Source organism: Actinoplanes auranticolor, assembly GCF_018332655.1.
Taxonomy (GTDB): domain Bacteria; phylum Actinomycetota; class Actinomycetes; order Mycobacteriales; family Micromonosporaceae; genus Actinoplanes; species Actinoplanes auranticolor.
This window is the reverse complement of sequence record NZ_BOQL01000073.1, coordinates 54,405-111,865: the sequence shown is the minus strand read 5'-3', so window position 1 is coordinate 111,865 and position 57,461 is coordinate 54,405. Positions and strand designations below refer to the sequence as shown.

Sequence of the window (57,461 nt, the reverse complement as noted above, 5' to 3'; positions counted from 1 at the left end):
CCGCCAGCTCGTCGCGGCGCGCCTCTCGATCCAATACTCAGGAGCCGTTCTTCAGGAAGTCCGGCACGTCCACGTCGTCGAAGAGCACCCGGCGCGGCGGCGGGGTGGTCGCGGCGGGCGGCGTCGGCGGCGTCACCGGCACCGGTGAGGACGGCGCGACCGCGGGCGGCGCCGAGGCCTGCTGGACCACCTTGCGGGCGGGCTCAGCCGGCTTGTACGAGGGCGTGCCCCCGTCGAAGCCCGCGGCGATGACCGTGACCCGGACCTCGTCGCCCAGCGCGTCGTCGATGACCGCACCGAAGATGATGTTGGCGTCCGGGTGCGCCGCGTCGGTGACCAGCTGGGCCGCGTCGTTGATCTCGAACAGGCCCAGGTCGGAACCGCCGGCGATGGAGAGCAGCACGCCGCGCGCGCCGTCCATGCTCTGCTCCAGCAGCGGGCTGGAGATGGCCTTCTCGGCCGCCTCGACGGCGCGGTTGTCGCCACGCGCGCTGCCGATGCCCATGAGGGCGCTGCCGGCGCCGCTCATCACGCTCTTGACGTCGGCGAAGTCCAGGTTGATCAGGCCCGGGGTGGTGATCAGGTCGGTGATGCCCTGCACGCCGGAGAGCAGCACCTGGTCGGCCTGGCGGAACGCGTCCATCATGCTGATGCCGCGGTCGCCCAGCGCGAGCAGCCGGTCGTTCGGGATCACGATGAGGGTGTCGCACTGGTTGCGCAGCTCGTCGATGCCCGCCTCGGCCTGCACCTGGCGGCGCTTGCCCTCGAACGAGAACGGCCGGGTGACCACGCCGATGGTCAGGGCGCCCAGCTTGCGGGCGATGTTGGCCACCACGGGCGCGCCGCCGGTGCCCGTGCCGCCGCCCTCGCCGCAGGTCACGAAGACCATGTCGGCGCCCTTGAGGACTTCCTCGATCTCGTCGCGGTGGTCCTCGGCGGCGTTCTTGCCGACGTCCGGCTGCGCGCCGGCACCGAGACCGCGGGTGAGTTCGCGGCCGACGTCGAGCTTGACGTCGGCGTCGCTCATCAGCAGCGCCTGCGCATCGGTGTTGATCGCGATGAATTCGACTCCCTTGAGCCCAACCTCGATCATGCGGTTCACGGCGTTGACGCCGCCGCCGCCGATGCCGACGACCTTGATGACCGCAAGGTAGTTGTGCGGAGGTGTCATCGGGCTCAGCCTTCCCTTCAGGGTTGTGGGTGTCGAGGGCCCCAGCGGTCCGGCCAAGAACCGCCATCGATACCCGCGCCGTACAAGGGAGGGCGAGGAAACCCTCACCCTCTACTAGAGGCTTAGTGTTATGTCAACTACTCGAACCTCTCGGGGCAACGTAAGCGGCGGACAGGCGACAACCAAGGACCGACGCGGCGTGTCGGCGTCCGCTTACGTGGCGAGTATCCGACTCAGCCGTAACCTTGGACGGAATGCGCCGTTCGGACGCCTTTGTCCGGTTAGCGGATGGTCACCACGTCCGGGGCGCTCACGTCGATCGTGTCGCCCTTGCGCTCCAGCAGCGCGGTGGCCACCTGGGCCTTTCGCTCGCTCTGGGTCTCGTCGCCCCAGAACACCTCGCGGTCCTTGCGCAGGCCGAGCCGGACCTGCGCGGGAGCCTGGACGGTGATCGACACGACCTGCTCGCGCAGCTCGGCGGTGAGCGACGACAACACGGTCAGGGCGGACCGGGTGTTGATGTCGTCCGGACCGGGCGCGGCCAGCTGGGCCAGCGGCAGGCCGGCCGGGCGCTGCGGGACCGTGCGGTAGGCGACGCCCTCCCCGTCGATCAGGGTGAACTCCTTGCCCACCGGCACGGCGGCGACCGGCGTGCGCTCCACGACCTCGATCACGACGGTCCCGGGCCAGCTGCGGGACACCACGGCGCGGTCGACCGGGGGCAGACCCTCGACCCGGCCGCGGATCCGGTCCAGGTCGACGCCGGCCAGGGGTTGCTGCATCCGTACGGCCGCAGCCTCCTGCACCTGCAGCGGCGCGAGCGAATCGGTGCCGACCACCTCGACCTGGCGCACCCCCAGCACCGACGTGCCGTAGACCAGCCAGGCCAGCGCGCCCACGACGGCCAGCACGCCCGCGGTCACCGCCCAGGGCAGCGCCGCGCGGAGCTTGCGCCGCCGGGCGCGGGCCATGAACCGCCGGACCGAGGTCGGCACGGCATCCGTGTCCGCCCGCACCAGCCGCCAGCTACGCCCGCCCCCGCCGTCGCTCATGCACTCCCCGCTTCGTCAGGACTCGGCCAGGGCGACCAGCAGCTCGTCACCCATCATCGAGATCGGCGGCGCGCCCATGGTGACCACGACGTCGCCGGGCCGGCTGCGCCGCAGCACCTCGGCCGGCACGTCCTCCCACGACGGCACGAAGACCTTCTGCTCCGCCGGCAGATCGATCGCCGCGGTCAGGGCGACGCCGCCCTCACCGGGACCACGCTGCTCGCCGGGCCCGAAGACCTCCATGACGATCACCTCGTCGGCCAGGGCCAGCCCCTCGGCCAGCTCGGCCTGCAGGTCACGGGTGCGGTAGACCCGGTACGGCTGGAAGACCACCACGAGCCGGCCGTCCCCGGCCACCTCACGCAGCGTGCGCAGCGCGGCCTTGACCGAGGTCGGGTGGTACGCGTACTCGTCGTAGACCCGTACGCCGGCGACCGTGCCCTTGCGCTCGAAGCGCCGCCGCACCCCCGGGAAGGAGCTGAGCGCCTCGGTGATCTTCTGCAGCGGGATGCCGAGCCGCATCGCGGTCAGCACGGCCGCGGCGCCGTTGAGGCCCATGTGCCGGCCGGGCAGCGCCAGCGAGATCTCGCCGAGCGGCTTGCCGTCCAGCGTGGCCTGGTAACGCACGCCCTGCACGGAGGAGACCACGTCGGTGATCCGCAGGTCGGCGCCCTCGGACTCGCCGTAGGTGAAGACCGTGCGGCCGGCGGCGCGCAGCGCGGCGATGAGCTCCTGGACGCCCTCGTCGTCGGCGCAGGTGACCACGAAGCCGTCCTGGTCGGTCAGCTCGGCGAACTCCAGGAAGCCGGCCTTGAGCCCGGCCAGGTCACCCCAGTTGTTGAGGTGGTCGCCCTCGATGTTGGTGATGATCGCGACGTGCGGGCGGTAGATCAGGAACGACTTGTCGCTCTCGTCCGCCTCGGCCACGAAGTAGCTGCCGGAGCCGTGGTGGCCGTTCGAGCCGGCCGCGGAGATCTCGCCACCGATGACGAACGACGGGTCCTCGCCGGCGTGCTGCAGGATCACCGTCATGATCGACGTGGTGGTGGTCTTGCCGTGCGTGCCGGCCACCGCGATCGTGCGGCGCCCGGTCATCGCGGCGGCCAGCGCCTCGGAGCGGTGCAGCACCCGCAGCCCGCGCCGGCGCGCCTCGACGATCTCGACGTGGTCCTGCGGGATCGCCGTCGAGTAGACGACCGTGTCGACGCCGTCGAGGTTGGCCGCCTCGTGCGCCATGTGGACCGTGCCGCCGAGCGCGCGCAGCGCGGCCAGGGCCGGCCACTCCCGCAGCTCGCTGCCGGAGACCGGGACGCCCCGGGTCAGCAGCAGCCGGGCCAGGCCGCCCATGCCCACGCCACCGATGCCGATGAGGTGGACGGTGCCCAGCTGCTCGGCGGTCAACTCGCCGGCCGGCGTCAGTTCCGCCGTGTTCAAAGGACCACTCCCCTAGTTGTCGTGCAGCTCATCGGCGGGCCACTGCCTCGCACACGAAGTCGAGCAGGGCCTCGTCGCCGTCGCGGCGGCCGTAGCCGCCCGCCGCGGCACCCATTGTGGCGAGCCGCTGCGGGTCCCGGGCGAGCGGGATGACCGTACGCTCGATCCACTCTCGCGTCAGCTCGGCGTTGTCCACCAGCAGACCGCCGCCGGCCTCGACCACGGGCAACGCGTTGCGCTTCTGCTCCTGGTTGCTGAACGGGTACGGCACGTAGATCGCCGGCATGCCGATCGCAGTGGTCTCGGCGACGGTGATCGCCCCGCCCCGGCACAGCATCAGGTCGGCGGCGGCGTAGCCCAGGTTCATGTCGGACAGGTACGGCACCACGACGTACGGCACCGGCAGATCGCTGGGGATCTCGAACGGGTCGTTGCGCCCGCCCTGCACGTGCAGCACCTGGATGCCCGCGTGGGCGAGATTCTTGGCCGCGCCGGCCACCGCCAGGTTGATCGTGCGGGCGCCGGAGGAGCCACCGGAGACGAACAGCACCGGCAGGTCGGGGCGCAGCCCGAAATGGGCCAGGGCCTGCGGGCGCAGCGCGTGCCGGTCCATCCGGGTGATGGCCGTACGCAGCGGCACACCGACGACCCGGGCGTCACGCAGCGACTCGGCCTGCTGCGGCTGGGTCGGGAACCCCACCGCGATGTTCTTGGTGAACTTCATGCCCATCCGGTTGGCCACGCCCGGGGGCACGTTCACCTCGTGGATGACGATCGGGAGCTCACGCCGCCACGCCGCCAGGTACGCCGGCACGGACACGTACCCGCCGAACCCGACCACCACGTCCGCCTGGACCTCGTCGAGGATCTGACCGGCCGCATGGGCCGACTTGTACATCCGGTCCGGGGTGCGCAGCAGGTTCAGGTTGATCGAGCGGGGCAGCTGGAAGGCGGGGATGACCCGCAGGTCGTAGCCGGCCGGCGGGATCAGCTCGTTCTCCATGCCCTGCGGACTGCCCAGCGTCGTGATCCGCACCTCGGGGAAGTGGCGGCGCAAGGCGTCGGCGAAGGCGAGCAGCGGGTAGATGTGGCCACCGGTGCCTCCTCCGGCGAGCACAACAGACCGCAGCAGACCCATCACCGTCTCCTCTCCGTCCCCGCCGGATCTGGTGCCCGGATGTCCGGTCACCGGACGGGCGGGCGCGACTTCACCGGCCGCCGCGGCGGGGGGAGCGGCGGCAGCGGGGCCCAGAGTAGCCGTACCCATCGGGCGGGCGGACGGGCGTGCAGGGCCCGGGCGGCGTCCGGCTCGGCGCGGGCGAAGGAGGCGAGGATGCCGATCGCGGCCAGCGTCACGACCAGGGCGCTGCCACCGGTGGAGATGAACGGCAGCGGCAGCCCGGTGATCGGCAGCAGGCCCACCACGCCGCCGATGTTGATCACGGCCTGGGCCACCAGCCAGGTGGTGATGCCGGTGGCGGCCAGCCGGCGGAACGGGTCGTCGACCCGGCGGGCGATCCGGAAGCCGGTGTACGCCAGCACGGCGAACAGCGCCAGGATGACGGCACAGCCGACCACCCCGAGCTCCTCGGCCACCACGGCGTAGATGAAGTCGTTCTCGGCCGCGGGCAGCCAGTTCCACTTCAGGGCGCCCTTGCCCAGCCCGACGCCGAACCAGCCGCCCTCGTAGATCGCCGATCGGCCCTGCACCATCTGGTAGCAGAAGTCCGAGTGGCAGTCCTCGATCGGCTTGAACAGCACGGTGATCCGGGCCAGCCGGTAGTTCTCCTCGCCGACCGCGCCGGAGCCCGCACCGCGCGACGCCGCGGCGATCAGCAGGCCGATGCCGGACAGGCCGAGCACACCGAGCGCGGCGAAGACCCGCATCCGCACCCCGGCCGCCCACAGCAGCCCGATCACGAGCGAGAGCAGCACCAGCATGGTGCCCAGGTCGTTGTAGCCGACCAGGACGAACAGCAGGCCGATCACCGGGAACAGCGGCATCGCCAGCTCGCGCCAGTGGCCCAGCGCAGCGCCCTTGCGGGCGATGATGTCGGCGCCCCAGAGCACCACGCCGATCTTGGCGATCTCGGACGGCTGCACGCCGATCGGGCCGAGGTACAACCAGAGCAGGTCGGCGCTCAGCGGCCCCAGCTTGACGATCTCGGTGCCCGGCACCGGATCGACCACCCCGACCGCCAGCATCGCCCGCAGCAGGTCCAGCACCGCCAGCAGGACGACCGCGCCGACCAGCACGTACTTGCCGAGGAAGCGCATGGTGCCGGCGGGCAGCCGCTGGCAGACCCAGAAACCGACCAGGCCGAGCACGGCGAAGATCAGCTGGTTGCGGACGGCGGAGAAGGCGCTGCCGTCCTCGGCGTACGCCTTGACGCTGGTCGCGGAGAAGACCATGGTCAGGCCGATCAGCAGCAGCAGACCGGAGCTGGCGAGCAAGAGGTAGTACGACGACAGCGGCCGGGCCAGCAGGCCGTGCACCGCGGGCAGCAGCTGCTGGCTCAGCGACCGGGGCCGGGCGGCGGGCACGGCGGGCTGCACGGTCGCCGCCGGCGACACGGTGACCGCGGGCCGGGTGTCTACCTTGTCCTCGCCCATGCTGACCATCATGGTGGCGCGACACGCCAGCCCCGGGATGCGAAGCTGGCGTGTCGCGAGAGATCTATCCCATCACCGCGAGGAAGTCGCTGTAGAACAGGCCCAGACCGATGGCCACGCAGATGCCGGCCACGATCCAGAACCGGACCACGATGTTGACCTCGCTCCAGCCCGCCAGCTCGAAGTGGTGCTGCAGCGGCGACATCCGGAAGACCCGCTTGCCGGTGGTCTTGAACGAGATGATCTGGATGACCACGGACATCGTGATGATCACGAACAGACCGCCGATGATGATCGACAGCAGCGTCGTCCGGGTCGCCATGGCGAGACCGCCGATCAGGCCGCCGAGCCCCAACGCCCCGGTGTCCCCCATGAAGATCCGGGCCGGTGAGGTGTTCCACCACAGGAAGCCCACACAGGCGCCGGCCGCCGCCGCCGCGATCAACGCGACCTCCAGCGGGTCCCGCACCTCGTAGCAGTAGTTCGCGGTCCGGGCGTACGTGTCGTCACCGCACCAGTGCCGGTACTGCCAGAAGCCGATCAGCCCGTACGCCCCCAGCACCAGGATCGAGGCTCCGGTGGCCAGCCCGTCCAGGCCGTCGGTGAGGTTGACGCCGTTGGACATCGACATGATGACGAAGACGAAGACCAGCACCGAGCCGACCTTGCCGACGTCGAGGAAGCTGATGTCGCGGATGAAGGAGATGTGCTCGCTGGCCACGGTCTGGCCGTTGGTGCTGGGCACGTACAGCGCCGCCACGCCCAGGCCGCCGCCGACCAGCAGCTGGCCCAGCAGCTTGCCCTTCGCGCTCAGCCCGGCGGAGTTGCGCCGGCGGACCTTGATGAAGTCGTCGAGGAAGCCCACGGCGCCGCAGAAGACGAACAGCCCGAGCAGCACCAGCGCCGTCATCGTGGGCTGGACCTGGGCGATCTGCTCCGAGGGCAGTGTGGTCAGGGCGATGTGCCCGGCCACGTAGGCCAGCACGGTGGCGAAGATGAACGCCACCCCGCCCATCGTGGGTGTGCCCTTCTTGCCCTGGTGGCTGGCCGGGCCGACGGCCCGGATCGGCTGGCCGGCCTTCAGCGCGGTGAACACGCGGATGGCCAGCGGAGTGCCGAAGAGCGAGATGATGAACGCGACCGCGGCCGCGACGATGACTGCCCTCACGGGCTTACCTCCTGCGTGGCCGCATCCGCGCGTAGCGCGTCGGCCACCTCCCACGTCCGGTACCGCGATCCCTTGACCAGCACGACGTCGCCCGGCTGCAGGTCGCCCCGCAGCACCGCGACGGCTGCCGCCTGGTCGGCCGCGAGGACCGCCGCACCCTTCCAGGCGGGCACCGTTGCCGCGCCGTCGAGGATCGGGGCGGCGTTGTCCGCGACCGCTATCACTCTGTCGACTCCCAGCTCGGCGGCGAGCCGGCCGACCTCCTCGTGTCCCGAAGTCTCGAATTGACCGAGCTCGGCCATGTGACCGAGCACGGCTGTCGTCCGCCGGCCGCGCCCCAGCGCGGCGAGTGCCCGCAGCGCGGCGGCGGTGGACGACGGATTGGCGTTGTACGAGTCGTCGATGACCGTCACGCCCTGGGTGGTGTCGAAGACGTCCATCCGGCGGCCGGAGACGATGCCCACCTCGCCCAGCGCGGCGGCCACGGCGGCCGGTGCCATCCCGGCCTCCAGCGCGACGGCCGCGGCGGCGAGGGTGTTGCCGACCTGGTGGCGGCCGGTCACGGCGAGCCGCACCGGCGCCGCCCCGGCCGGGGTGAGCAGCGTGTACGCCGCCCGCCCGCGCTCGTCCAGCGTCACGTCCACGGCGCGCACGGTGGCCGTCCCGGACTCGCCGACGAACACGACCCGGGCCGCGGTGCGCGTGGCCATCGCGGCCACCAGCGGGTCGTCGGCGTTGAGCACCGCGACGCCGTCCTCGCCCAGCGCCTCGACCAACTCGCCCTTGGCCTGCGCGGTGCCCTCGACCGAGCCGAACTCGCCGATGTGCGCGGCGCCGACGTTGAGCACCACGCCGATCCGCGGGCGGGCCATGTCGGTCAGGTAGCGGATGTGCCCGATCCCCCGGGCGCCCATCTCGAGCACCAGGAACCGGGTCGCCGGGTCCGCCTTGAGCACCGTGTACGGGAAGCCGAGCTCGTTGTTGAGCGAGCCGGCCGGCGCCACGGCCGGGCCGAGGCGGGCCAGCAGCTGCCCGATGTAGTCCTTGGTCGTGGTCTTGCCGGACGAGCCGGTGAGCCCGACGATCGTCAGCTCCGGCAGCCGCCGTACGACGACGGTGGCCAGCGCGGCCAGCGCCCGCAGCGGGTCGTCGACGACGATCCCCGGCTGCCCGGTGTCGCGGGTGCCCAGCACGCCGGCCGCACCGGCGGCGACCGCGGCGGCGGCGAAGTCGTGGCCGTCCACCCGCTCACCCGCGAACGCCACGAACAGCCCGCCGGGCCGCAGTGCCCGGGTGTCGTACTCGACCGCGCCGGTGACGGTGGCGGCCGGATCGGCGTTGACGAGGTGGCCGGCGGTGACCGCGGCGATCTCGTCCAGGGTCATCCGGATCAAGCGGCACCGCCCGCGCGTACGGCCAGCGCGGCGGCCAGCTCGATCCGGTCGTCGAACGGCAGCACCTCGCCGTCCACCTCCTGGCCTCGCTCGTGTCCCTTGCCCAGGACCGCCACCACGTCGCCGGGACCGGCCAGGCGTACCGCCTCGTCGATCGCGGCCCGGCGGCCGGCCACCTCGATGATCTTCGCAGCGGCGCCGACCTGCTCGGCGCCCTGGCGGACCGCCGCGCGGACCGCGGCCGGGTCCTCGGTGCGCGGGTTGTCGTCGGTGACGACGACCAGGTCCGCTCCGCGGGCGGCGGCCGCGCCCATCAGCGGGCGCTTGCCGCGGTCGCGGTCGCCACCGGCGCCGATCACGCAGATCAGGTGCCCGCCGCGGGTGGTCGCGAGCTCACGCAGCGCGGCCAGCGCGGCCACGATCGCGTCGGGCTTGTGCGCGTAGTCGACCACGCCGAACACGTCACCGGGCGAGTCGACCCGCTCCAGGCGGCCCGGCACGCCCCGGCAGGCGGCGATGCCGTCGGCGGCGACCTGCGCGTCGATGCCGGTCGCCACCAGGCAGGAGAGCGCCAGCAACGCGTTGGCGACGTTGTGCCGGCCGGGCAGCGCGACACCCGCGCGCACCGCCCCGGCCGGACCGTTCGCGGTGAAGCGCTGACCGAAGGCGTCGCCGGCGATGTCGCTCGCCGACCAGGTGGCCGCGGTGTCCCCGGCAGCGGAGTACGTGATGGTGGCCGGCTTGAGCAACGGCCGCAGCGCCGGCTCGTCGGCGTTGAGCACCTCGAAGCGGCACCGGCCGTCGAACAGCTTCGCCTTGGCCGCGAAGTAGTCGTCGGCGTCGGCGTGGAAGTCCAGGTGGTCCAGGCCGAAGTTGGTGTAGCCGCCGACGGTGAAGCGCACCCCGCCGACGCGGCCCATGGCCAGCGCGTGGCTGGACACCTCCATGACCACGGCGGTGACCCCGCGCTCCAGGGCGGCGGCGAGGATCGCGTGCAGGTCGGTGGCCTCGGGGGTGGTGCGCACGCTCTGCACGACCAGGTCACCGAGGCGGGTCTCGACGGTGCCGATCAGCGCGGTGGTCAGCCCGGCCGCCCGCAGCCCCGACTCGACCAGGTACGCCGTCGAGGTCTTGCCGGCGGTGCCGGTCAGGCCGATGACGGTGAGCCGCTCGGTGGGGTCGCCGTAGATCCGCGACGCGGCGGCCCCGAGGACCGCCCGCGGGTCGTCGACGACGAGCACCGGCAGTCCGGCGGCGGCCGCGGCGTCGCGGCCGGCCGGATCGGTGAGCACCGCGACGGCACCCGCGGTGGCGGCGGCACCGGCGAACTCGGCGCCGTGCCGGCGCGCACCCGGCAGGGCGGCGTAGAGGTCGCCGGGGTGCACCTCGCCGCTGGCGTGCGTGACGCCACTGACCTCGGCGTCGGGACCGACCAGCTCGGCGCTGATCAGCGCCGCGAGGTCGGCCAGCCGAGAGGGCCGGACTGTCTGGGGACGGGGAATGCCGGACACGGCGTCAGACCCTACCCGGTGGCCGGCATCGGACTGCCAACGCCATCGGTGCGCCTAGCCCTTCAGTTTGAAGGTCGGCTCCGGGTTACCCGACGGCGGCACCCGGTAGTGGCGCAGCGCGGAGGACATCATCTTGCTGAACGCCGGAGCGGCCACGTCGCCGCCCGTGCCGTCCGGCACGTCGGCGAAGACGCCGATGACGAACTGCGGGTCCTCGGCCGGGGCCATGCCGATGAACGAACCGGCGTTGTGCTTGGTGTACTGGCCCTCGACCAGCATCTTGCCGGTGCCCGTCTTGCCCGCCACCCGGTAGCCGTCGACCGCGGCGCGGCCACCCGTCCCGCCCTCGGCGTCGACCACCGACTCCATCATCTCGCGCAACTGCTTGGCGGTGCCGGCGCTGAGCACCCGGTGGGTCTCGGGCGCCGGAGTCGGGGTCACCGAGCCGTTCCGGCCGGAGATGGTCGACTTGATCAGGTGCGGCTGGATGTAGGTGCCGTCGTTGGCGATGGCGCCGTAGCCGGCCGTCATCTGGATCAGCGTGGCGTCCACGCTCATGCCGATCGGCACCGAGCCGGAGGCCGAGCCGCTCCATTCGCCGGGCGCGAGCAGCCGGCCGGTCGCCTCACCCGGCATGCCCACGTTGGTGGCCCGGCCGAGCCCGAAGCGCTGCTGGTAGTCGTACAGCTTCTCCTTGCCGAGCTTGTCGGCGATGCGGATGGTGCCGACGTTGGACGAGTACGCCAGCACGCCCGGGATGGTGAGCCGGGTCCCGGCCGGCAGGCGGTGGGTGTCCGTGAAGTCGTAGCCGCCGCGCTTGAGGCCCGGGCCCACCGTGATGAGCGAGTCCCGGGTGATGACGCCCTCCTCCAGGGCCGCGCCGATCGTGAAGGCCTTGTGCGTCGAGCCCGGGTCGGCGATGACGCTGGTCGCGACGTCCTCGCGGTCCTTGGGCTTGAAGTCGCCCGGCTTGGCCGCGTTGTAGGCCGGGTAGCTGGCCTGGGCCAGCACCTCGCCGGTCTTGGCGTTCAGCACCACGGCGGCCGCCACGGTCGCGTTGCTCTTCTCACCCTGCTGGCTCAGCACCCGCTGGACCTCGAACTGCAGGTCGCGGTTGATGGTCAGCTGGATCGACGAGCCGGGCGAGGCGTCGTCCTGGCGGTGGTACCCGCCCGGGATCTCCATGGCCAGGTCGCCCCGGCCGATCTCGAACACCCGCTTGCCGTCGGTGCCACGCAGCAGCTCGTCGTAGCGGGCCTCGATGCCTTCCAGCCCGGTGTGGTCGTCGCCGGTGAAGCCGATCAGGTTGGCCGCGAGGTCGGCGCCCGGGATGTCGCGGCGCTCGTCACGGTCGGAGCTGATGCCGGGGATCTTCATCGCGGCGATCTCGTCGGCGACCGCGATGTCGACCCCGCGGGCCAGGTACTCGAAGCGCGAAGGACCGCCGCCGGGACGCTTCTTCTTGGCCATGAGCTGGATCAGCTTGGACGGCGGGATGCCCAGCTTCGGGGAGAGCCTGGCCGCCGCGGCGACCGGATCCTTGATCATCTCCGGGTCGGCGTAGATGTACCGCGCCTCGACGCTGTGCGCCAGCACCGCGCCGGAGCTGTCCAGGATGCTGCCGCGCGGCGCCGGGAGTACGACCTCGGTGAGGCGCTTCTCGCGCTGCTCGAGCAGGCTGTCCGCGGCCGCGGCGGAGCCACCGACCTGGAGCACGACCAGCCGGACGCCGATCGCGACGAACAGGGTCAGCGCGAGCACGGTGCCCAGCCGCAGCCGGCGGGTGCCGTTGGCGAGCCGCGGCGGCTCGGCCGGGATCAGTGGCGCGGGCCGCCGGGCGCCGGGCCGGACCGGCGCCGCGGACCGCGCCGGCGCACGCCGGGGTCCGGGCGGGGCGGCGACCTTGCGCTCACGTCCGGTCCGGGCACTCGCATCGGTACGGCCACCAGCAGCGCCCCGCCGCGGGTTGGCGGTCGAACGCGCCCGGGTGGCACCGGCGGTGGCCCGGCCACCCCGGCGTGGTGTCTCGTCCCACTCGTCGTCGTCGAAACCATCCTGCGCAGCTCGGTCCTGAGCGGCCCGCCCCTGAGCGGCCCGCCCCTGGGCAGCACGGCTCTGCGCCGCCCGGCTCTGGGTGCCACGGCTCTGGGTGCCACGGCCCTCCGCGGCCCGCGCCTTGGCGGCCCGCGCCTCGGCGGCACGGCTCAGCGTCGGACGTCCCTCGCCCCGGACGGCCCGGTCCTCGGCGGCACGCGCCCTCGGCTCCCGGGCCGGGCGCTCCGGCCGCTGGTCCGGCAGCTCGCGACCCGGCCTCTCCCGGCCCCGCTTCTCCCGGCCCGGCTCGCGCTGGCTCTGTGCGTCCCGGCCCGGCTTGTCCTGTCCGCGGCGCGGTGGCTCCGGCTCGTCCTCGGCCTCCACCTCGGGGCGCCGGTCGCGGACCGGCCGGCCGCCGTCCAGCACCTGCAGCGCGGGACGGAACGGATCGGTGTTGCGACCGGTGCGCGGCGAGCGGGTGCGCTGGTCGCCCTCGCGCACGGTCCGGCCGCGCGGCGTGTACGCCCGCGCGTCGCCGATGCCGCCGAAGCCGCGGGCCCGGTCGTCGTCGCGCCCGGAGCCGTCGGCCGGCGGCAGGTCAGGAGAAGCACCGCGCCGGGGCTCCTGGCCCCGGCGCGGTGTCCCGTCGGCGCGGGGCGGCATGCGTTACCGCCCGGTCGCCGAGGTGGCGGATTCCTGCGCGGTCACGGCCACCTCGCCGCTGCCCGGCTTCGGCACCCCGAAGACCTTGCCGTCGGGCAGCCGGATGTACGCCGGGTTGTCGGCCTTGACCAGGCCCAGCCGGCGGGCGGCGGCGTCCAGGCTGCCCGGGCTGTTGTTGGCGGCGATCTGGTTCTCCAGCTCCTGCTGCTGGGTGTCCAGCTTGGTCTGCCGCTTCTGCAGGGTGTCGATCCGGAACGAGTTCTCCGCCGTCTTGGTGTTGATCACCAGGATGCCGAGCACCCCGGCCACGACGACCGCCACCACGAGCGCGATGAACGGCGCGCGCGGTGCATTGATCGGCGCGGGCGGCGCGACCCGCAGGCGCGGCGCCGCGATCGGGTCACGCTGCTGCTCGACGTTGAGCTTGAGGGCGTTGGTGCCCTGGACAGCGTCGCTCTGGACAGCGCTGCCCCGGGTGGCACCGGCCATCGGGTTGCGGCGTGCCCCCCGGACGCCTCCGCCCGTGGTCGTACCGGTCGTCGTGCCGGCCGGCTTGCGCCGGCCCTTGCCAACCTGCTCCGTGGTCCGGCCCCCCGACCGCGGCGCAGTGGTCATGCGCTCGCTCAATGCCCCTCCCCCTCCTGGCGTTCCCCCGGGCGTAACCGCCCTTGTCCCCCGTGCGTTGCAGACAGTCGGGACCGTTCGCGGGCGGTCCCGGCCGTCTGGTCGTGCTGGTCGATCCGTTCCACCGCGCGCAGCTTCACCGAAGCCGCCCGCGGGTTCTCCGCCACCTCCGCCGCGCTGGGCAGCTCCGACCCGCGGGTCAGGAGCCGCACCGAAGGGCCCGTTCCGGGCAGTTCGACCGGCAGGTCGATCGGCCCGGTGCTGCGCGCCCTCGCGGCGAAGGCGCGCTTGACGATCCGGTCCTCCAACGATTGATACGACATCACCACAAGGCGCCCCTTCGGGGCCAAGCTGTCCAATGCCGCAGGGATCGCCGCCTCGACCGCGGCGAGTTCCGCATTTACCTCAATACGTAGCGCCTGAAACGTTCTTTTCGCGGGATTTCCACCCGTTCGCCGCGCGGCGGCCGGGATAGCGTCCCTGACCAGGTCCGCGAGGAGCGACGAGGAGACGATCCGGCCCTTCGCCCGCTCCTTGACGATCGCCGAGACGACCCTGGTGGCGAACTTCTCCTCGCCGTACACCCGCAGGATGCGGACGAGTTCGCCCGGCTGGTAGCCGTTGACGACCTCCTCCGCGGTGATCCCCCGCGACTGGTCCATCCGCATGTCCAGCGGCGCGTCCCGGGCGTAGGCGAACCCCCGGTCCGGTTCGTCCAGCTGCAGCGAGGAGACGCCGAGGTCGAACAGGCCACTGTGGAAGTGCCGGTGGCCGAGGCCGGCCAGCACCGCCGGCAGCTCGTCGTAGACCGCGTGCACGAAGTGGGTCCGGCCCGAGAACCGGGCCAGCCGCTGCCGGGAGTGCGCGAGCGCCTCGGTGTCCCGGTCGAGTCCGATCAGGACCACGTCCGGGTACCGCTCCAGCACGGCCTCGGCGTGCCCGCCCAGGCCCAGGGTGAAGTCGACGTGCACGGCACCGGGCATCGCGAGCGCGGGAGCGAGCAACTCGAGGCAGCGCTCGAGGAGCACCGGCACGTGTGTGCCGCGAAGCTCGCCCATCTCGACCCCCATTGCCTGCTCTTTCCGCGCTCACCCGGTCCGACCCGCACCGATCCCCGGTGCCGGCACCACCCGGTCGTCTGTCCGTACCGCCAGATCCCCATCCGCTCGTGCCCGTTGCCATCGGGCGCGCCCGACCGGACACACGCCTGGCACCGGGGAAGAGGCGCCAGGAGCGGGAGCGGCTGGAGATCTCGCAGTACGGCGGCAGCGACGTCCGGGCCGTTTCACAGGCCCACAGGTGCCACGCCTCACAATCCGCCGGGCAGCACCCCCTCCTCGATGTCGGCGAAGTCGTCCTCGCTCGCCGAGAGGTACTGCTCCCAGGACTGCTTGTCCCAGATCTCCACCCGCGTGCTCGCGCCGATGACCACGAGCTCGCGGTTCAGCGCCGCGTATTCCCGCAGATGCGCCGGGATGGTGACCCGGCCCTGCTTGTCGGGGATCTCGTCGTGGGCACTGGCGAAGAACACCCGGCTGTAGGCCCGGGCGGCCTTGTGGGTGACCGGCTGTTCGCGCAGCTGGTCGGCGATCCGCTGGAACTCCGGCATCGGGAACACGTACAGGCAACGCTCCTGCCCCTTGGTGATCACGACACCTCCCGCCAACTCGTCGCGGAACTTCGCCGGAAGGATTAGTCGGCCCTTGTCGTCCAGGCGCGGGGTGTGCGTGCCGAGAAACATCGGCCCAACCCCCCTGCCCCGGGCGCCGCCGCAGAGCCAGCTCTGTGCGGATCACCTGTCGTCTGGGCCGGCAAATCCCCTCGGAATCAGCTCCTCCTCAGGCCCTGCCACTGCGCTCCACTCTACTCCACTTCCCTCCACCCGCAACCAGAATGGCGGCTTCCGCGAACCCGATTCGCGGATGTATGCGCACGTCAGAGCGGTGGAGCGGAAGTGGAGGGCCGGACGGGCCGCACCATGGTCCACTTTCCGACATGCCGCCCACCCGGGCACGAAATTCCCCCGAATCCGGGCGTTGGGGAAGGCTCGGCTGCCCTTGGGCACCCTGCCGGGGAGGAAAGTGGAGGAGAAAGTGGAGCGGACATGACAGTGGGGCGCGACCCGTACCGGGTCGCGCCCCACTGAACTGTCGTACTGCTCTTACTGGTACTGCTGTGGCCGTACGGCTGAGCGGAACTCAGACGAGGCGGCGCACGACGTAGTTCTTGCCGTAGACCTTCTGCTTCTTGACCTTGTCACCCGTGTGCGGAGCGGCCCACATGTAGCCGCCACCGGCGTAGATGCCGACGTGGGTGCCGTACGAGCCGGAGCGGAAGACCAGCAGGTCTCCGGCCTTCTTGCTGCCCTTGCCGACGGCCTTGCCGTACTTCTGCTGCGAGTTGGCCTTGTGCGGCAGCTTCTTGCCGGCGGCCTTCTTGTAGACGTACATGGTGTAGCCGGAGCAGTCGAACCGCTTCGGCCCGGAAGCGCCGAACTTGTACGGGGCGCCCTTGTGCCTGGCCGCCTCGGCCAGCACCTTGGCCGCCTTGTTCCGCACGGTGATCTTCACCTGGCCGCTGCGCGACGCGGTGTAGCCCTTGGCGCCGGTGAAGACGGTGCGGTAGTAGAGCGACGAGCCGGGCTTGGTCAGGAACGAGACCACGCCCTTGGAGTTGGTCGACTTGGTGACCCAGGTCTTCCACGACTTGCCGCCCCGGATCTGGAGCTTGACCTTCTTGCTCTTGACGGCCTTGCCGGTCTTCGGGTTGATCAGCTTGGCGGTCACCCGGACCGTCGCGCCGGCGTTCAGCGTCCTCCTGTTGTAGGAGTTCGTGAGCTTCGTCTTGACGGTCGCCGCCGCAGCCGCCGTGACGGGCGCGGGAGCGGCGGAGGCTGCCGGAGTGGCGACCAGCTGGCCGGCACAGAGGCAGAGACCCAGGGACAGAGCGACGGGACCGGCGCCAGCAGTGAGGCGACGCCGGTTCGAGGTGCGTTCGTGCACGGTAGAGATATCCCTCCGGCACGCCTGCGAGGTTAGCTGTCGGGTTCGGGCGGGAAGGTTGCCCGGCCACCGCTGGTGGCTTCACCCCAAGGTTCCCGGTGGTACGCCGCGAGTGGCGCGTCCCTCCGAGGACCGGAAATGGGTCCCCCGTCCCTGCCCCCGTATGCCTGTGTCGTCGTTCGCGTTCAGGTGGTCGCGCCACTCGGACCGGGGCAGGGCTCGGCGTGGTCCGTAGCGGTGCGAGCGGCGAGCGGGCGCTCACCGGCTCACCCTTGCTACCCGATTTCTCGGCCGCCTGCAGGGGTCCGTCTGACTACGCAGCGTATTTGGCACGTCGATACGCGTCCGGTTTGTAACCACGCCGTGACAAATGCCGATGCACCAGGTGATGGAATGATCACTTAACGTCGAAGGTTACGGGTGAAACACAACACACAAAAACCCCGACCGGGTCGATCATGGGGCGTGGCGAGGTCGGGAGAATGTGACCGTAAACGCCCCCACCGGCGCAAACTCGGCGACAGGCGGCGTAGCGGAGATCATCCGTTCGGCCGAGGGACCACCCCCACGGCAGCCACCACCGCACCGGCCCCGGCGCCACTCGACGTAGTGTCCGTTTCCGGTACCCTCGTCGCCGTGACGGACGGGAAGATGCCCCTACGGGCCAAGGTCGCGACCTCCGTGTCGCGAACCGCTGCGGCGCTCTCACGGGCGGCCGGCCGCGGCGACGGCTCGGTGATCGGCGGCTGGATCGGTCTCAAGATCGATCCTGACCTGCTGAAGAACCTCGCCGCCGGCCGCGCGATCGCGCTGGTCTCGGGCACCAACGGCAAGACGACCACGACCCGGTTCGCCGCGGCCGCCCTCGGCGTGCTGGGCCCGGTCGCCACCAACTCCTTCGGCGCCAACATGCCCACCGGGCACACCTCGGCCCTGGCCAAGGCCGGTGCCACCCCGTTCGCGGTGCTCGAGGTCGACGAGCACTACCTGGCCCGGGTCATCGACGAGACCACCCCGCGGGTGGTGGCGCTGCTCAACCTCTCGCGCGACCAGCTCGACCGGGCCAAGGAAGTCGCGATGATGGCGCAAATGTGGCGGACGGCCCTGGCCGCCCACCCCGACGTGCACGTGGTCGCCAACGCCGACGACCCGATGGTGGTCTGGGCGGCGGTCAACACCGCGCACGTCGTCTGGTTCAGCGCCGGCCAGCGCTGGCACGACGACTCGTTCGTCTGCCCGGAGTGCGGCTCGCCGATCGAGCGCGCCAACGGCGACTGGCGCTGCACCGGGTGCCCGCTGCGCCGCCCGCAGGCCCAGTGGACCGTCGAGGACGACGGCGTCATCGACCCCCGCGGCGACTGGCACCTGGTCAAGCTGCAGCTGCCCGGTCACGTCAACCTGGGCAACGCGGCCACCGCGCTGGCCGTCGCGGCCGAGTTCGGCGTCCGCCCGATAGAGGCCGTCCCCCGGCTGGCCGGCGTCGCCTCCGTGGCGGGCCGCTACGCCCAGGTGGAGCGCGACGGCCGCAACATCCGGCTGCTGCTGGCCAAGAACCCGGCGAGCTGGCTCGAGGCGTTCGACATGGCCGAGGTGGCGCCCACCCTGCTGTCCATCAACGCCCGCGACCCCGACGGTTTCGACACCTCGTGGCTCTACGACGTCGACTTCTCCCCGTTGCGCGGGCGGCAGGTGCTGATCACCGGCGACCGGGCCTACGACCTCGCGGTCCGGCTGGAAGTCAACGATGTGGCGTTCCGGCACGTACAGACTTTCGACGAGGCGGTGCGGGCCAGTCCCCCCGGTCGCCTCGAGGTGATCGCCAACTACACGGCGTTCCAGGACATCCGAGCGGAGTTGGACCGTGTCAACTGAGCTTTCCCGCAGCGGAAAACCGAGGACAGACCATGCTTGAGAGCACACTCCGAATCGTCTGGATCTACCCCGACCTGCTCTCGACGTACGGCGATCGGGGGAATCTGCTGATCCTCGGCCGCCGTGCCGCCCTGCGGGGGATCCCGGTGGAGACGTACGAGGTCCGCTCGGATCAGGCCATGCCGACCACCGCCGACATCTATCTCATCGGTGGCGGCGAGGACGGCCCGCAGGCGCTGGCCGCCCAGCGGCTGATCGCCGACGGCGGCCTGCACCGGGCCGTTCACCAGGGCGCGGCCGTGCTGGCCGTGTGCGCCGGTTACCAGCTCTTCGGCAGCTCGTTCTTCGCCAAGGGCGCCAAGTGCGCCGGCCTGGACCTGCTGGACCTCAGCTCGGACCGGGGCGAGACACGCGCGGTGGGCGAGGTTCGCGGTGACATCGATCCCCGGCTAGGGTTGCCCCCGTTGACCGGATTCGAGAACCACGGCGGCCGGACCCACCTGGGACCGGGGGTCGCCCCGCTGGCCCGGGTCACCGCCGGCGTCGGCAACGACGGTCAGACCGAGGGCGCCTGGCACGGCAAGATCCTCGGCACCTACGCCCACGGCCCCGCGCTCGCCCGCAACCCAGCTATAGCCGATCTGCTACTGCGCTGGGCGATCGGCGCGGATAGTCTTCAAGCGCTCGACGACACCTGGGCCGACCGGCTCAGAGGCGAGCGGCTCGCCGCGGCAGGCGCCGCCTGAGCCGTGCAGGCTCCGATCAGCAGACCAGGACCGACGAGATTTAGGGGTACGCCTGCATGACTGACACCCTGATCGCCCCGCGGGGCATCGTTACCCCCGCCACGGACCCTCAGGTCAGCACGCAGCACCCGGCGACCCCGCTCGGCTGGCAGCGCCGGCTCGCCCGCTTCGGCATCCTCGCCGTCGTCATCGCCGGGTTGGGGGTGGCCGCCGCGGTCCTGCCGCTGCAGGCCATCGCCGACTCGGTCGTCAGCCTCGGACCGGCCGCCGCCGTCGCCATCGCCGTGGTCGGTGGCCTGCTGCTGTCGGTGCTCGTCCCCCGTACCGCGATCACCCTGGCCTGCGGCGCCCTGCTCGGCCCGGCCACCGGCGCGGCCACCGCACTGGCCGCGGCCATCATCGCCGCCGTGGCGACCTACTACGCGGGCCGCTGGGCCGGCCGGGGCGCGCTGGGCGCCCGTGCCGGCGGCAAGCTGGACCGCCTCGACGGCTGGCTGAACCGCCGCGGCCTGTCGGCGGTGCTGCTGGTCCGCTTCCTGCCGCTTGCCCCGTTCGGCCTGATCGGGTACGCCTACGGCACCACGTCGGTGTGCCGCAAGCGCTACCTGCTCGGTACGACGCTGGCCTCGGTGCCGTCCGCGGTCTCGTACGCGGTGATCGGCGCCGCGGTGGCCGCACCCGGCTCGATGAACCCGCTGACCCTGGCCCCGGCCGCGATCGGCATCGGCCTCACCACGACGATCGTGCTCCGCTGGCGCCTGGCCGCCCGCCGCGACGCCGCTGCCGCCGTCGCTGCCGCCACCGCCTGAGCCTTCCCACCCGAGGAACGAAGAACGGCCCGCCGCTCCCGCGACGGGCCGTTCTCCATGCGCCGGCGGAGGCCGCGGGTCAGCTCAGGCGGGCCAGGTCCGTGAAGAAGTCCGGGTAGGTCTTGGCCACGCAGCCCGGGTCCGCGATCTCGATCCCCGGCGAGCGCAGCCCCAGCAGCGACAGGCTCATCGCCATCCGGTGGTCGTCGTAGGTGGCGAACCGGGTCGGCCGGGGCACGCCCGGGTTGATCGTGAAGCCGTCCTCGTCCTCCACCGCGTTGATGCCCGCCCGGCGCAGCTCGGTGACGACCGCCGCGACCCGGTCGGTCTCCTTCTTCCTGATGAAGCCGATTCCCCGTACCCGGGTCGGTGAGTCCGCGTAGACGGCCACGGCGGCCAGCGTCTGGGCGGTGTCCGAGATGTCAGTCATGTCGACGTCCACGCCGCGGAGGGCACCCGTGGCGCTCACCGTGAGCGAGTCGGCCGAGCGGGTCACGGTCGCGCCCATCCGCGCCAGCACGTCGGCGAACGCCACATCACCCTGGAGGCTGCCGGTCCCGAGACCGCGGACGGTCACCCGGCCGCCCGCCACCGCCGCCGCGCCCAGGAAGTACGAGGCCGCGCTGGCGTCCGGTTCGACGGCGTACTCGGTGGCCCGGTAGCCGCACGGGGCCACGCTCAGGCCGGCCACCTCGACGCCGAAGGCCGCCATCACCGCCCTGGTCATCTCCACGTACGGCACCGAGACCAGCGCCGAGGTCAGCTCCACGTCGAGGCCGTCGGTCATCAGCGGGCCGGCCAGCAGCAGCCCCGACAGGAACTGGCTGGAGATGTGACCGCTGACGCGTACCGGGCCGCCGCGCAGCGGGCCGCGCACGGTGGCGGGCAGGAAGTCACCCGGGGAGATCTCCGCGCCCAGCTCGCGCAGCGCTTCCAGGACCGGCCCGAACGGCCGGGCGCGCAGCTGCGGGCTGCCGTCGACCACGGTACGGCCGGGACGCAGCGCCGCCGCCGGCAGGATGAACCGGGACGTGGTGCCGGACTGCTGGGCGTCGACGGCCGCGGGCGCTTCCCCGTGGCGCGGGTCCACCCCTGTCACCCGCATCACCGCGGCCGCGGGGTCGGCGTCGACGACGGCGCCCAGGGCCTCGACCGCGCCGAGCATCGCCCGGGTGTCGTCCGCGAACAGGGCGCCGGTCAGCGTCGACGTGCCCGGGGCCAGGGCGGCGCAGAGCAGCGCGCGGTTGGTGATGCTCTTCGACCCCGGCGGGCGCACGGTGGCGTCCAGAGGCGAGCTCAGCGGGGTGACGGCCAGGACGTCCGGGAGATCAGGCACGTCCGGAGATTCTTCCGGTACGGCGTGCCCGACCTCCCGACGGCCCCGGGTCGGTCCTGCATGTGGAACGGTGGGACGGTCAGACGACGACGCTGACCAGCCGGCCGGCCACCACGATCACCTTGCGCGGCTCCCGGCCCGCCAGCACCTCGGCGACCGACTCCAGCGCGGCCGCGCGTACCGCATCCTCGGTCGTGTCCGGCGCGACCTCGACCCGGCCGCGGACCTTGCCGTTGACCTGCACCGGGTAGGTGACCGACTCGGCCACCAGCTGGGCCGGGTCGGGCACCGGGAAGTCGGCGTAGGCCAGCGTGTCGTCGTGGCCCAGCTTGCGCCACAACTCCTCGGCCAGGTGCGGGGCGAACGGCGAGGTCATCAGCACCAGCGGCTCGATCGCCTCCCGCGCGGTCGTGCCCAGCGGGGTCAGCGTGTTGGTCAGCTGGATCAGCTTGGCGATGGCCGTGTTGAACCGCAGCTCGTCCATGTCCTCGCGGACACCGTCGATGGTGCGGTGCAGCACCCGCCGGGTCGCCGGGTCCAGGGGCTCGTCGGTGACCCGCACCACGCCGGTCTCCTCGTCGACCACCAGGCGCCACACCCGCTGCAGGAAGCGCTGCGAGCCGACGACCGCGCGGGTGTCCCAGGGGCGGGACACGTCCAGCGGGCCCATCGCCATCTCGTACACCCGGAACGTGTCGGCGCCGTACTGCTCGCTCATGTCGTCCGGGGTGACGACGTTCTTCAGCGACTTGCCCATCTTGCCGTACTCGCGGGCGACCTCCTGCTCACCGAAGTACCACTTGCCGTCGCGCTCGACGACCTCCTCGGCGGGGACGATGACGCCGCGGGCGTCGCGGAACGCGTACGCCTGGATGTAGCCCTGGTTGAACAGCTTGCGGAACGGCTCGAAGGACGAGATGTGGCCCAGGTCGTACAGCACCTTGTGCCAGAAGCGGGCGTACAGCAGGTGCAGGACCGCGTGCTCGACGCCGCCGACGTACAGGTCGACGCCGCCGCAGTCCGCGGAGTCCTTGGGGCCCATCCAGTAGGCCTCGTTCTCGGGGTCGACCAGCGCCTTGTCGTTGCGCGGGTCCAGGTAGCGCAGCTCGTACCAGCACGATCCCGCCCACTGGGGCATGGTGTTGGTCTCGCGCGTGTAGGTCTTCGGGCCGTCGCCCAGGTCCAGCTCGACGGTCACCCAGTCCTTCTTGCGCGACAGCGGGGTCTCCGGCTCACTGTGCTCGTCGTCCGGGTCGAAGGTGCGCGGCGAGAAGTCGTCGGTGTCCGGCAGCACCACCGGCAGCATCGACTCGGGCAGCGCGACCGGCAGGCCGGTCTCGTCGTAGACGATCGGGAACGGCTCACCCCAGTAGCGCTGCCGGCTGAACAGCCAGTCACGCAGCCGGAAGGTGGTCGCGCCCCGGCCGTGGCCGTGCTCCTCCAGCCAGGCGATCATCGCGGCCTTGGCGTCGGCCACGGCCATCCCGTTCAGCCAGTCACTGTTGATCGCCGGGGCGTCGCCGGTGAAGGCACCGTCGAAACCGTCGGGCGCCTGCACCGTACGGATGATCGGCAGGTCGAAGACCTCGGCGAACGCCCAGTCGCGCCCGTCCTGCCCGGGCACCGCCATGATCGCGCCGGTGCCGTAGCCGGCCAGCACGTAGTCGGCGATGAACACCGGGATGCGCGCGCCGTTGACCGGGTTGGTGGCGTACGCGCCGGTGAAGACGCCGGTCTTGACCTTGGCGTCGGCGGTCCGCTCCTCCTCGGTCTTGGCCGCGGCCTCGGCCCGGTACGCCGCGACGGCCTCGCCCGGACTGGCGTGCCCACCCGTCCAGACCGGCTTGGTGCCCTCGGGCCAGGCCGCGGGCACGACCGAGTCGACCAGCGTGTGCTCGGGCGCCAGCACCATGTACGTCGCGCCGAACAGCGTGTCCGGCCGGGTGGTGAAGACGCTGATCACGTCGTCGCCGTCGATCGGGAAGTCCACGTGCGCGCCCTGGGAACGGCCGATCCAGTTGCGCTGCATCAGCTTGACCGGCTCGGGCCAGTCCAGCGTCTCCAGGTCGTCGACCAGCCGGTCGCCGTAGGACGTGATGCGCATCATCCACTGCTTCAGGCTGCGCTTGAAGACCGGGAAGTTGCCGCGCTCACTGCGCCCGTCCGGGGTGACCTCCTCGTTGGCCAGCACGGTGCCCAGCCCCGGGCACCAGTTGACCGGCGCCTCGCTGACGTACGCCAGGCGGTGGTCGTTGATGACCTGCCGGCGCTCGACGCCGGACAGCTCGGCCCACGCCCGGCCGTCGGGGGTCTCGCGCTCCCCGGCCTCGAACTGCGAGATCAGGATCTCGATCGGCTTGGCCCTGGCGTCGGACGGGTCGAACCATGAATTGAAGACCTGCAGGAAGATCCACTGCGTCCAGCGGTAGTACTCGGGGTCGGTGGTGGAGAAGCTGCGCCGCTCGTCGTAGGCCAGGCCCAGCCGGCGCAGCTGACCGCGGTAGCGCTCGACGTTGGCCTCGGTGGTGATCCGGGGGTGGGTGCCGGTCTGCACCGCGTACTGCTCGGCGGGCAGGCCGAAGGCGTCGAAGCCCATCGGGTGCAGCACGTTGTATCCCGCCATCCGCTTGTAGCGGGTGTAGCAGTCCGTGCCGATGTAGCCCAGCGGATGCCCGACGTGCAGGCCGGCGCCGGAGGGGTAGGGGAACATGTCCTGCACGTGCAGCTTCGGCGCCCCGGCCCGGGGGTGGCCGGGGTCGGCCAGCTCACCGGTCGGGTTGGGCGCGTGGAACGTGCCGTGGCCGGACCAGAAGTCCTGCCAGCGGGGCTCGATCTCCGCAGCCAGGGCCGCCGTGTAGCGGTACGGCGGGACGTCCGCGTTGGTCTCGGACTCGCTCATCGTCACCATCTCGTTCTTTTCGAAAAGTCAGTCGACAAGGATCACCTACTTCAGGGCACAAAAAAGCCCCTCTCGCAGGAGGGGGCGCCGCACTGTTCTCTGCTACGAGATCAGCACGGCCGGCTAAGAAGCAGGAAGGACCGAGCCATGACTGCATGATACCGGGCGTCCGGTTCGCGCGGCGACCGGTATCAACTGTGCCGATTCGTAATCCATCCGATATGCGTGTCCAGTTGACCACAAGCCGTCACTGCCGCTAGCGGCCGCTCGGCAGGTTGCTGTGACCGGGCTAACCTGTGAGGAACGGGCGGCGAGCGCCGGAGGCCCACGGACCGCCGGCCGCCCGCAAACCTTCGGTTCCTTTTCTGCGTGTGCGCGTAGGAAGGGGCTTGAACGACATGGAGGAGGCCCGTGACAACGCCAACCTGGGACCAGCCCGGCGGTCCCCTGCCGAGTGATGAGTTCCTCGCCGCAAGCGGGGCCATCATGGCCAACATCGAGCAGGTCATCGAGGGCAAGAGTGCGACGGTTCGGCTGGCTCTGGCCGTGCTGCTCGCCGAGGGCCACTTGCTGATCGAGGACGTGCCGGGCGTCGGCAAGACCAAGCTCGCCAAGGCGCTCGCCCGCTCGATCGACTGCTCGGTCCGGCGCATCCAGTTCACCCCCGACCTGCTGCCCAGCGACGTGACCGGGGTCAGCGTCTACAACCAGGAGACGCGCGACTTCGAGTTCAAGCCGGGTGCGGTGTTCGCCAACCTGGTGGTCGGCGACGAGATCAACCGCGCGTCGCCCAAGACCCAGTCCGCCCTGCTGGAGTGCATGGAGGAGCGGCAGGTCACGGTCGACGGCACCACGTACGAGCTGCAGGCGCCGTTCATGGTGATCGCGACCCAGAACCCGATCGAGATGGAGGGCACCTACCCCCTCCCCGAGGCGCAGCGCGACCGCTTCACCGCGCGGATCGCGATGGGCTATCCGGACCCGCGCGCCGAGATGGCGATGCTCAACGGCCACGGCGCCCACGACCCGCTGAACGACCTGCGGTCCGTCGCCGACGCGGCCCTGGTCCGCCGGCTGATCGCGACCGCGCGCGACGTGCACGCGGCCGAGGCCGTCCAGCAGTACGCGATCGCGCTCGTCACGGCCACCCGGGAGGCACCGGAGATCCGCCTCGGCGCGTCACCGCGGTCCACCCTGCAGCTCATCCGTACGGCCAAGGCCGTCGCCGCCCTCGAGGGCCGCGACTACGTCCTGCCGGACGACCTGCAGACCCTGGCCGTGCCGGTGCTGGCCCACCGCATCATCCCGACCGCGGACGCCCAGCTCAACAGGCGTACGACCGACGCCATCGTGGCGGAGATCGTGCACCGGCTGCCCCTGCCGCACGACCGCAACCGCTCGCCGTACGACACGCGCGCCGTCGGTGACACCCGCGGGCAGTACGAGTCCCGGGGGCGCTGACATGCGCGAGGCTATGCGGGGGCTGACCACCCGCGGCCGGTCCTTCCTGGCCGCCGGCTCGGCCGCCGCCATCTCCGCGTTCATCCTCGGGGAGAAGGACCTGCTACGGGTGGCCATCCTGCTGGCCATGCTGCCGCTGCTGGCCGCGGCGTACGTCGGCCGCAGCCGCTACAAGCTGGCGTGCACCCGCTCGCTGGAGCCCGGCCGTGCCCCGGTCGGCTCCAGCGCGCGGGTCATCCTGCGCCTGCAGAACATGTCCCGGCTGCCCACCGGCACGCTGCTGCTGGAGGACCGGCTGCCGTACGCCCTGGGCAGCCGGCCGCGGGTGGTGCTGGAACGGCTCGGCGCCCACCAGGCCAGCTCGGTGGCGTACACGGTCCGCGCCGACGTGCGCGGGCGGTATCCGGTCGGCCCGCTGGTGATCCGGCTGACCGACCCGTTCGGGCTGTGCGAGCTGACCCGCTCGTTCCCCAGCGTCGACCGGCTCACGGTCATCCCGCAGGTCGTCCCGCTGCCGGCGGTGCGTCTCGCGGGCGAGTACGCGGGCACCGGCGACAGCCGCGCCCGGTCGGTGGCCGTGCACGGCGAGGACGACGCGGCGACCCGGGAGTACCGGCGCGGCGACGACCTGCGCCGGGTGCACTGGCGCTCCACCGCCCGCACCGGCGAGCTCATGGTGCGCCGCGAGGAGCAGCCGTGGGAGAGCCGAGCTACCGTCGTTCTGGACACGCGTCAGGCCGCGCACCGTGGCGAGGGCCCGACGGCGAGCTTCGAGTGGGCCGTCTCGGCCGCCGCCAGCATCGCGATGCACCTGCGTCAGTCCGGCTACAAGCTGCGCCTGGTCACCGGGACCGGGATCGACGTCGACGCCACCGAGATCGGTGGTGAGGGCGCGATCCTGGACACCCTGGCCGACGTCAAGCTGACCCGGGCGGGCGACATCTCGGTGCTGGTCGATCAGGTCCGGCGCCGCTCCGACGGCGGCCTGGTGATCGGTTTGTTCGGCACGCTGAGCGTGGCCGAGGCCGAGGTGCTCACCGGGCTGCGTGGCAACGGCGCCACCTGCATCGGGTTCGCGATCGACAGTTCGACCTGGGTGAACATGGCGCCCGGGGAACGCACCGAGGCCGACCGGGCGCACGGCGCCACGGCTCTGGCCCTGGTCCGCAGCGGCTGGCGCTCGGTGCCGGTCGCGCACGGCGACTCGCTCGCCGCGCTCTGGCCGGCGGCCGGGCGCGGCTCGCAAGGATTCGCCTACCGGGCGGCCATGGCCGAGACGGTCGGGCGATGAGGGGAGTTCTACGGTGACCGGGCGACGACGACTGGGACTCGTGGCTGCGGCCGCGACCCTGCTGGCGGCGGCACCGCTGTCGGCGATCTTCGACACCTGGACCTGGCTGCTGGAGTGCATCCTGGCGGTCGGCCTGGTGGCGGGCGCGGCGGTGCTGACCCGTACCCTGCGCTTCCCGACCTGGGCCCAGGCGCTCGGCATGGTCGGGGTGCTGCTGCTGACGCTGACGTGGATGTTCCCCAGCGGGGACGAGCTGCTCTCGCTGATCCCGTCCCCGGCGACGTTCGAGCACTTCGGCGCGCTGTTCAGCGACGCCGGCACCGACACCCGCTCGTACGGTGTGCCGGTCCCCGACCGTGAGGGCCTGCTGTTCGTCGCCGTCTTCGGCATCGGCGCGGTCGCGATCGCGGTCGACCTGCTCACCGTCGTGGCCCGCAAGCCGGCCCTGGCCGGCCTGCCGATGCTGGCCATCTACTCGGTGCCGGTCGCCGTGTACGTCGACAGCGTCCCGGTGCTGCCGTTCATCGTCGGCGCGACCGGCTTCCTCTGGCTGCTGGTCGCCGACAACGTGGACCGGGTCCGCCGCTTCGGCCGCCGGTTCACCGGCGACGGCCGCGACGTCGACGTGTGGGAGCCCTCGCCGCTGGCCGCGGCCGGCCGCCGGCTCGCCGTGATCGGTGTCGCCACCGCCGTGCTGCTGCCGGTGATCGTCCCCGGCCTCAACACGGGCCTGCTCAACTCGCTCACCCAGGCCGGCAGCGGCACGGGTACGGGCGGCTCGGGCAACGGCGGCACCGGCCGGATCAACCTGTTCGCCTCGCTCAGCGGCCAGCTCAACCAGACCCAGGTCACCAACTACGTCCGGGTCACGACCAACGAGCCGGACCCGTTCTACCTGCGCTTCGGGGTCGCCGACGTGCTCTCCTCGGACGGCTTCAGCAACCGCACCCCGAACGGCCAGCCCCTGTCGCGGGGCCTCTACGACCCCCGCGAGAGCGGCACCACGACGGGCGCGGACTACCGGCAGTACCGCGCCGAGGTGGAGATCACGAAGGACTTCGGCCAGACCCTGGCGCCGGTCTACGCGACCGCGATCGACACCGACGGCCTCGACGGCGCCTGGTCGTACGACCCGAACACCCAGGTGGTCTACTCCAACCGCACCACCACCAAGGAGAAGAAGTACTCGTTCGACTACGTCCGGGCCAAGTACACCCCGACCGAGCTGCGCAGCGCCGAGGCCCTGCCCCGCGACAACCCGCTGCGGACGCAGTTCACCACGGTCCCGCAGGACCCCAAGGTCAAGAAGCTGGTCGACGACCTGACCGACGGCGTGCGCACCGAGTACGACAAGGTGGCGGCGATCTACCGGTACTTCTCCCGGGACAACGGCTTCACGTACAGCCTGCAGACCGCGGACCCCGAGGCGGGCGCGTCGGCCATCACGGCGTTCCTGGAGGGCAAGGCGGGCTACTGCCAGCAGTACGCGGCGGCGATGGCGTGGATGGTCCGCGAGGCGGGCATCCCGGCCCGGGTGGCGTTCGGCTTCACCCGCGGCAGCACCCGCGACGGCGACGCGTACGTGCTGACGAACCGCAACGCCCACGCCTGGACCGAGGTCTACCTGGACGGCTTCGGCTGGGTGCCGTTCGACGCGACCCCGGCGGCCGCGGTCGTCGGCTCGACCCGCTCGGACTGGGCCCCGGACACCGACGCGGTGGAGACGCCGTCGCCGACCTCGACCGCCTCGGCGGCCCCGGGTGACGACGCCTCGGCCGGGCCGGGCGCGACGGACCGCCCGGACCGTGACGTCGACGCCGGCGCCCCGGGCCTGGGCGGCCCGGAGGACCAGTCGGGCGTCTCGACGACGGCCCTGGTGACGGCGGGGATCATCGCGCTGGTCCTGGTGCTGCTGGCGGTGCCGGCCCTGCGCCGGGTCCTGGTCCGCAAACGCCGCCACGCGGCGACGGCCCCGAAGACGACGGTGGCGGCAGCAACGGGCCCGGCCCCGCCGGGCACCCGGGACGTCGTGGTGACCACCGAGGCGGTACGGGCCCGCGAGGACGCCCACGCGGCCTGGGACGAACTGGTCGACACGATGATCGACTACCGCGTACCGGTGGACCCGACGGAGACCCCGCGGCACACGGCCCAGCGCCTGGTCCGCGAGGCCGACCTGACCGACACGCCGGCGGAGTCGGCGGTCCTGCTGGGCCGGGCCGAGGAACGAGCCCGGTACGCCCGGCAGCCGTTGCAGGGCGGCGAGCTGACGGTGGCGCTGAACCAGGTCCGCAAGGGCCTGGCGAAGACGGCGACCAAGCGGACCCGGTTCGCGGCGGTCGTGCTGCCACCCTCGGTGCTGCTGCGCTGGCGGCTGGGCATGGGCGACACGTCGGCCCGGTGGGTCGGCAGCTTCAGCCGGGGTCGGGACCTGCTGGTCCGCTTCAGCCCGCGCCGGCTGCTGACGAGCCGGGCCCGCTGACCCGGCAGACACCCCCACGACACGAAGCCGCCCTGCCGGGCCTGAGGTTCCGGCAGGGCGGCTTCGTCTGATCAGGACCCGTATGGTCTTCGGCGTGGACGCGCAAGGACGACGGACCGACACGACCAGGATCCTGGGCACCATCGCCGTGGTCGTCGGCCTGCTGATCACGGTCATCGGCCTGGCGACGGACAGTACGCCCGCCAAGGGCTACTTCTTCGCGGGCCTGCTGGTGATCGTCGGAATGGGCCTCCGGCTGGAAGCGGCCATCACCGACCGCCGCTGACGGCATCACTGGAGCCGACCGACCACCCCCTCGCTGAGACGCTGCTGCACGGCCGGTAGGGGGTTCACCAAGCCGCCAGCGGTGGGCGTCCGCGAAAATTGTCGTCCCGGTGTCGGATCCGGGATGGGTTGTTCGTAGAGCAGGTGAGAGGCGGCCGGCGGAGGCTGCCGGGCTACGGGAGTGAGCAGATGACGCAGTACCTGATCTCGTTCAATGACGGCGCGATGGACCACATCTCCCGCGAGGAGCTGCCGGACGTGGGCAAGGCCGCGCACGCGGTGCTGCAGGAGGCCGTGGACGCCGGCGTGTGGGTGTTCGGGGCCGGGCTGGAGCGGCAGCGGGCGAGCGTCGTGGACACCGACGGGATCGTCACCGACGGCCCCTACCCGGAGATCAAGGAGGTCGTCGGGGGGTTCGTGGTCGTCGACGTGGCCTCGCGCGAGGAGGCGCTGGGGTGGGCGGCCAAGATCGCCGCCTCTTGCCGCTGTGCGCAGGAGGTCCGGGAGCTCATGCCCGACCCCGAACGGGACGAGATGGTGCGCCGGGCCGGCCGGCGATCGTGACAACCGGGTCCGGGGACCGGGCGCGGTCCCCGGACGCCGCTACGGTGAGAGTCGCTAGGCGATGACGGCGGTGTTCTGGCCGGCCACGATCTTCCAGGTGCCGCCGGTCCTGGACCACAGATAGCTCGGGCTGCCCGCCCCGTCGGCGGCCACGGGCTTCCCATCGGCGTCGAGGTACTGCTGGCGGACGCCGGTCAGGGCGACGTCGGGCGTGACGAAGGCGATGTGCTCGACCTCGTAGGTCACCGAGCCGTCGGCCATGGCGCCGGGCAGGACGCCGCGGGTGAACTCGCTGATCTCGTCGAGGCCGATGAGGCGCCTTCCCGCGCCGTTGACCCAGACCGCGGTCGGTGCGAACAGCGCGAGGAAGCCCTCGACGTCCTCCTGCTGCTGGGCCCGTTCGATCTCGGCCACGAGGGCGGTGAGGTCGTGCCGGTCCCGCTCGAGGGCGGATACGGGGGTGAAGGTCGCAGTCATCGGATGACGGTAAAACCGGAAGCCGGCTTGAGGTCCAGCGCTGCATCCTGCAGTCACGGCCTTGCCCGGGCGTAGCAATGAGCGGCGTCCCTCTGCAGGACGCCGCTGCGATATTTCCTGCTCATCGTGGGTGATGAGCGTGCGGATACGGCGATGGCGGCCGGATGGCCGCCATTCGTCGCCGCTGGTTGTCCGGGCTAGCGGTGGCCCTCGGGACGCTGACGCCAGCGGTCCTCAAGCCGGTCGATGAAACCCGCTTTCCGGGTCGACCGGGTGCGGCGGGTCGCGGTGCCACCGACGGCGTGCAGGTCAGGCGCCTGCCCCTTCCGGCGGCTCTGCATCCCGAACGCTGCCGCGGCCAGCATGACCACGAATCCCGCCACGCCGAGCAGCGTGTTGCTGCTCACCGTGCCGTAGACAACCAACGCCAGACCAGCGACGATCACGAACGCGGCGACGACGAGTCGGCGCCGGGCGTGGAAACGCGGGTCGCTGGCCCGCACAGCCGAGGCGAATTTGGGGTCCTCGGCAAGCGACTGCTCGATCTGGTCGAACAGCCGCTGCTCGTGCTCCGAGAGCGGCACGGCATTCCTCCCCGGGCGCATGTCCGGCCCCCCGGCGGTAGTGCAGGCGGGCCGATGGTGCGAGACAGCCGACCGGCTGCCTTACCGCAAGTCTACGAGGGCGTTGGCGGGTCGGAAAGCGGGACGACCGTCGAGTGCGGGTGATTTTCGGTTCGGCGATGATCGGTTTGTCCCAAAAGACTGGCCGGTCCGACGATGGAACGGCCGAATCGGGTCGCCAGCGCGTCCGTCGCGGCCTCCGCCTCGCGCCAGCCGCGTTCCGGCTCCCCCAGCGTGAGCTGCCGTGATGTCGTCGCGGCGGCGCTGAGCCCTTCGACCCGGACCCCGACGAGACGGATCGGCTCGCCGACCCGCAGCGCCTCGAAGAGCGTCCAGGAAGTCGCAAAAATCTCCCGCGCGACATCGGTGCTCGTCGGCATCGTGCGGGAGCGGTTGACCGTCCGGAAGTCCGCCACCCGGATCTTGATCGTGACGGTCCGGCCCACGTGCCCGGCGGCCCGCAGCCGGGCCCCGACCTTGTCGGCCAGCGCCAGCAGGCTGCGCCGGATGGTCGCCGGGTCGGTGACGTCGGTGTCGTACGTCATCTCGGCACCGATCGACTTCTCCACGTGCTCGGCGACGACCCGGCGGCTGTCACGCCCCCACGCCAGCTCATGCAGGTGTGCGGCGGACGCCTCCCCGAGGGCGGCGCGCAGCATGCCCAGCGGCGCGGCGGCCAGATCACCCACGGTCATCAGCCCGAGCCGGTGCAGCGTCTCGGCGGCCTTCTCCCCTACTCCCCACAGCGCGCCCACCGGCAGCGGGTGCAGGAAGTCGAGCACCTGCCCGGCCGGGACGACGATCATCCCGTCCGGCTTGGCCCGGGTGGAGCCCAGCTTGGCCACGAACTTGCTCGACGCGACCCCGACCGAGCAGGTCAGCCGCTGCTCGTCGGCGATCCGGGCGCGGATGTCGCGGGCGATGAGCGCCGGGCGGCCGAGAAGGCGCCGGGCACCGGCCACGTCGAGGAAGGCCTCGTCCAGGGAGAGCGGCTCGACCAGCGGCGTGACGTCGCGGAAGATCCGCATGACGGCCGCCGAGGCGGCCGAATACTCGCTGAAGTCGGTCGGCAGGAAGACGGCGTGCGGGCACAGCGCGCGGGCCCGCATGGCCGGCATCGCGCTGCGCACGCCGTAGCGACGGGCCTCGTAGCTGGCCGAGCTGACCACGCCGCGGGGGCCGAGACCGCCCACGACGACCGCCTTGCCGCGCAGCTCGGGCCGGCGGCGGACCTCGACGGCGGCGAAGAACGCGTCCATGTCGACGTGCAGGATCGTGCAGCCCGCGTCGTCGGCCTCCGGACCGAACCGCGGATCACGCCCCCGGCCGATGGCCTGACTTCGTCCCACGGTCCGTACGCTATCCGCGGGGTACGACAAAAAGCCGGGTCAGCGCACGACCAGCAGCGGAATGGTCATCTCGGCCGCGGTCACCGACCCGTGGTACGCGATCAGCTGCCCCACCGCCGGCGGCTCCCAGCCACTGGCCACGATCACCGTCCGCCCCTGACAGACGACCACGACATCACCGAGCCGGCTCAGGTGCTCGGGCGGCACCGGGCCGTACCAGCCGCCGGCGATCGCCTCCTCGCGCGTCAGCACCCAGGCCGCGTCGCCCAGCACCCCGCGCCACGCCGCGATCACGTCGTCACGCGCGCCGTCCTGCACGTACAGGTAACGGACCCGGGGTTCGCCGGCGACCGCGACGATCCCGGCGGCCAGGGCCGGGTCGCGGCCCAGGTCGATACGGCCTTCGGTGGGCACGTTGAGCTGCCCGTGGTCGGCCGTGACCAGCAGCGCCGCGCCGGCCGGCAGTCCCTCGACGAGCCGCGTGACCAGCCGGCCGACCTCCCGGGCCGCCTCCTGCCAGTCCAGCGAGTCGACGCCGGTGCCGTGCCCGTGATGATCGAGGTCGGGGTGGTAGCCGTAGACCAGCCCGGGGCGGGACAGGGCCTCCAGCATCCGGGTGGACAGCGAGAGCGGGTCGGCCGCGCCGGAGAACGCGGCTCCGCGGTTCGCCGCCACGGTGAGGCCGGTGCCCTCGAACTCCGGCCGGGTCACCTGGGTCACCCGCAGGCCCGCGGCGGCTGCCGTCTCGAAGCGGGTCGGCTGCGGCTGCCACTTGGCCGGGTCGGGGTCGTCGCCCCACCTGATGTGGTTGAGGATGCCGCCGTCGGGCTTGCGCAGCGTGAAGCCGAGCACGCCGTGCGCGCCGGGCAGCGCTCCGGTGCCCAGGGTGACCAGGCTGACCGGGGTCGTGGAGGGAAAACCGGCGGTCAGGGTCCGGGCGGGCAGCTCACCCAGGATCGGGGCGTGGGCCGCGGCGACCGGGATCTGGTACGTCCCCAGCCCGTCGACCAGCAGCACCGCGATCCGGTCCACCCCGTCGAGCTGGGCGCCCAGCCCCAGCACATCCGTGGCCCCGGGGACGCCGAGCACCGCGGAGACGCTGGGCATCAGGTCGGCCAGGCTGGCACTGCCGTACGCGGGCCGGACCGGCGTGAAGGCCGCCGGAAGCAGCTGATCGTTCACGGGCGCCGCGCGAAGAGGTGCAGCTGGGAGGCGATGTCGCGGAACGGCGGCCGGGCGGACAGCGCGAGTTCCAGCTCCAGCATCGCCTGCGGGTCGGCCTCGACCACGGCGGCCGGCACGAGGTCGGCGAGCACGCGTACCCCGTGGATCTCCTCGACGGTGAGGCCCACCGCGCTCAGCAGCGCCGAGGCGGTCTCCGCGTCGTAGCGCCGGCGCAGGGTGTCCCGGGTGCCGGCGCGGCCCTCGTCGTCGCCGAGCAGGGCGGCCGCGGCGCCGAGGTGGCCGTTGACCGCGCGGCCCAGCACGGCTGCTGCCCGGCCGGCGACCAGCAGGCTGACCGCGCCGCCGGGGCGCAGGGCGGCGCCGATCGCGGCGACCACCTCGGCCGGTTCGTCGACGACCTCCAGCACGGAGTGGCACAGGATCAGGTCGGCGCTGCCCGGCGCGACCAGCCCGGCGAGCGCGTCGCCGTCGCCCTGCACCGCGCGGACCCGGTCGGCCACGCCCGCGTCGGCGGCGCGGCGGGTCAGCGCGGCCAGGGCGTCCGGGCTGGCGTCCACGACGGTGACGGAGTGCCCGGCCTCGGCCAGCGGTACGGCGAAACCACCCGTCCCGCCGCCGACGTCCAGCACGGTCAGCTCACGCCCGGCGCCACGCTCGAGCTCGCGGCGCAGCACGGCCCAGACGGCGGCGGTACGCACGGTGACGGGCGGGCGGGGGGTTCGCGTCGATGCGGTGTCCACCTGCGCAGCGTATCGGCCGGGCGCGCAACGGGAGGGCGGAGCCGCTCCGCCGGAGGGTGACAGCCGGCCGGGACCATGGTCGGGTCGCTGCTCAGAAGGCCGTGAGCACCCCGGTCGTGCGGTGCATGTCGCAGCGGTTGCCGAAGGTGTGCGACCAGTTCACCGGGCGGCCGCGCCAGCTGCCCGTGACCTGGGCGGTGACCGGCGCGTACTCCATCGTGCACATCAGCGGCGCCGGCTTGAGCCCGGCCGGGTCGCCACCGACGCGCTTCAATGCCCGGCAGGCCCGGACCTTCTGCGGGTGGGCGCCACCGGCCGGGTCGCAGCGCAGCTTCACGGCCGCCGCGTAACCGGCCTCAGCCAGGTAGCTCACCGTGAGGTCGGTCTTCTTCGCCCCGGCCGCGGAAGCCGGTGCGGTTGCGACTGCCGGGGCCGCGAGCAGAAGGACGGCGGCGGCGATGGTGTTGATCATGGTGCTCTCCCCGATGCCACGTTTCCGGTGCGCATCCGGTCTACGCCATAAAAGGTGCAGGACACGCAGAACGGAAATATAGTGTCCGTTCATCGGAAGTCGCGGGACGCCGGGCTGATCGGTGGGGTGACCGCCTCCAGCCGGTCCGCCACCAGGTTGAGCACACCCTCGGACTTCTCCAGGCGCCCCCGCACGATCAGCGCCGCACTGCTGCGGGCCACCCGCCGGTACCGCTGCCACAACCCCGGTGAGCAGGTCACGTTGAGCATCCCGGTCTCGTCCTCGAGGTTGATGAACGTGACCCCGCCCGCCGTCGCCGGCCGCTGCCGGTGGGTGACGATGCCACCGACCCGGATCCGGGTGCCGGCGTCGACCCGGCCCAGCCGCGCGATCGGCACGGCCCCCACGCGGTCCAGCTCGGCCCGGATGAACTGGGCGGGATGCGCGTCCGGGGACAGGCCGGTGGCCCAGACGTCCGCGACGAGCTTGTCCACGTCAGCCATACCGGGCAGCGTCGGCGCGGTCGTGCCGGTGACCGTACCCGGCAGGCGATCCGGTTTGTCCTGGGCGGCGGCACCCGCCGCCCACAGCGCCTCGCGGCGCGAGAGGCCGAAACCCGCGAAGGCGTCGGCGGTCGCGAGGGCCTCCAGGTGGGCGGTCGAGCACCCGGTCCGGCGCGCGAGATCCGCGAGATCCCGGTACGGCCCGTGCGCGCGACGCTCCTGCTCGATGACCTTCGCCAGGTCGTCGCCGAGGGTACGGACGCTGCTCAGCCCCATCCGCACGGCCGGTCCGCCCAGTCCCCAGGCGTGCGGCGGCTCGCCGGGCGCGCTGCCCCAGCGGGTCTGCGCGGTCGACTCCAGCACCGCGGCGGCGTCGCTGAGGTTGATGTCCGGGCGGCGCACCTCGACGCCGTGCCGGCGGGCGTCGTCGACCAGCGACTGCGGCGAGTAGAAGCCCATCGGCTGGGCGTTGAGCAGCGCCGCGCAGAACGCCGCCGGGTGGTAGCGCTTGAGCCAGGAACTGGCGTAGACCAGGTACGCGAAGCTCATCGCGTGGCTCTCCGGGAAGCCGTAGTTCGCGAACGCGGACAGCTTCTGGAACAGGTCGTCGGCCAGCTCGCCGGTGATGCCCCGCTCGGCCATCCCGGCGTACAGGCGGCTCTTGATCCGTTCCATCTTCTCCACCGACCGTTTGGATCCCATCGCCCGGCGCAGCTGATCGGCCCCGGCCGGGTCGAAGCCCGCCACGTCGATGGCCAGCTGCATCAGCTGCTCCTGGAACAGCGGCACGCCGAGGGTCTTCTCCAGCGCGTTGCGCATCAGCGGATGCGGGTAGGTGACCTCTTCCAGGCCGTTCTTGCGCCGGATGAACGGGTGCACCGAGCCGCCCTGGATCGGGCCCGGCCGGATCAGCGCGACCTCGACGACCAGGTCGTAGAACTCCGTCGGTTTGAGCCGGGGCAGCGTCGCCATCTGCGCGCGGCTCTCCACCTGGAAGACCCCGACCGAATCGGCCCGGCACAGCATCGCGTAGACCTCGGGATCGTCCAGCCGCATGGTGCCGATGTCCAGGTCGGACTCGATCATGTCGTACGCGTAGTGCAGGGCCGACAGCATGCCCAGCCCCAGCAGGTCGAACTTGACCAGCTCGATCGCCGCGCAGTCGTCCTTGTCCCACTGCAGCACCGTGCGCCCGGGCATCCGCCCCCACTCCACCGGGCACACCTCGATGATCGGCCGGTCGCAGATGACCATGCCGCCGGAGTGGATGCCCAGGTGCCGGGGGAAGTTCTGCACCTGGTTGGCGAACGCGACGACCTGCTCGGGGATCTCCTCGACGTCGACCGAGGCGACGCTGCCCCACCGGTCGATCTGCTTGCTCCAGGCGTCCTGCTGCCCGGGCGAGAAACCGAAGGCCCTGGCCATGTCCCGGACAGCGGACCGCGGCCGGTACGAGATCACATTGGCGACCTGCGCGGTGTGCTCCCGGCCGTACCGGCGGTAGACGTACTGGATGACCTCCTCGCGGCGGTCGGACTCGATGTCGACGTCGATGTCCGGCGGACCGTCCCGCTCCGGCGCCAGGAACCGCTCGAAGAGCAGGTCGTACGCGACGGCGTCCACGTTGGTGATGCGCAGCGCGTAACAGACCGCGGAGTTGGCGGCCGAGCCCCGCCCCTGGCAGTAGATGTCCGCGTCCCGGCAGAACTTCACGATGTCGTAGACCACCAGGAAGTACCCGGGGAAGTTCAGCTCCGCGATCATCTTCAGCTCGTGCTCGATCTGCGCGTACGCCCGCGGATGGGCCTGCGGCGGCCCGTACCGCTCCCGCGCGCCGCGCATGGTCAGCTCCCGCAACCAGCTCATCTCGGTGTGCCCGGGCGGAATGTCGAAATCGGGGAGCTTCGGCGCGACCAGGTTGAGGTCGAAGGCGAGATCGTCACCGAACATCGCCGCGTTCTCCACCGCCCCCGGATAAGCCGCGAACCGCCGCCGCATCTCGGCCCCACTGCGCAGGTGGGCGGTGCCGGCGGCGGGCAGCCAGCCGTCCATGTCGTCGAGGCTGCGCCGCGCCCGTACGGCGGCCAGCGCGGTGGCCAGCCGGCGCCGCGCCGGGGTCGCATAGTGCACGTTGTTGGTCGCGACCACCTCCAGCCGGCGGCTGCGGGCCAGCTCGTACAGGGCGTCGTTGCGGTCGTCGTCGTAGGGGTCACCGTGCGCGGTCAGCTCCACCACGACGTTGCTGCGGCCGAAGAGCCCGACGAGCCGGTCCAGCTCGTACGCGGCGGCGGGCAGCCCGCCACCGGCCAGCGCCCGCGGCACACTGCCCTTGCGGCACCCGGTCAGCACGAGCACATGGTCACGCAGGACCGCGGCGACGTCCTCCAGGTCCCCGTACGCCGGTTTGCCCTTCTCCTCGCCGTCGAGCTGCCCGCGGGAGATGGTGCGGGCCAGCCGGGCGTACCCCTCGGGCCCGTGCGCGAGAGCGAGCAGATGCCGGCCCTCGGGGTCGGCCTCACCGTTCTGCGGCTTGGCCAGATCCAGCGACAACTCGGCGCCGAAGATGGTGGGCAGCCCCAGCTCGCGGGCGGCCTGCGAGAAGCGGACGACCCCGTAGAACCCGTCGTGGTCGGTGACGGCGAGCCCGGTGAGCCCCAGCCGGGCGGCCTCCTCGGCGAGCTCCTCCGGGTGGCTGGCGCCGTCCAGGAAACTGAAGTTGGTGTGGCAGTGCAGTTCGGCGTACCGGTCGCGGCTGGGTGCCCGGAGCAGGGCCGGCGCCTGATAGGGCTGCCGCTTGCGGCTCCAGGCGGGGGAATCCCCGCCGTCCCCGTCGACGGCGAGCGGATCGACGACATGCAGATGCTGGCCGGTGAGCGTGCCCTCCAGCTTGGACCACGGCATCCGCGGATTGTGGAAACTCATGCGCCGGGCCTAGTCATAGACGGCCTCGATCGCCCAATGCCCGGCGGCGAGGGAGAGCAGCAGGGCCCGGCCGTCGTCGAGGCTGATCTGGAACCGGGCCCGGCGGCGGGCCTCGGCGGGGGCCCACCAGCGCTCGTCGACCGGCCAGGGACCGGCCCAGCCGGCGATCACGACGGGGGCGGCGGGGCCGATGAGCAGGAAGGCGGGGTCGCCGGTGAGCTCCAGGCGGGCACTGACCCCGACGGGATGCCGGTCGGCATCGAGCACGACGGCGGGCAGGGCCTGCGGAAGAACCAGGGCCGGCGCGGGGCGGGGCAGCCGGCCGGGCCAGGGCGGCATCGGTACAGGGCGTTTGACGTTCTTGCGCCCCCGCTTCCGCCCACCCTCCTCCGCCGCGCCCTTGCCCGGCGTGGTTTTGCCCGACGCGATCTCTCCTGAGGGGGTCTCCCTCAGCGCGATCTCTCCTGACGGGTTCTCCCTCGGCGTGGTCTCTCCGCGCGTTGTGGTCGCCGGGCCGGCGTTCTCGAGCTTCTCGCCTTCTGTTCCTTTCTCCGCCTCCGCTGCCGGGCTCGGCTTTTGTCCGTCTTTGCGTGCGGTCGTTTCGCGACTCGACGCATCCGGGACCGCCCACAGACGGGCTGCCCTCACCGCTGCCTCACCACCGGTCTCCGTCCCGCCGCCAGCTCCTCCCTCGCCTTCTCCGGCGGGGAGCTGCTCGGGTGGCGGGGCCGGGAGGGCGACCAGCGCGGGCGGGTCGACCAGGGAGACCACCGCCGGTTCGAGCGCCGGCAGCGGGACGGCCGCTTCCCCGCTGGGCCGGGTCGGGGTGCGCTCGTCGCCCCACGGGACCAGGCGTACCTGGTCGTCCGCGGAACGCCCGCCGCCGAGCACGGCCGTCAGTACCGCTTCCGGCCCCAGCAGACCTTGGATGCGGCTCAGGGCGCGGTGGGCGCGTTCGCGTTCGGCGCCGGTGTCGCCCCAGAGGCCGGGTTGCAGGCCGAGGTGGACGAGGACGCCGTCGGGGACGAGCCGCAGCCGGACCAGTCCGGCGGTGGGCCGGTTCGGTGCGCCACGCCGGGCGCCGGTGAGCCAGCCGTCGAGCTGCCACCGTACGCGTTCGGCGATGGCCGCGGCCGTGAGCAGGCCCTCGTGCCGCCAGACCCGGTGCAGTTCCTGGCCGTCGGCGGTGACCGCCTCGATGCCGAGCCGGGTGCAGGCCAGCCCGTGCGCGGCGAGCCGCTCGTGCAGCCGCTCGGCCAGCGCCCGGCCGGCGAACGCGGCCACGTCGACCCGTTCCAGCGGCTCGTCGTAGGTGTCGCTGACGTCCAGGTCCGGCGGTGGCTGCCGCACGGCCAGCGGCCGATGGTCGAAGCCGCCGGCGAGCCGGTGCGCGAGCGCCCCGTCGAACCCGAACCGCGTGAGCACGTCGGAAGCGGGCAGGGCGGCGAAATCGCCGAGGGTCTTGACCCCCAACCGCCGGAGCAGGTCGGCCAGGTCGGGCCGCTCCAGCGCCTCGACGGGCACGGCGGCGAGAAATTCCCGGGTACGCCCGGAGCCGACGATCGTCCCGGAACGCGCGGCCAGTCCGGCGGCGAACACCCCGTCGGCGATGCCCACCTGGCTCTCGACGGCACAGGCCTGGGCGACCTGCTCGACGATCCGCTCGGCGGCGGACTCCTCACCCCCGAAGTACCGGGCGGGTCCCCGCGCGGCGAGCGCACAAGCACCGGCCCGGATCACCTCGACCCCGACGGCGACCTCCTCGACGGCGGCGACCACCGGCTCGAAGGCCCGGGCGTCCCGCCCCGGATCATGGTCGACGACCACGAGCTGAGGACAACGGCTCTGCGCCTCCCGCCGCCGCAACCCCCGCCGCACCCCGTCGGCGCGAGCAGCCTCGGAACAGGCGAGAACCCTGTTCCCGTGCAGAACGGCAACCGGCCCGGAAGCGGCAACCCCCTCCACGATCTCCGCGGCGATGACCGGCCAGTCGGGACACCAGAGCACCAGGGTCCGAACTCCGGCGGTGGTGGCGCTCATGCGTACCCCGCGCTTTGCCTCGATCTGCCGTCATCCAGCGGCGCTTCTCGCACCGGGTCTGCTGCCGCGGGGAGGATCGGCGTGACGGACGCCAGTAAGGCGGAACCGGATCTGGCCGGGCCCGATCCGGCGGCGCGGCCCTCGGCACTCGAAGCCGCCGCCGACGCGTGGCCGGTGGCCGGAGCCGGGGCTAAGGCCGGGGCCGGGGCCGGGGCCGGGGCCGGGGCCGGGGCCGGGTGGGCAGCGGCGGGCCGGGATCGGGTGCCGGGCGTGGGGTCGGGCGGGGGTGCGACGGCGAGTCCCGGCATCCACATGGTGATCTCTTTGGGGCGGGCCGCCGTACCCCGGCCCCGGGCGACCACGGTGACCTTGCGCCGACGCAGCCGGCCGTGCCCCTCGCCGAGCCCTTCCCACCGGCCCTGGGTGACCTGCAGCGTCACATCCGCGCCGTCCCAGCGCCCGTAGGGAACGAGCACACACCCACGCTGCCGGGCCCGGGCGACGAGCCGGCTGGTGATCGAGGCGGAAACCTGCCCCGGTACGGCAACGACAACAACATCGACCCCGTCGATGAGCGCGGCGACCACCGTGGGCCACTCAGGACCGGGATCCGGTACAAGCGCAAGCCGATCCAGCGCGATCCCACTCTCCGCGGCAGCGAGCGCGCCGAGCGTGGGAACACCGACGACGGCACACCAGGAACCGGCACTGGAGGCGGCGGCGAGCAGTGCCAGGAGCAGGGAGGTGCTCCCTCCCCCGGGCTGCACCGCACCGCTCCGGATGGTGGCGTAACCGGCGTTTCCGCTGGTCGGTGCGCCGCGCACCGAAGTGGGACGGGGCGGGAGGCTCTCGAGGGAGGAGGGGCCTGCGCTGCTCGGCGTACCGTCGGGGGTTCTCGTGGCGGCCGATCGCTCACCGGAACCGGACCACCCTTCAGCCCGGCCGCCCCCGACGGAGTGGCCGCCGGCGGCCGGCCCTCTCCCGCCGGGCCCGCTCGCGAATCCGCCGGTCGCGGACCCTCCCGCGCCCAGCCCGCCGGCCGCAGTCTCTCGGGCGTCCGGCCCGTCCGAGGAACCACCAGCACCGTTCGTCGCGGGTCCCCTCGTGGCCGACTCGTTCGGGGATCGGCCGCCCAGGCCGCTGCTCGCGGGTCCCGCCGCTCCGGGCTCAGTCGTGGATCCGCTGCCGGCACCTTCAGCCGTGGGTCCTTTCCCGCCCGGTTCGTTCGCGGCTTCGTCATGCGGGTCGGGTGTGGGTCCCGGTGCGCTGCGGCGCGGGGTGCGTCCGGGGTCTCGGGGGCCGGCGGATGGCGGCGACGGGGTGGGGAGGGCGCCCTGATGGACGGAAGGGCCGGGGGTGATGCCGATCGCGATGGTGGTTCCGCGGCGCAGTCCGCGGCTCGGCAGCAGACTGCTCAGCTCGGGCAGGACCGGCAGCACCCGGTGCGTCCCGAAATCGCCGGTGTCACTGGCCGGCTTTATCAGCTCAGCAAAGGCCGCAGCACCGTTGATCATGCGCCCGGCCATTGTCCGCCCCGTTTGTACACGTCCATTGAAGTTGATCTTTATCGTTACGACCCGCCGAGGCGATGCCGTGAACGAGGTACCGCACCAGCGATCCGGAAGCGCTCCACCCACCGCGATCGACACCCGGGCGATGCGATCCGAGTCCGCGACCCGCAGCCGCCTCGCCGACGAGTCGAGCCCCGCATGAACCGAGCCGCAGTTACGACTGCGCTTCGCGCAGCTCGGCCGCAGTTACGAGTCGCAGCCGTAGGCATCGCGGAGGCTCAGCCGGTCTCTGCGCCACCTGGTGGGTGACCGTCGACGCGCTGCTGGGTGGCCGCCGAAACCGTTCGCCTGGCCGGCCGACCATCACGACGGCGCGGGGCCGCCGGTCAGCAGCACCGGGTGAACCGGTCCGCTACCGCTGGATGCCGATCCGGCCCTGACGGCTGATCGTCCACCCCTGACCCCGATCGCAAATGGATCGCGTTGGCCGAGGGCGGCCAGCTGGCCTGGCAGCCCGACGACTCAGTGCGCCCGCCTGCGGTTCAGCGGCTGGGAGGGCAGCTGCCGGGCCGCCTTAGGCGGCTTCGAGGGTCGGCTGGTAGGCCACGCCCAGGGTGGACTCGACCAGGGAGACGAAGTGCTCCGCTGCGCGCAGCAGGTCGTCCGCCTCGCGAGAGCTGACCACGCGGGGAATGCCCGCTTCGGCCGCGGCCCGCTTGGTCGCGCCCAGGGCGAAGTAGCTGGCCCAGTCGCCGAACTCGGGCGCCACCAGGACCAGGAGGGACCAGGCGCTCGTCACCCGGCTGCGCTTCGTCGGCGCGGCCGGCCTGGCGCGGGCGGCGAGGACCGCTGCGGCTGCGCGCAGTGCCGCGAGGTGGGCCGCCGCATAGCGCAGGCCGTCCGGGCGGGTGCCGGCCGCTTCCGCCAGGCCCTGGCGGGCGATGGCGAGCAGCTGGGCCGGGGTGCGGTTCGGCAGCAGGTTGGCCGGCACGGTGGGCGCCGCCTGGGCTGCCGCCGTGGGCGCGTGTGCCAGTGGACCGGGACTCGCCGCCTGGCCCGGGATCGGGCCCGGGAAGGCGCTCGGCGGTCTCAGAGTGGGCACCGGGTGGGCCTGATTGCTCACCATGGTCGTCTCCTCGCGTGTGTCGCATCCGACGTGCTGGTCGAACCGATCCGCTGCAAGAGGAAGAGCACAGCGGTTATGGCAGCCGGCCGGGTGTGAAGCTTCCCCACACCACACCCGGCCGGACTTGCCGGCGGGTCCGTCGCCCGCCGCTCGGGGGTCGAGAACAGCGGACGACGGTCCTGCCTTTGTGCCGGTCCGGACCCGCGAATGCCCGGACCTCGCATGCGGCACTTCGCGGGCGCCGCATCCGGGAGCCCCGCCGCGAACGCGGCTCCCGAGTAGTCAGGCCGAGTGTTTTACTGGCACAGGAGTTCGAACCAATCGAACACTCGTTCTAACTAAGAATGAGAGTACACCCCGGGTACGACAAAAACGCAACACACGCGAGGGCTCCGGCGGGGTGGTCGGCGGAGGTGGAGATCACCTTCGCCGGGGTGGCCTGTGGAGGTGTGGACACGCTGGTCAGAACGGGCGCGCTGAGGCCAAGCCGGGCAGCCGGACAGGCAAGCCGAGCGGGCGACCACGACACCCAAGCCGACACCCCGCACCGTGGCGACGAGCCCATCGACACCGCCCAGGATCGCTGACCACGCCGGCGCTACCGTCGTCCACGGCCGCCGGGCCGAGCGACCACCCGGCCCAACGCACACCAGCGCCACCACGGACATAGTCCCGGAGAGCAGCCACCATGACCGTCATCGACAAGATCGCGTGGATCCGCATCGAGAACGGCGCGATCCTCAGCTCCCGCTCACGCGGCAAGGACGTCTACTACCTCCCCGGCGGCAAGCGGGAGCCCGGCGAGAGCGACATCGACACCCTGGTCCGTGAGATCCGGGAGGAACTCAGCGTCACCATCGCTCCCGACAGCGCCGAGCATGTCGGGACCTTTCAGGCTCCGGCCCATGGGCACTCCGCCGGGACGATTGTCCGGATGACCTGCTACACCGCCGATTATCGGGGCGTGCTGCGGCCCGACAGTGAGATCGAGGAGATCGTCTGGCTCACCCATGCCGATCGTCACCGGGTCTCCCCGGTCGATCAGATCATCTTTGCTCACCTGTACGGGGCGGCGCGGCTGCACTGACCGGAACCCCGTCCGGCTCCGCCGGTCGGAGGATGCACGATGGGTGGGACAGCGCAGCCATGAGGAGCGACACATGCCACGCACGTTTGTGATCACCGGCGCCAGCTCAGGGGTGGGCCTGGCCGCCGCCCGCCAACTTGCCGCGCGGGGCGAGCAGGTGGTCGTGGTGGGCCGCGATCCCCGCCGGCTGGGGGCCGCGATGGCCGCCGTACGGGCCGCCGCCACCGGGCCCGAGCCGGACGAGTTCCGCGCCGACTTCAACGTGCTGGACGAGGTCCGGGAGCTGGCCGCCGAGCTGCTGGCCGCGTACCCGAAGATCGACGTCCTGGCCAACAATGCCGGCGGCATGGTGGAGTCCTATGTCCGCACCGCGGACGGTTTCGAGGCCACCATCCAGGGCAACCACCTGGCGCCCTTCCTGCTCACCCACCTGCTGCGCGGAGCGCTCGACGGTGGCCGGGTGGTCAACACGGCGTCGCGGGCCCACCAGCGCGCCCGGCTGGACCCGGAGGACTTCACCGGCTCGCCCGGCAAGTACAGCTCCTGGCGCGCCTACGGGGCCAGCAAGGCCGCGAACATCCTGTTCGCCGCGGAGGCGGCCCGGCGCTGGCCGGAGATCACCTCGGTGTCGTTCCACCCGGGTGTGGTGCGCAGCAACTTCGGCGTCGGCGCGGCGACCCGGTTCTTCTACCGGTTCGCCCCGTTCCTGACCACCCCCGAGCAGGCCGGTGAGCTGCTGACCTGGCTGAGCACCGCGGAGGTCGCCGACGGGGCCTACTACGTGGGCCACAAGGTGACCCGGCCGGACACGGTGGCCGCCGACCCCGCGGTGGCCGCCCGGCTGTGGGAGGCCAGCGCCGCGGCGGTGGGTGTGCGAGCCGCCGGATAACGGATATCCGGGCCATCGTCGGCCTTCTCACTAACCCCTGCCCACCGGGCTGAACCGTTTGTACGTTGACGTCCGTGCGCCCCCGCGTCTCCCCCACTCCGCGCTGGTGGGGGCCCTTCGCGCGAGCCACGGCCGGGTTGAGCCTGGTGGTCGTCACCGTCCTGTGGGCCCGCAGCGGCGTCAGCGACCTGACCGCCGGGGGCCGGTCCGCGACGGGCGCGGCGGGCCGGCTGGCCGCGCTGTGGTCGGCCGATCTGCTGTTCCTGCAGGTCCTGCTGATGGCCCGGATCCCGCTGGTGGAGCGGGCCTTCGGCCAGGACACCCTGGCCCGCTGGCATCGCCGCACCGGCTTCGCCTCGTTCCAGCTGCTGCTCGCGCACGTCGTGCTGGCGACCTGGAGCCGCGCTCCGGGCCGCAGCTTCGCCGCCTTCGTCGCCGGCGATCCCGGCATGCTGCTGGCGGTGGTCGCGCTGCTCGCCCTGGTCCTGGTGGTGGTGACATCGGTACGCGCGGCCCGGCGCCGCTTGCGCTACGAGTCCTGGCATCTCCTGCACCTGTACGCGTACCTGGGCGTCGGCCTGGCGCTGCCGCACGAGCTGGCGGCGGGCCGGGACTTCACCGCCAGCCCGGCCGCGCGCGCGTACTGGTGTGCGCTCTACGCGGCCGCCGCCGGCAGCGTGCTGGTCTTCCGGCTCGGCATGCCGTTGTGGCGCACGGCCCGGCACCGCCTGCGGGTCGACCACGTGGTCCCCGAGGCCCACGGCCTGGTCTCGGTCTACCTGCACGGTCGCCGGCTCGACCGGCTGCCGGTGCGGGCCGGGCAGTTCTTCGTCTGGCGCTTCCTGGACGGCCGCGGCTGGTCACGGGGCAATCCGTTCTCGCTGTCCGGGCCACCCCGCGGCGACCAGTTGCGGATCACCGTCAAGGGCCTCGGCGACGGCAGCGCCCGGGTGGCCACGCTCGCGCCCGGGACCCGCGTGCTCATCGAGGGGCCGTACGGGCGGCTGACCGCGGAGTCGTACCGCGGCGGGCCGGTGACGATGCTGGCCTGCGGCGTGGGCATCACGCCGCTGCTCGCGCTGCTCTGGGACCTGCCGTACGGCCACGGCCAGGCGACGCTGGTCTACCGCGCCCGGCACGCCGCCGAGGTGGCGTTCCTGGACGAGATCGAGTGGCTGGCCCAGCGCCGCGGCGTCCGGCTGGTCCCGCTGATCGGGCCGCGCGCCCACCCGACGTCGTGGCTGCCGGTGGAGTACGCGGACTACCCGGACGCGGAGGCGCTGCGGGAGATCGCCCCGGACATCGCCGAGCACGACCTGTACCTGTGCGGCCCGGACCGGTGGACGGACGCGGTACGAGCGGCGGCCCGCGCGGTCGGGGTCCCCGCCGCCCACCTGCATCGGGAACGGTTCAGCTGGTGAACAATGGGCCGATGGTGAGCCACCCCAACGTGCTGGCCGTGCAGGCCGCCCTGGAGAACGCCGATGCCCGTACCCACGACGGCGGGACGCCGCGGATGGTGGTGTTCGACGAGGGCGTGCACACCGCCGCTGCCGCAGCCGCCGCCCTCGGGGTCGAGGTGGGGCAGATCGCCAATTCGCTGATCTTCGATGCGGACGGGGAGCCGCTGCTCGTGCTCACCTCGGGCGCGCACCGGGTCGACACCAGGAAGGTGGCCGCCGCGCTGGGGGTGGCCAAGCTCGGGCGGGCCACTCCCGAGTTCGTCCGCGCGCACACCGGGCAGGCGATCGGCGGGGTCGCCCCGCTCGGGCACCCGAAGCCGGTGCGGACCCTGGTCGACACCGCGCTGGCGCAGTATCCGGAGATCTGGGCGGCGGGTGGCGTACCGCAGGTGGTCTTCCCGATCACCTATGCCGAGCTGCTGCGCGTCACCGGCGGCACCGCGACCGAGGTGGCCTGAGCGGCGCCGGCCCGCAGCAGCATGCCGCCCGCGGCCAGGGAGACGGCGGAGGTGGCGAGCAGGACGACGGCCACCGGGGTCGCGTCGGTGATCCCGGCCAGGCCGGCCAGCGGGGAGACCAGGCCGGCCGCCGCGAAGGTGGCGAACCCGTAGACCGAGGTCGCGGTGCCGGACTGGGCGCCCTGACCGTGCAGGGCCAGACCGGCCGCGGTGGCGAAGCAGCCTCCGCAGCCGGCCACGAACAGCCACAGACAGGGCAGCAGGCCGGGGAGTCCGGCGTTCGTCCACTGCAGCGGCACGATCGCGGCGGCGGCCACCAGGGTCACCGCCGTGCAGCCGGCCAGCACCTGAGCCGGGCGGGCGCGGCGGGCGAGCACCGAGCTGAGCTGGACTCCGGCCACCAGGCCCAGGGAGTTGAGCAGGAAGACGACCGCGTACGCGCGGGGGCTCAGGCCGTACACCTCCTGCAGGAGCGCCGGTGACGCGGCGACGTAGGCGTAGACGCCCGCGAACGTCATGCTGCCGCTCACCGTGGCCAGCCGGAAGTCACGGTCGACAGTGACCGCGCGCAGCCGGGCCCGCAGGCGCACCGGTTCGGGCGGGCGCCTCGCGGTCTCGGGAACGACCAGCAGCGCCGCGACCAGCAACAGAGCCGAGCCGGCGGCGAGCACATCGAAGATGCCCCGCCAGCCGACCAGTGGCAGCAGTTCCGCGCCAGCGACCGGGGCCAGCAGGGGTGCGACGGTCTCCACGAGGGTGACCCGGGACAGCAGCACGACCAGGGCCCGGCCGTCGGCGACGTCCCGGACGATCGCCAGCACCAGCACCGCGCTGCCGGCCGCGCCCACGCCCTGGACGAACCGGCAGGCGGCCAGCACCTCGACCGAGGGGGCGAGGGCACAGCCGATCGTCGCCAGCAGGTGCAGCACAGTGGACAGCAGCAGCGGCGTACGCCGGCCCACCCGGTCGCTCCACGCGCCCACCACCGCCTGCCCCAGCGCCAGGCCGAGGGTCATGCCCGCGAGCGTGAACTGCACCGCCGCGTCCGAGGTGTGCAGGTCCTGGCGCAGGGCCGGGAACGCCGGCAGGTACAGGTCGATCGAGAGCGGGCCGAGGGCCGCCAGCAACCCCAGCACCAGTACGGGCAGCGCCGTCATCGCGCCCTCCTTCACACCACCGTAAGCGTTTGGTTGGTGTACCTCTCTCGACCCTCGCCAACGGCGGCCACACCTGTCAAGGCGTTACGCTGGTGTGAATCAGGAGGAGGTGGCCGGTGCCCGCAACGGGAGCCGTCCGGCTGGTGCGCGACTTCGTCAACACGTACGAGCCGCAGGTCGGCGCGGAGGAGCTGACCACGCCCGAGCAGCTGCGGGAGTGGCTCGCGCAGCGGCAGCTGCTTGCCGAGGGCGCGCGGGTGCGCCCGGCGGATCTCGCCACCGCCGTCACCGTCCGGGAGGGTCTGCGGACGGTCCTGCGCACCCACGCCGGGCACCCGGCGGATCCGGCGGCGCTGGCAGCGCTCAACCAGGCCCTGCCACCCGTGCGGCCGGCCTTCACTACCGACGGATACCAGCTGGTCGCCGCCGGCGGACCGGCGTTCGACCGGGCCCTGGCCGGGCTGATCGACGCGGTCCGGCAGAGCACCGAGGACGGTACGTGGACCCGGCTCAAAGTCTGCGAGCGCGACACCTGCCGCTGGGCGTTCTACGACGACTCCCGCAACCGGGTACGCCGCTGGTGCTCGATGGCCGGCTGCGGCAACCACGTCAAGATGCGCCGCGCCTACACCGCCCGGACCAGCCGGCGACGGGGCCCGCAGGCAGCGGAGCCGCCGGCGACGTAGCGTGGCCTCCATGAATGACGTCCCGCCACTGGTCACCCTGCACGTGTGGCGGGTTCCGCGCCGAAGGCTGGGCCGCGCGCTGCTGCGCATGGCGCTCGATCCGCGGCGGCTGCGCGCGCTGCCCGGCGTGCGGTTCGGCAAGCTGCTCGGCACCGGGACCGGGACCGGCTTCGGGCCGGGCGATGCCGACCTGACCCGGTACGTCGCCGTGGTGGCCTGGGACGATCCGGCCGGCGGGGAGCTCGGGGCGGTCGGCGCCGCCTGGGACGCGCTGGCCGAAGGGTCGGCCCGGGTCGAGCTGACCCCGCTGACCAGCCGCGGGCAGTGGTCCGGGCAGACCCCGTTCGGCGCGCCCTCCGGCGGGCGCACCGATGCCCCGGTGCTGGCGCTGACCCGGGCCAGGTTGCGCCCGGCGCGGGCCCTGACGTTCTGGCGGGCCGTGCCGCCGGTGGCCCGCGAGCTCGCCGCGGCGCCCGGCCTGCTGGCCCGGTTCGGCATCGGGGAGGCGCCGGTCGGCTGGCAGGGCACGGTCAGCGTCTGGCGCACCGAGGCGGACCTGACCGCGTTCGCGTACCGTCAGCCGGAGCACCGCGCCGTGATCACCCGCACCCCGGCCGCCCGCTGGTACGCCGAGGAGCTCTTCGCCCGGTTCGCGGTGCGCGGCATCAGTGGCGACAAGGCCGTACTGGGCTGGCAAGATGTGGGCTGGCGAGAAGGAGAGCGATGAGGCTCGTTCCTTGGCAGCCGGACGACATGCTCCGGCGGCTGGACGACGTGGTCAGCGTGTACGGCGAGGCGATGGGCTACCGCGCCGAGCTGCTGCAGACCCGGCGTGGCTACATCGGTGCCCACGTCCGCCGGGCCGGCTTCCGGGCTGTCGCCACCCTCACCACCGACGGCCACCTCGCGGGCTTCGGCTACGGCTACGTGTCCGGGCCCGGGCAGTGGTGGCACGACCAGGTGCGTTCCGCCCTCGACGAGCCCGCCCGCCGGCACTGGCTCGGTGACTGCTTCGAGGTGGTCGAGCTGCACGTCAAGCCCAGCGCGCAGGGCCACGGCATCGGCGCCCGGCAGCTGCGCGCGCTGCTGTCGATGGCCGACGGCGCCACCGTGCTGCTGTCCACCCCCGAGGCCGACGAGGAGAAGTCGCGGGCCTGGCGGCTGTACCGGCGGTTCGGCTTCTCCGACGTGCTGCGCGACTTCATCTTCCCCGGTGACGAGCGGGCGTTCGCGATCCTCGGACGGGAGCTGCCGCTGGCCGCCCGTCCGGCGACCGAGGACGTGCCCGGGATCGTCGGCATCTGACAGTGAGGCGCGTAGTGCCGTGGGTGCTGCTCGGCGCCCTGATCCTGACCCAGATCTGCTATCCGCTGACCGGTGGCGGCCTGCGCGCCGGCTTCACCGTGCTGACCGTCGTGCTGGGCTACCTGCTGTCGGTCTCGCATGCGTTGCTGACCCGGGGCGTCCGGGCGGCCGCCGCGCTGATCGCGACCGCCACCCTGGGCGGCTTCGCCGTGGAGGCGGTGGGGGTGGCGACCGGGTTCCCGTTCGGCACCTACGACTACTCCGGCCAGCTCGGGCCCAAGCTGCTCGGCGTACCGCTGATCATCCCGCTGGCCTGGACCTGGATGGCCTGGCCGGCCTGGCTGGCCGCGCTGCGGCTGGCCCGCTCCAGGCCGGCGCGGATCGCGCTGGCCGCGGCCGGGCTCGCGGCCTGGGACCTGTTCCTCGACCCGCAGATGGTCGCCGAGGGCTACTGGACCTGGGACTCCCCCACCCCTGCGCTGCCCGGCGTGCCCGGCATCCCGATCGGCAACTACCTGGGCTGGCTGGGCTTCGCGGTGGTGCTGATGGCCGGGCTGGCCGTCGCCGCGGGGCCGTCGGCCGCCGTGGTCCTGCCGGGTGACACACCGATGCTCACGCTCTGGTGGTGGACGTACGCTTCCTCCGTGCTCGCCCACGCGGTCTTCCTCGGCCTGCCGGCCTCGGCGCTGTGGGGCGGTGTGCTGATGGGTGCGGTCGTGCTGCCACTGGCCCTGCGGCGGGTCCGGCGGCCGGTGCCCGCATGAGGTGGCCGGCGCTGCTCCCGCTGCTCCCGCTGGTCGCCCTGACCACCCACACGATCGTCAACGCGGCGTTGCTGCGCCGCCCGCGCACCGCGGCGACGACCACCGAACGGGTCGCCGTGCTGCTGCCGCTGCGCGACGAGGCGGAACGTGTCACGCCGTGCCTGCAGGCGCTGCTGGGACAGTCCGGCGTGCCGCACCTGGAGATCCTCGTGCTCGACGACGGTTCGGCCGACGGCACGGCCGAGGTGGTGCGGGCCGTCGCCGGTGACAAGGTGCGGCTGCTGTCCGGCGCGCCGCCGCCGGCCGGCTGGCTGGGTAAACCGCACGCGTGCGCGCAACTCGCATCCGCGGCCGGTGACGCGGACGTACTCGTTTTCGTGGACGCCGACGTGGTGCTGGCCCCGGGGGCGATCGCCGGCGGGGTCGAGCTGCTGCGCTCGGCCGGGGTGCAGCTGCTGTCGCCGTACCCGCGGATCGTGGGGGCCGGGCGGCTCGTGCAGCCGCTGCTGCAGTGGTCCTGGCTGACGTTCCTGCCGCTGCGGGCGATGGAACGCTCGCCGCGCCCGTCGCTGGCGGCGGCCGGTGGTCAGTGGCTGGTGCTGGACCGGGCGGGCTACGAGCGGGCCGGCGGCCACGCGGCGGTGCGGGACGACGTGCTGGAGGACATCGGGCTGGCCCGGGCGGTCAAGCGCGCCGGCGGCCGGATCGCCCTCGCCGACGGCTCGGCGCTGGCGGAGTGCCTGATGTACACGTCGTGGCGGGAGCTGCGCGACGGCTACAGCAAGTCGATGTGGGCGTCCTTCGGCTCGCCGGCCGGGGCCGCCGCGGTGGTCGGGCTGCTCGTGCTGCTCTACGTCGTGCCGCCGGTGGCCGCTGTGGTCTTCCTGGCTGCCGGGGCGGTGGGGCCGGCCGGGTGGGCGCTGGCGGCGTACCTGCTCGGGGTTGTGGGCCGGGTGGCCGCGGCCCGGGCGACCGGCGGCCGGGCCTGGCCCGACGCCCTGGCCCAGCCGGTGTCGATCCTGCTCTTCGGCGCTCTGGTGGTGCGTTCGTTCGCGCTGCGGCGGAGCGGCCGGCTCTCGTGGAAGGGACGGCCGGTATGAGTGACGTCGTGGTGATCGGCGCGGGGGTGGGTGGTCTGGCCGCCGCTGCGCGGCTGGCTGCCGCCGGTCACCGGGTGACCGTGTACGAACGGGCGGCCGAGGTCGGCGGCAAGCTCGGCCGGTACGAGCGCGACGGCTTCCGCTTCGACACCGGCCCCAGCCTGCTCACGCTTCCGCAGGTCTTCGCCGATCTGGGGCTGGACCTGTCCCCGGTGGCGCTGGACCCGTTGGTGCGCCACCGTTTTCCCGACGGCTCGGTGCTGGACTCCTCGTCCGACCCGGAGGTGTTCCGGCGGCGCATCGAGGCCGCTTTCGGGGCCGCCGCCGGCGCGGACTGGGCCCGCTTCTGGGTGCGCGCCGAGCGGATCTGGCGCGCCTCCTGGCGGTCGGTGCTGCAGCGCGAGGTGACCCCCGCGTCGCTGGCCGCGCTGTCCTGGCGGGTCGGTGACCTGGCGGCCATCGCGCCCTGGCGCTCGCTGCGGTCGCTGGGCCGGCAGTATCTGCGCGACCCGCGGCTGCGCATGATGCTGGACCGCTATGCGACCTACACCGGCGCCGATCCGCGCCGGGCCCCGGCGGCGCTGGCCGCGATCCCGTACGCGGAACTGGCCTTCGGCGGCTGGTATCTCGACGGCGGCCTCGGGGTGCTGGCCACGGCGCTGCTCGACCGCTGCCGCTCGCTGGGCGTGCGGGTGGTGACGTCCTCACCGGTCGAGCGGATCTGCTCGACCGCGGGCCGCGCCACCGGCGTGCGGTTGTGCTCCGGCGAGGAGGTGCCGGCCGACGTGGTAGTGGCCAATGTGGACGCTCTGTCGGTCTATCGCGATCTGCTGCCCGCGCCGTCCCGCCTCGGCGGGCTGGCCGCTCGCAGCCTGGCGGGCTTCGTCCTGCTGCTCGGCGTCCGCGGGCAGACACCGGAGCTGGCGCACCACACGGTGTTCTTCCCCCGCGACTACGACGCCGAGTTCGACGCCGTCTTCGGCTCCCCCGGCACCGGCGCCCGCGCCCGGCCCCCCTCGGACCCGACCCTCTTCGTGACCCGGGCGGCGGATCCCGCGGTGAGCCCGGCCGGCACGGAGGCCTGGTTCGTGCTGGTGAACGCGCCCCGGCACGGCACCTCGTCCGCGGCGGTCGACTGGCGGCGCCCCGGCCTGGCCGACGCCTACGGACGGCACATCCTGGACGTGCTGGCCGCGCGCGGCGTGGACGTGCGGGACCGGCTGCTGTTCACCGAGACCCGCACCCCGGCCGATCTGGCGGACGCCACGGCCGCGCCGGGCGGGGCGATCTACGGTACGGCGGGCGGGCTGACCCGGCCGGCCAACCGTGGCCCGCTGGCCGGGCTGTTCCTGGTCGGCGGCTCCACCCATCCGGGCGGCGGACTGCCCATGGTGACCCTCTCGGCGAAGATCGTCGCGGACGAGATCGGACCGGCGTGACAGCTGCCTTCAATGCCTTCGTCGCCGAGCGGGCGATCCCGCTCGGCACCACCGATCCGCACGCGCCGCTGGATGACCTGGAACCGCTGGTGGAGATCCTGCGGGACGCGCGGGTGGTGGCCATCGGCGAGAGCGCCCACCACGTCCGCGAGTTCCATCTGTGGCGGCACCGGCTGCTGCGGTTCCTGGCCGAGCGGTGCGGCTTCACCGTCTTCGCGATGGAGTCCGGTTTCAGCGAGGGCCTGGCCGTGGACGACTGGGTCCGGGGCGGGCCGGGTGACCTCGACGAGCTGGCCGAGCACGGGATCACGTACCGGATGGGCCGGTGCCCGGAGATGCGCGACCTGCTCCGCTGGATGCGGTCGTCGCCGCTGCCGCTGCGGTTCAGCGGGGTGGACGTGCCCGGCTCGACCGCCTCGCCGCTGCCGGCCCTCGACAGCCTCCGGCGTTATCTGGGCAAGGTCGACGCGGACGCGCTGCCGCTGGTCGACCGGATCGCCGAGTACGCCCGGGCCTACGCCGGTGAGCACACGCTGCTCGCGTACCGGGCCTATGCGGCGATCGACGGCGCGGACCGGGACCGGGCCACGGCACTGCTGGCCGACCTGGCGACGCGCTTCGACGCGCTGGCGGTGGAGTACACGGCGGCCGCCGGGGCCGGGGCGTACCGGACGGCCCGGCACGAGCTGCGGCTGGCCTGCCTGCTGGACCAGGGTTTGCGCAGCTTCACGGCGGACTTCAGCCATCCGAAGGTGGCCGCCCGCGACCGGGGCATGGCCGAGACCGTCTTCGAGCTGCTCGGCCCGGACACAAAAATCGTGCTGGCCGCGCACAACACGCACATCCAGCGCACTCCGGTGCGCACCCCCGCCTTCGCGCTGTCGGCCATGGGCCACCACCTGGCGGACCGCCTCGGCGGGGACTATGTGGCGATGGCGGTGACCGCGCAGGCCGGCCGGACCTCCGCGCGCCGCGCCGATCCGGAGGCACCGGGCGGCGTCGCGGTGACCAGCGAGATTCTGCCGCCGGCGCCCGCGGACAGCGTGGAGGCCGCCTTCCGGCCGTCGGCGGGACCGGTGCTGGTGGATCTGCGGGCGGCGCGCGACCGGATGAGCGGGCCGGCCCGGATCCGCCTGTCGGAGACCTTCCTGGACGCGCCGGTGCTGGACGCCTACGACCTCGTGGTGAGCATTCCGGAGATCACCACCACGTCACGGTAGGTCCCGGACGGCGGCCTCCCCGGCCTCGGTGGTGCGGCGCAGGAAGTCCGCCACCACGGCCAGCTCCGCGTCCGAGTAGCCGGCGCAGATCTCCTCGATCGAGGGGCGCCAAGCGGGGGGTCGTGCTGTCGGCCGCCACGGTGGCGCACCCGGTCGGCGACCCCCGGTTCATCGCGGAGTTCACCGCAGCGGAGCAGGCCGCCCGGCGGTCGGGTCTGGAGTGGACGATCCTGCGGTGCACCGACTTCGCCGCCAACGCGCTGGCCTGGGCGCCGCAGCTCCGGCGGGGCGGGGTGGTGCGCGGGGCGTATCCGGCGGCGGTGACCTCGACGGTGGAGGAGCGGGACGTCGCCGCGGTGACCGTACGGGCGCTGCTGGAGCCGGAGCACGCCGGGCGAGCGTACCTGCTCACCGGGCCACAGCCGCTCACCCGGGCCGCCAAGGTCGAGGCGATCGGCCGGGCCACCGGCCGCGAGCTGACTTCGCCGAGATCACGCCGGAGCAGGTACGCCAGGGCATGCTCGCCGCCGGCCTCCCGGCCGAGATCCCCGACCGCCGGCTGGGCTCCCTGGCCGACTACGCCCGCGTCCCGGGCCCGTCCTCGACGACGGTGGCCGACGGTGCTCGGCCGCCCGGCCCGGACGTTCGCCGAGTGGGCCACCGACCACGCCGAGAAGTTCCGCTGACTACAGCGGTTGCACGCCGAAGGGCAGCTCACCCGTCGCGATGTGGTCCAGCAGGGTCGCGCGCAACGCCTCCGCCGCGTGCGGCAGCACCGCCCGGCGCCGGTGCGCGAGCGCGATCGTGCGGCGCATCCCCGGCGATGCCAGTGGCGTCGCCCGCAGCAGTGGCCGGTTCACCAGCACCATGCTCGGCACCAGCGCCACCCCGAGGCCGGCCTCCACGAACGCGAGCACCGCGTCCATCTCGCCGCCCTCGACCGCGAAGCGCGGGGTGAAACCTGCGCGCCGGCACGCCTCCAGGGTGACGTCACGCAGGTCGTAGCCGGGCCGGAACATCACCAGCGGGGTGTCGCGCAGTTCGGCGAGGGCGAGCTGGCGGTTGGCCGTCGGCGGCGGCCCGGAGGCGACCGACGCGACCACCAGGCTCTCGCGCAGCACCAGGGCCGCGTGCAGGGCGGGGTCTACGCCCTGCTCGGGGTGGACGATCAGCGCGAGGTCCAGGTCCCGGGCCAGCAGGTCGGTGATCAGGTCCTGCGAGCTGCCCTCGTTGACGTGCAGCTCGATGTCCGGGTGCTCGGTGCGGAACCGGCGCAGCACGGTCGGGACCAGCGACGAGCACAGGCTGGGGGTGGCGCCGACCCGGACCCGGCCGCGGCGCAGGCCGACGATCTCCTGCACCGCGTCGCGGGCGGCGTCCGCGTCGGCGACCATCCGGCGGGCCAGCGGCAGCAGGGTGTCGCCGGCGGCGGTGAGGGCGACGGCACCGCGGACGCGTTCGAACAGGGGCGCGCCGAGCGTCTCCTCGAGGGTGTGAATCTGCTTACTTAAAGTCGGCTGCGAGACGTTGAGCGCGTCAGCCGCTTGGGTGAAATGCCGGGTTTCTGCCACTGCTACGAAGTATCGGAGCTGTTGAAGCTGCACCTTGATAGCTTACGTCTATGGTTACCCCGCCGATCATGCATTAGACGAATCGCCCGCGACTTCTTAGCGTTCAGGGTGTGGCGGTAGACATCAGCACTCCAACTCCCCGGGCGACGGCCGAGCCGGCCCGCAAGACGCTGGCGAAGAAGCCGGCGCTCAAGCCGCGCCGGGGCGCGCGCTCCTCGCTGGCGTTGAAGATCCTCATGGCGGTCACCGGGCTGCTCCTCGTGGGCTTCCTGTACGCCCACATGATCGGCAACCTCAAGATCTTCTTCGGCGCCGAGTCCTTCGACCACTACGCGCATTGGCTGCGCACCATCGCCGAACCGCTGCTGCCCTCGGGCTGGTTCCTGTGGATCATGCGATTCGGCCTGGTCGTCGCCGTGGTCGGGCACATCGTCGCGGCCACGATCCTGACCCGCCGCGCCCGGAAGGCCCGGCCGGTGAAGTACGTCCACCGGCCCAAGGTGCAGGGCAGCTACGCGGCCCGGACGATGCGCTGGGGCGGCGTCATCATCGTGCTCTTCGTGGTCTACCACCTGCTCGACCTGACCACCGGCACGCTGAACCCGGCCCCGGCCGGCTCGGAGCCGTCCGCCCGGGTCATCGCCGACTTCAAGGCCGAGCAGTGGTACGTGACGCTGTTCTACGTGCTGTCCATCGTGGCTGTCGGCCTGCACCTGCGGCACGGCCTGTTCAGCGCGGTCCGCACGCTGGGCCAGCGCACCGCCCGCGGCGAGCGCATCGCCCGCGGCGCCGCGCTGCTGCTCTCCGTCGTCCTGGTGGTCGGCTACCTGTCGGTGCCGTTCGCCGTGCTCACCGGATTGGTGGACTGACCATGAACTTCTGGACCGAGGGCGAGGACATCGCCGACCAGGCCGCTCCGGACGGGCCGATCGAGACCCGCTGGGAGCGCCGCAAGTTCTCCGC

The 57,461-nt window shown here is 72.7% G+C and carries 49 protein-coding genes, 1 pseudogene and 1 riboswitch (2 of these 51 cut by a window edge); of the genes and pseudogenes, 22 read left to right on the top strand and 28 right to left on the bottom strand.

Annotated elements, in window-relative coordinates:
• The 14 genes from Aau02nite_RS40230 to Aau02nite_RS40165 all read right to left on the bottom strand — a co-directional run.
• Positions 1-34, bottom strand: the 5' end (the start) of a protein-coding gene (locus tag Aau02nite_RS40230; protein WP_212993911.1) for a YggS family pyridoxal phosphate-dependent enzyme. 686 nt of this gene lie to the left of the window's left edge; the window shows 34 of its 720 coding nt (coding positions 1-34); its start codon is at positions 32-34; its stop codon lies beyond the left edge, outside the window.
• Between the two features lie 3 nt (positions 35-37).
• Positions 38-1,171 carry a cell division protein FtsZ gene (ftsZ, locus tag Aau02nite_RS40225; protein ID WP_212993910.1) on the bottom strand — a complete coding sequence of 378 codons (1,134 nt, stop codon included), beginning with the start codon at positions 1,169-1,171 and terminating at the stop codon, positions 38-40.
• 281 nt (positions 1,172-1,452) lie between these two features.
• Positions 1,453-2,223: a cell division protein FtsQ/DivIB gene (locus Aau02nite_RS40220; protein WP_212993909.1), complete on the bottom strand. Its 771-nt coding sequence runs from the start codon at positions 2,221-2,223 to the stop codon at positions 1,453-1,455.
• 15 nt (positions 2,224-2,238) lie between these two features.
• Positions 2,239-3,657, bottom strand: a complete 1,419-nt coding sequence (murC, locus tag Aau02nite_RS40215) for a UDP-N-acetylmuramate--L-alanine ligase (protein WP_212993908.1) — start codon at positions 3,655-3,657, stop codon at positions 2,239-2,241.
• A 28-nt stretch (positions 3,658-3,685) separates the two neighbouring features.
• Positions 3,686-4,795 (bottom strand): undecaprenyldiphospho-muramoylpentapeptide beta-N-acetylglucosaminyltransferase, encoded by a 1,110-nt coding sequence (gene murG, locus Aau02nite_RS40210; RefSeq protein WP_212993907.1) that lies wholly within the window; start codon positions 4,793-4,795, stop codon positions 3,686-3,688.
• Between the two features lie 47 nt (positions 4,796-4,842).
• Positions 4,843-6,270: an FtsW/RodA/SpoVE family cell cycle protein gene (locus tag Aau02nite_RS40205; protein WP_246595809.1), complete on the bottom strand. Its 1,428-nt coding sequence runs from the start codon at positions 6,268-6,270 to the stop codon at positions 4,843-4,845.
• A gap of 64 nt (positions 6,271-6,334) precedes the next feature.
• Complete coding sequence (gene mraY, locus Aau02nite_RS40200) at positions 6,335-7,438, bottom strand: phospho-N-acetylmuramoyl-pentapeptide-transferase (protein WP_212993905.1); 1,104 nt, start codon at positions 7,436-7,438, stop codon at positions 6,335-6,337.
• A complete protein-coding gene (locus Aau02nite_RS40195) occupies positions 7,435-8,832 on the bottom strand; it encodes a UDP-N-acetylmuramoyl-tripeptide--D-alanyl-D-alanine ligase (RefSeq protein ID WP_212993904.1) in 1,398 nt (465 codons plus the stop codon). The genes mraY and Aau02nite_RS40195 overlap by 4 nt, the downstream gene beginning before the upstream one ends.
• A complete protein-coding gene (locus tag Aau02nite_RS40190) occupies positions 8,829-10,343 on the bottom strand; it encodes a UDP-N-acetylmuramoyl-L-alanyl-D-glutamate--2,6-diaminopimelate ligase (protein ID WP_212993903.1) in 1,515 nt (504 codons plus the stop codon). The genes Aau02nite_RS40195 and Aau02nite_RS40190 overlap by 4 nt, the downstream gene beginning before the upstream one ends.
• 54 nt (positions 10,344-10,397) lie before the next feature.
• Positions 10,398-13,040, bottom strand: a complete 2,643-nt coding sequence (locus Aau02nite_RS40185) for a penicillin-binding transpeptidase domain-containing protein (protein WP_212993902.1) — start codon at positions 13,038-13,040, stop codon at positions 10,398-10,400.
• Between the two features lie 3 nt (positions 13,041-13,043).
• On the bottom strand, positions 13,044-13,655 hold the full coding sequence (gene ftsL / locus Aau02nite_RS40180) for a cell division protein FtsL (protein ID WP_212993901.1): 612 nt from the start codon (positions 13,653-13,655) through the stop codon (positions 13,044-13,046).
• 8 nt (positions 13,656-13,663) lie between these two features.
• Positions 13,664-14,722: a 16S rRNA (cytosine(1402)-N(4))-methyltransferase RsmH gene (rsmH, locus tag Aau02nite_RS40175; protein WP_212993926.1), complete on the bottom strand. Its 1,059-nt coding sequence runs from the start codon at positions 14,720-14,722 to the stop codon at positions 13,664-13,666.
• Positions 14,723-14,973: 251 nt separating this feature from the next.
• A complete protein-coding gene (gene mraZ, locus Aau02nite_RS40170; RefSeq protein WP_212993900.1) occupies positions 14,974-15,405 on the bottom strand; it encodes a division/cell wall cluster transcriptional repressor MraZ in 432 nt (143 codons plus the stop codon).
• 457 nt (positions 15,406-15,862) lie between these two features.
• On the bottom strand, positions 15,863-16,666 hold the full coding sequence (locus Aau02nite_RS40165; RefSeq protein WP_212993899.1) for a C40 family peptidase: 804 nt from the start codon (positions 16,664-16,666) through the stop codon (positions 15,863-15,865).
• Positions 16,667-16,672: 6 nt separating this feature from the next.
• A riboswitch (cyclic di-AMP (ydaO/yuaA leader) is annotated at positions 16,673-16,854 on the bottom strand.
• A gap of 463 nt (positions 16,855-17,317) precedes the next feature.
• Between Aau02nite_RS40165 and Aau02nite_RS40160 the strand changes: the two genes are divergently transcribed.
• From Aau02nite_RS40160 to Aau02nite_RS40150, 3 genes are read left to right on the top strand one after another with little or no spacing between them, the layout of a single operon-like run.
• Positions 17,318-18,538: a Mur ligase family protein gene (locus Aau02nite_RS40160; protein ID WP_212993925.1), complete on the top strand. Its 1,221-nt coding sequence runs from the start codon at positions 17,318-17,320 to the stop codon at positions 18,536-18,538.
• 32 nt (positions 18,539-18,570) lie between these two features.
• Positions 18,571-19,284 (top strand): type 1 glutamine amidotransferase, encoded by a 714-nt coding sequence (locus Aau02nite_RS40155; RefSeq protein WP_212993898.1) that lies wholly within the window; start codon positions 18,571-18,573, stop codon positions 19,282-19,284.
• Between the two features lie 56 nt (positions 19,285-19,340).
• Complete coding sequence (locus Aau02nite_RS40150) at positions 19,341-20,093, top strand: TVP38/TMEM64 family protein (RefSeq protein WP_212993897.1); 753 nt, start codon at positions 19,341-19,343, stop codon at positions 20,091-20,093.
• A gap of 79 nt (positions 20,094-20,172) precedes the next feature.
• Here Aau02nite_RS40150 and aroA read toward each other — a convergent pair whose 3' ends face one another.
• Both aroA and leuS read right to left on the bottom strand, forming a co-directional pair.
• Positions 20,173-21,429 carry a 3-phosphoshikimate 1-carboxyvinyltransferase gene (aroA, locus tag Aau02nite_RS40145; RefSeq protein WP_246595808.1) on the bottom strand — a complete coding sequence of 419 codons (1,257 nt, stop codon included), beginning with the start codon at positions 21,427-21,429 and terminating at the stop codon, positions 20,173-20,175.
• A 79-nt stretch (positions 21,430-21,508) separates the two neighbouring features.
• Positions 21,509-24,328, bottom strand: a complete 2,820-nt coding sequence (gene leuS, locus Aau02nite_RS40140; RefSeq protein WP_212993896.1) for a leucine--tRNA ligase — start codon at positions 24,326-24,328, stop codon at positions 21,509-21,511.
• Between the two features lie 411 nt (positions 24,329-24,739).
• Here leuS and Aau02nite_RS40135 point away from each other — a divergent pair, with 411 nt between their 5' ends.
• From Aau02nite_RS40135 to Aau02nite_RS40115, 5 genes are all read left to right on the top strand, one after another.
• The gene (locus Aau02nite_RS40135) at positions 24,740-25,789 is read left to right on the top strand and encodes an AAA family ATPase (protein WP_212993895.1); all 1,050 of its coding nucleotides are present in this window, start codon (positions 24,740-24,742) and stop codon (positions 25,787-25,789) included.
• A 1-nt stretch (position 25,790) separates the two neighbouring features.
• On the top strand, positions 25,791-27,080 hold the full coding sequence (locus Aau02nite_RS40130; RefSeq protein WP_212993894.1) for a DUF58 domain-containing protein: 1,290 nt from the start codon (positions 25,791-25,793) through the stop codon (positions 27,078-27,080).
• 13 nt (positions 27,081-27,093) lie between these two features.
• Entirely contained in the window at positions 27,094-29,562 is a 2,469-nt protein-coding gene (locus Aau02nite_RS40125) for a transglutaminase TgpA family protein (RefSeq protein ID WP_212993893.1), read from the top strand.
• A 94-nt stretch (positions 29,563-29,656) separates the two neighbouring features.
• Positions 29,657-29,848 (top strand): hypothetical protein, encoded by a 192-nt coding sequence (locus tag Aau02nite_RS40120; protein ID WP_212993892.1) that lies wholly within the window; start codon positions 29,657-29,659, stop codon positions 29,846-29,848.
• Between the two features lie 188 nt (positions 29,849-30,036).
• Positions 30,037-30,411 (top strand): YciI family protein, encoded by a 375-nt coding sequence (locus tag Aau02nite_RS40115; RefSeq protein ID WP_212993891.1) that lies wholly within the window; start codon positions 30,037-30,039, stop codon positions 30,409-30,411.
• A gap of 54 nt (positions 30,412-30,465) precedes the next feature.
• On the opposite strand, the gene Aau02nite_RS40110 is transcribed toward Aau02nite_RS40115, so the two are convergent.
• The 10 genes and pseudogenes from Aau02nite_RS40110 to Aau02nite_RS40065 all read right to left on the bottom strand — a co-directional run bounded on the left by Aau02nite_RS40110 (position 30,466) and on the right by Aau02nite_RS40065 (position 43,359).
• Positions 30,466-30,888, bottom strand: a complete 423-nt coding sequence (locus Aau02nite_RS40110) for an SgcJ/EcaC family oxidoreductase (protein ID WP_212993890.1) — start codon at positions 30,886-30,888, stop codon at positions 30,466-30,468.
• 197 nt (positions 30,889-31,085) lie between these two features.
• The gene (locus tag Aau02nite_RS40105; RefSeq protein WP_212993889.1) at positions 31,086-31,472 is read right to left on the bottom strand and encodes an SCO2097 family morphological protein; all 387 of its coding nucleotides are present in this window, start codon (positions 31,470-31,472) and stop codon (positions 31,086-31,088) included.
• Between the two features lie 92 nt (positions 31,473-31,564).
• The gene (locus Aau02nite_RS40100; protein ID WP_212993888.1) at positions 31,565-32,860 is read right to left on the bottom strand and encodes a DNA polymerase IV; all 1,296 of its coding nucleotides are present in this window, start codon (positions 32,858-32,860) and stop codon (positions 31,565-31,567) included.
• Positions 32,861-32,899: 39 nt separating this feature from the next.
• The gene (locus Aau02nite_RS40095; RefSeq protein WP_212993923.1) at positions 32,900-33,967 is read right to left on the bottom strand and encodes an alkaline phosphatase family protein; all 1,068 of its coding nucleotides are present in this window, start codon (positions 33,965-33,967) and stop codon (positions 32,900-32,902) included.
• Positions 33,968-34,038: 71 nt separating this feature from the next.
• On the bottom strand, positions 34,039-34,785 hold the full coding sequence (locus Aau02nite_RS40090; RefSeq protein ID WP_212993887.1) for a methyltransferase domain-containing protein: 747 nt from the start codon (positions 34,783-34,785) through the stop codon (positions 34,039-34,041).
• Between the two features lie 91 nt (positions 34,786-34,876).
• Entirely contained in the window at positions 34,877-35,257 is a 381-nt protein-coding gene (locus Aau02nite_RS40085; RefSeq protein WP_212993886.1) for an SSI family serine proteinase inhibitor, read from the bottom strand.
• An 89-nt stretch (positions 35,258-35,346) separates the two neighbouring features.
• On the bottom strand, positions 35,347-38,682 hold the full coding sequence (locus Aau02nite_RS40080) for an error-prone DNA polymerase (RefSeq protein WP_212993885.1): 3,336 nt from the start codon (positions 38,680-38,682) through the stop codon (positions 35,347-35,349).
• Between the two features lie 9 nt (positions 38,683-38,691).
• Positions 38,692-40,722, bottom strand: a complete 2,031-nt coding sequence (locus Aau02nite_RS40075) for a DNA polymerase Y family protein (protein ID WP_212993884.1) — start codon at positions 40,720-40,722, stop codon at positions 38,692-38,694.
• 302 nt (positions 40,723-41,024) lie between these two features.
• Positions 41,025-41,474 (bottom strand): annotated as a pseudogene (gene imuA', locus Aau02nite_RS40070) (DnaE2-dependent mutagenesis accessory factor ImuA'); the annotation flags it as partial.
• 1,333 nt (positions 41,475-42,807) lie between these two features.
• The gene (locus Aau02nite_RS40065) at positions 42,808-43,359 is read right to left on the bottom strand and encodes an SAV_6107 family HEPN domain-containing protein (protein ID WP_212993883.1); all 552 of its coding nucleotides are present in this window, start codon (positions 43,357-43,359) and stop codon (positions 42,808-42,810) included.
• A 688-nt stretch (positions 43,360-44,047) separates the two neighbouring features.
• Here Aau02nite_RS40065 and Aau02nite_RS40060 point away from each other — a divergent pair.
• From Aau02nite_RS40060 to Aau02nite_RS40045, 4 genes are all read left to right on the top strand, one after another.
• Positions 44,048-44,446 carry an NUDIX hydrolase gene (locus tag Aau02nite_RS40060; RefSeq protein WP_212993882.1) on the top strand — a complete coding sequence of 133 codons (399 nt, stop codon included), beginning with the start codon at positions 44,048-44,050 and terminating at the stop codon, positions 44,444-44,446.
• A 73-nt stretch (positions 44,447-44,519) separates the two neighbouring features.
• The gene (locus tag Aau02nite_RS40055; protein WP_212993881.1) at positions 44,520-45,335 is read left to right on the top strand and encodes an SDR family NAD(P)-dependent oxidoreductase; all 816 of its coding nucleotides are present in this window, start codon (positions 44,520-44,522) and stop codon (positions 45,333-45,335) included.
• A gap of 74 nt (positions 45,336-45,409) precedes the next feature.
• Positions 45,410-46,756, top strand: coding sequence for a ferredoxin reductase family protein (locus tag Aau02nite_RS40050; RefSeq protein WP_212993880.1), 1,347 nt, complete (start codon positions 45,410-45,412; stop codon positions 46,754-46,756).
• Positions 46,757-46,767: 11 nt separating this feature from the next.
• The gene (locus Aau02nite_RS40045; RefSeq protein WP_212993879.1) at positions 46,768-47,256 is read left to right on the top strand and encodes a YbaK/EbsC family protein; all 489 of its coding nucleotides are present in this window, start codon (positions 46,768-46,770) and stop codon (positions 47,254-47,256) included.
• Here the strand turns inward: Aau02nite_RS40045 and Aau02nite_RS40040 are convergent.
• Positions 47,205-48,413 carry a Bcr/CflA family efflux MFS transporter gene (locus Aau02nite_RS40040; protein WP_212993878.1) on the bottom strand — a complete coding sequence of 403 codons (1,209 nt, stop codon included), beginning with the start codon at positions 48,411-48,413 and terminating at the stop codon, positions 47,205-47,207. The two genes, Aau02nite_RS40045 and Aau02nite_RS40040, sit on opposite strands and share 52 nt — an antisense overlap.
• Before the next feature lie 116 nt (positions 48,414-48,529).
• Here Aau02nite_RS40040 and Aau02nite_RS40035 point away from each other — a divergent pair, with 116 nt between their 5' ends.
• From Aau02nite_RS40035 to Aau02nite_RS40000, 8 genes are all read left to right on the top strand, one after another.
• A complete protein-coding gene (locus Aau02nite_RS40035; protein ID WP_246595807.1) occupies positions 48,530-49,099 on the top strand; it encodes a CGNR zinc finger domain-containing protein in 570 nt (189 codons plus the stop codon).
• Positions 49,100-49,109: 10 nt separating this feature from the next.
• Entirely contained in the window at positions 49,110-49,826 is a 717-nt protein-coding gene (locus tag Aau02nite_RS40030; protein WP_212993877.1) for a monooxygenase, read from the top strand.
• A complete protein-coding gene (locus Aau02nite_RS40025) occupies positions 49,823-50,404 on the top strand; it encodes a GNAT family N-acetyltransferase (protein ID WP_212993876.1) in 582 nt (193 codons plus the stop codon). Before Aau02nite_RS40030 ends, Aau02nite_RS40025 begins: the two co-directional genes overlap by 4 nt.
• Positions 50,401-51,168, top strand: a complete 768-nt coding sequence (locus tag Aau02nite_RS40020) for a carotenoid biosynthesis protein (protein WP_212993921.1) — start codon at positions 50,401-50,403, stop codon at positions 51,166-51,168. Before Aau02nite_RS40025 ends, Aau02nite_RS40020 begins: the two co-directional genes overlap by 4 nt.
• Positions 51,165-52,268, top strand: coding sequence for a glycosyltransferase family 2 protein (locus Aau02nite_RS40015; RefSeq protein ID WP_212993875.1), 1,104 nt, complete (start codon positions 51,165-51,167; stop codon positions 52,266-52,268). The genes Aau02nite_RS40020 and Aau02nite_RS40015 overlap by 4 nt, the downstream gene beginning before the upstream one ends.
• Positions 52,265-53,707, top strand: a complete 1,443-nt coding sequence (locus Aau02nite_RS40010) for a phytoene desaturase family protein (protein ID WP_212993874.1) — start codon at positions 52,265-52,267, stop codon at positions 53,705-53,707. Before Aau02nite_RS40015 ends, Aau02nite_RS40010 begins: the two co-directional genes overlap by 4 nt.
• Entirely contained in the window at positions 53,704-54,927 is a 1,224-nt protein-coding gene (locus tag Aau02nite_RS40005; RefSeq protein ID WP_212993873.1) for an erythromycin esterase family protein, read from the top strand. Before Aau02nite_RS40010 ends, Aau02nite_RS40005 begins: the two co-directional genes overlap by 4 nt.
• 122 nt (positions 54,928-55,049) lie before the next feature.
• Complete coding sequence (locus Aau02nite_RS40000) at positions 55,050-55,613, top strand: Rossmann-fold NAD(P)-binding domain-containing protein (RefSeq protein WP_212993872.1); 564 nt, start codon at positions 55,050-55,052, stop codon at positions 55,611-55,613.
• Here Aau02nite_RS40000 and Aau02nite_RS39995 read toward each other — a convergent pair whose 3' ends face one another.
• On the bottom strand, positions 55,614-56,537 hold the full coding sequence (locus Aau02nite_RS39995) for a LysR family transcriptional regulator (RefSeq protein WP_212993920.1): 924 nt from the start codon (positions 56,535-56,537) through the stop codon (positions 55,614-55,616).
• Between the two features lie 185 nt (positions 56,538-56,722).
• Here Aau02nite_RS39995 and Aau02nite_RS39990 point away from each other — a divergent pair, with 185 nt between their 5' ends.
• Both Aau02nite_RS39990 and Aau02nite_RS39985 read left to right on the top strand, forming a co-directional pair.
• Positions 56,723-57,367 carry a succinate dehydrogenase cytochrome b subunit gene (locus tag Aau02nite_RS39990; RefSeq protein WP_438841222.1) on the top strand — a complete coding sequence of 215 codons (645 nt, stop codon included), beginning with the start codon at positions 56,723-56,725 and terminating at the stop codon, positions 57,365-57,367.
• A gap of 2 nt (positions 57,368-57,369) precedes the next feature.
• A protein-coding gene (locus Aau02nite_RS39985) for a fumarate reductase/succinate dehydrogenase flavoprotein subunit (protein WP_212993871.1) crosses the window boundary here: on the top strand, positions 57,370-57,461 show its 5' portion. 1,837 nt of this gene lie beyond the right edge of the window; 92 of the gene's 1,929 nt are visible here — the first part of the coding sequence; the start codon lies at positions 57,370-57,372; its stop codon lies beyond the right edge, outside the window.

Bases quoted from the DNA above. Each gene is read 5' to 3' on its own strand.
- ftsZ (WP_212993910.1), bottom strand. From the start codon at position 1,171: ATGACACCTCCGCACAACTACCTTGCGGTCATCAAGGTCGTCGGCATC.
- Aau02nite_RS40220 (WP_212993909.1), bottom strand. From the start codon at position 2,223: ATGAGCGACGGCGGGGGCGGGCGTAGCTGGCGGCTGGTGCGGGCGGAC.
- murG (WP_212993907.1), bottom strand. From the start codon at position 4,795: ATGGGTCTGCTGCGGTCTGTTGTGCTCGCCGGAGGAGGCACCGGTGGC.
- Aau02nite_RS40205 (WP_246595809.1), bottom strand. From the start codon at position 6,270: ATGGGCGAGGACAAGGTAGACACCCGGCCCGCGGTCACCGTGTCGCCG.
- Aau02nite_RS40185 (WP_212993902.1), bottom strand. From the start codon at position 13,040: ATGCCGCCCCGCGCCGACGGGACACCGCGCCGGGGCCAGGAGCCCCGG.
- ftsL (WP_212993901.1), bottom strand. From the start codon at position 13,655: ATGACCACTGCGCCGCGGTCGGGGGGCCGGACCACGGAGCAGGTTGGC.
- rsmH (WP_212993926.1), bottom strand. From the start codon at position 14,722: ATGGGCGAGCTTCGCGGCACACACGTGCCGGTGCTCCTCGAGCGCTGC.
- mraZ (WP_212993900.1), bottom strand. From the start codon at position 15,405: ATGTTTCTCGGCACGCACACCCCGCGCCTGGACGACAAGGGCCGACTA.
- Aau02nite_RS40160 (WP_212993925.1), top strand. From the start codon at position 17,318: ATGCCCCTACGGGCCAAGGTCGCGACCTCCGTGTCGCGAACCGCTGCG.
- Aau02nite_RS40155 (WP_212993898.1), top strand. From the start codon at position 18,571: ATGCTTGAGAGCACACTCCGAATCGTCTGGATCTACCCCGACCTGCTC.
- Aau02nite_RS40150 (WP_212993897.1), top strand. From the start codon at position 19,341: ATGACTGACACCCTGATCGCCCCGCGGGGCATCGTTACCCCCGCCACG.
- leuS (WP_212993896.1), bottom strand. From the start codon at position 24,328: ATGAGCGAGTCCGAGACCAACGCGGACGTCCCGCCGTACCGCTACACG.
- Aau02nite_RS40130 (WP_212993894.1), top strand. From the start codon at position 25,791: ATGCGCGAGGCTATGCGGGGGCTGACCACCCGCGGCCGGTCCTTCCTG.
- Aau02nite_RS40115 (WP_212993891.1), top strand. From the start codon at position 30,037: ATGACGCAGTACCTGATCTCGTTCAATGACGGCGCGATGGACCACATC.
- Aau02nite_RS40110 (WP_212993890.1), bottom strand. From the start codon at position 30,888: ATGACTGCGACCTTCACCCCCGTATCCGCCCTCGAGCGGGACCGGCAC.
- Aau02nite_RS40095 (WP_212993923.1), bottom strand. From the start codon at position 33,967: ATGCCCAGCGTCTCCGCGGTGCTCGGCGTCCCCGGGGCCACGGATGTG.
- Aau02nite_RS40085 (WP_212993886.1), bottom strand. From the start codon at position 35,257: ATGATCAACACCATCGCCGCCGCCGTCCTTCTGCTCGCGGCCCCGGCA.
- Aau02nite_RS40080 (WP_212993885.1), bottom strand. From the start codon at position 38,682: ATGAGTTTCCACAATCCGCGGATGCCGTGGTCCAAGCTGGAGGGCACG.
- Aau02nite_RS40075 (WP_212993884.1), bottom strand. From the start codon at position 40,722: ATGAGCGCCACCACCGCCGGAGTTCGGACCCTGGTGCTCTGGTGTCCC.
- Aau02nite_RS40065 (WP_212993883.1), bottom strand. From the start codon at position 43,359: ATGGTGAGCAATCAGGCCCACCCGGTGCCCACTCTGAGACCGCCGAGC.
- Aau02nite_RS40060 (WP_212993882.1), top strand. From the start codon at position 44,048: ATGACCGTCATCGACAAGATCGCGTGGATCCGCATCGAGAACGGCGCG.
- Aau02nite_RS40055 (WP_212993881.1), top strand. From the start codon at position 44,520: ATGCCACGCACGTTTGTGATCACCGGCGCCAGCTCAGGGGTGGGCCTG.
- Aau02nite_RS40045 (WP_212993879.1), top strand. From the start codon at position 46,768: ATGGTGAGCCACCCCAACGTGCTGGCCGTGCAGGCCGCCCTGGAGAAC.
- Aau02nite_RS40040 (WP_212993878.1), bottom strand. From the start codon at position 48,413: ATGACGGCGCTGCCCGTACTGGTGCTGGGGTTGCTGGCGGCCCTCGGC.
- Aau02nite_RS40030 (WP_212993877.1), top strand. From the start codon at position 49,110: ATGAATGACGTCCCGCCACTGGTCACCCTGCACGTGTGGCGGGTTCCG.
- Aau02nite_RS40025 (WP_212993876.1), top strand. From the start codon at position 49,823: ATGAGGCTCGTTCCTTGGCAGCCGGACGACATGCTCCGGCGGCTGGAC.
- Aau02nite_RS40015 (WP_212993875.1), top strand. From the start codon at position 51,165: ATGAGGTGGCCGGCGCTGCTCCCGCTGCTCCCGCTGGTCGCCCTGACC.
- Aau02nite_RS40010 (WP_212993874.1), top strand. From the start codon at position 52,265: ATGAGTGACGTCGTGGTGATCGGCGCGGGGGTGGGTGGTCTGGCCGCC.